This window comes from Pseudomonas sp. CAN1 (assembly GCF_030462585.1).
GTDB lineage: Bacteria > Pseudomonadota > Gammaproteobacteria > Pseudomonadales > Pseudomonadaceae > Pseudomonas.
This window is the reverse complement of record NZ_JASMRU010000011.1, coordinates 57,672-115,077: the sequence shown is the minus strand read 5'-3', so window position 1 is coordinate 115,077 and position 57,406 is coordinate 57,672. Positions and strand designations below refer to the sequence as shown.

The 57,406-nt window shown below is 64.6% G+C and carries 46 protein-coding genes, 3 tRNA genes and 1 pseudogene (2 of these 50 only partly in view); 27 read left to right on the top strand and 23 right to left on the bottom strand.

Going from position 1 to position 57,406, the window contains the following annotated elements:
- The 6 genes and pseudogenes from QO207_RS16665 to QO207_RS16640 all read left to right on the top strand — a co-directional run.
- Positions 1-737: pseudogene (locus QO207_RS16665) on the top strand (LuxR C-terminal-related transcriptional regulator) (it extends 1,839 nt beyond the left edge of the window).
- A 231-nt stretch (positions 738-968) separates the two neighbouring features.
- On the top strand, positions 969-1,424 hold the full coding sequence (locus tag QO207_RS16660) for a DUF6160 family protein (protein ID WP_301533456.1): 456 nt from the start codon (positions 969-971) through the stop codon (positions 1,422-1,424).
- Between the two features lie 77 nt (positions 1,425-1,501).
- On the top strand, positions 1,502-2,263 hold the full coding sequence (locus QO207_RS16655) for a C39 family peptidase (protein ID WP_301533455.1): 762 nt from the start codon (positions 1,502-1,504) through the stop codon (positions 2,261-2,263).
- Positions 2,264-2,311: 48 nt separating this feature from the next.
- The gene (locus tag QO207_RS16650) at positions 2,312-3,316 is read left to right on the top strand and encodes a transporter (protein WP_301533454.1); all 1,005 of its coding nucleotides are present in this window, start codon (positions 2,312-2,314) and stop codon (positions 3,314-3,316) included.
- An 18-nt stretch (positions 3,317-3,334) separates the two neighbouring features.
- Entirely contained in the window at positions 3,335-4,933 is a 1,599-nt protein-coding gene (locus QO207_RS16645) for an outer membrane protein transport protein (protein WP_301533453.1), read from the top strand.
- Between the two features lie 11 nt (positions 4,934-4,944).
- The gene (locus QO207_RS16640; RefSeq protein ID WP_301533452.1) at positions 4,945-6,129 is read left to right on the top strand and encodes a MalM family protein; all 1,185 of its coding nucleotides are present in this window, start codon (positions 4,945-4,947) and stop codon (positions 6,127-6,129) included.
- 512 nt (positions 6,130-6,641) lie between these two features.
- Here the strand turns inward: QO207_RS16640 and QO207_RS16635 are convergent.
- The 6 genes from QO207_RS16635 to QO207_RS16610 all read right to left on the bottom strand — a co-directional run bounded on the left by QO207_RS16635 (position 6,642) and on the right by QO207_RS16610 (position 13,541).
- Positions 6,642-7,628 (bottom strand): alpha-L-glutamate ligase-like protein, encoded by a 987-nt coding sequence (locus tag QO207_RS16635; protein WP_301533451.1) that lies wholly within the window; start codon positions 7,626-7,628, stop codon positions 6,642-6,644.
- A gap of 3 nt (positions 7,629-7,631) precedes the next feature.
- Positions 7,632-9,167: an inactive transglutaminase family protein gene (locus QO207_RS16630; protein WP_301533450.1), complete on the bottom strand. Its 1,536-nt coding sequence runs from the start codon at positions 9,165-9,167 to the stop codon at positions 7,632-7,634.
- 4 nt (positions 9,168-9,171) lie between these two features.
- A complete protein-coding gene (locus QO207_RS16625; RefSeq protein WP_301533449.1) occupies positions 9,172-9,714 on the bottom strand; it encodes an ATP-dependent zinc protease in 543 nt (180 codons plus the stop codon).
- Positions 9,715-10,012: 298 nt separating this feature from the next.
- A complete protein-coding gene (locus QO207_RS16620; RefSeq protein WP_301533448.1) occupies positions 10,013-10,906 on the bottom strand; it encodes a DUF2950 domain-containing protein in 894 nt (297 codons plus the stop codon).
- 10 nt (positions 10,907-10,916) lie between these two features.
- Positions 10,917-12,566, bottom strand: coding sequence for a DUF3300 domain-containing protein (locus QO207_RS16615; protein ID WP_301533447.1), 1,650 nt, complete (start codon positions 12,564-12,566; stop codon positions 10,917-10,919).
- 156 nt (positions 12,567-12,722) lie between these two features.
- Entirely contained in the window at positions 12,723-13,541 is an 819-nt protein-coding gene (locus QO207_RS16610) for a pyruvate, water dikinase regulatory protein (protein ID WP_301533446.1), read from the bottom strand.
- 165 nt (positions 13,542-13,706) lie between these two features.
- Between QO207_RS16610 and ppsA the strand changes: the two genes are divergently transcribed.
- From ppsA to QO207_RS16570, 8 genes are all read left to right on the top strand, one after another.
- Positions 13,707-16,076: a phosphoenolpyruvate synthase gene (gene ppsA, locus QO207_RS16605; protein WP_301533445.1), complete on the top strand. Its 2,370-nt coding sequence runs from the start codon at positions 13,707-13,709 to the stop codon at positions 16,074-16,076.
- A 65-nt stretch (positions 16,077-16,141) separates the two neighbouring features.
- Entirely contained in the window at positions 16,142-17,116 is a 975-nt protein-coding gene (locus tag QO207_RS16600) for an alpha/beta fold hydrolase (RefSeq protein ID WP_301533444.1), read from the top strand.
- Positions 17,117-17,212: 96 nt separating this feature from the next.
- Positions 17,213-17,701 (top strand): ribonuclease E activity regulator RraA, encoded by a 489-nt coding sequence (rraA, locus tag QO207_RS16595; RefSeq protein WP_024765711.1) that lies wholly within the window; start codon positions 17,213-17,215, stop codon positions 17,699-17,701.
- 101 nt (positions 17,702-17,802) lie between these two features.
- A complete protein-coding gene (locus QO207_RS16590; RefSeq protein ID WP_301533443.1) occupies positions 17,803-18,801 on the top strand; it encodes a zinc transporter ZntB in 999 nt (332 codons plus the stop codon).
- Between the two features lie 54 nt (positions 18,802-18,855).
- Complete coding sequence (locus QO207_RS16585; protein WP_017516812.1) at positions 18,856-19,104, top strand: hypothetical protein; 249 nt, start codon at positions 18,856-18,858, stop codon at positions 19,102-19,104.
- 2 nt (positions 19,105-19,106) lie between these two features.
- A complete protein-coding gene (locus QO207_RS16580; RefSeq protein WP_301533442.1) occupies positions 19,107-19,931 on the top strand; it encodes a mechanosensitive ion channel domain-containing protein in 825 nt (274 codons plus the stop codon).
- Between the two features lie 73 nt (positions 19,932-20,004).
- Positions 20,005-20,595 (top strand): RNA polymerase sigma factor SigX, encoded by a 591-nt coding sequence (gene sigX / locus QO207_RS16575; RefSeq protein ID WP_045208526.1) that lies wholly within the window; start codon positions 20,005-20,007, stop codon positions 20,593-20,595.
- A 108-nt stretch (positions 20,596-20,703) separates the two neighbouring features.
- On the top strand, positions 20,704-21,765 hold the full coding sequence (locus QO207_RS16570) for an OmpA family protein (RefSeq protein WP_253451715.1): 1,062 nt from the start codon (positions 20,704-20,706) through the stop codon (positions 21,763-21,765).
- 67 nt (positions 21,766-21,832) lie between these two features.
- Here QO207_RS16570 and cobA read toward each other — a convergent pair whose 3' ends face one another.
- From cobA to acnB, 11 genes are all read right to left on the bottom strand, one after another.
- The gene (cobA, locus tag QO207_RS16565) at positions 21,833-22,570 is read right to left on the bottom strand and encodes a uroporphyrinogen-III C-methyltransferase (RefSeq protein ID WP_301533441.1); all 738 of its coding nucleotides are present in this window, start codon (positions 22,568-22,570) and stop codon (positions 21,833-21,835) included.
- 36 nt (positions 22,571-22,606) lie between these two features.
- Positions 22,607-25,321 carry a nitrate reductase gene (locus QO207_RS16560; protein ID WP_301533440.1) on the bottom strand — a complete coding sequence of 905 codons (2,715 nt, stop codon included), beginning with the start codon at positions 25,319-25,321 and terminating at the stop codon, positions 22,607-22,609.
- Positions 25,322-25,355: 34 nt separating this feature from the next.
- Positions 25,356-25,685 (bottom strand): nitrite reductase small subunit NirD, encoded by a 330-nt coding sequence (nirD, locus tag QO207_RS16555; RefSeq protein ID WP_301533439.1) that lies wholly within the window; start codon positions 25,683-25,685, stop codon positions 25,356-25,358.
- Between the two features lie 69 nt (positions 25,686-25,754).
- The gene (gene nirB, locus QO207_RS16550) at positions 25,755-28,205 is read right to left on the bottom strand and encodes a nitrite reductase large subunit NirB (RefSeq protein WP_301533438.1); all 2,451 of its coding nucleotides are present in this window, start codon (positions 28,203-28,205) and stop codon (positions 25,755-25,757) included.
- A 267-nt stretch (positions 28,206-28,472) separates the two neighbouring features.
- Positions 28,473-30,143 carry a bifunctional protein-serine/threonine kinase/phosphatase gene (locus tag QO207_RS16545; RefSeq protein WP_301533437.1) on the bottom strand — a complete coding sequence of 557 codons (1,671 nt, stop codon included), beginning with the start codon at positions 30,141-30,143 and terminating at the stop codon, positions 28,473-28,475.
- A 116-nt stretch (positions 30,144-30,259) separates the two neighbouring features.
- The gene (locus tag QO207_RS16540; protein ID WP_301533436.1) at positions 30,260-31,471 is read right to left on the bottom strand and encodes a NarK/NasA family nitrate transporter; all 1,212 of its coding nucleotides are present in this window, start codon (positions 31,469-31,471) and stop codon (positions 30,260-30,262) included.
- 313 nt (positions 31,472-31,784) lie between these two features.
- The gene (locus QO207_RS16535) at positions 31,785-32,213 is read right to left on the bottom strand and encodes a thioesterase family protein (RefSeq protein WP_301533435.1); all 429 of its coding nucleotides are present in this window, start codon (positions 32,211-32,213) and stop codon (positions 31,785-31,787) included.
- 98 nt (positions 32,214-32,311) lie between these two features.
- Positions 32,312-33,004 (bottom strand): polysaccharide lyase family 7 protein, encoded by a 693-nt coding sequence (locus QO207_RS16530; RefSeq protein ID WP_301533434.1) that lies wholly within the window; start codon positions 33,002-33,004, stop codon positions 32,312-32,314.
- Between the two features lie 234 nt (positions 33,005-33,238).
- Positions 33,239-33,817 carry an ANTAR domain-containing response regulator gene (locus tag QO207_RS16525; protein WP_301533433.1) on the bottom strand — a complete coding sequence of 193 codons (579 nt, stop codon included), beginning with the start codon at positions 33,815-33,817 and terminating at the stop codon, positions 33,239-33,241.
- A 2-nt stretch (positions 33,818-33,819) separates the two neighbouring features.
- The gene (locus QO207_RS16520; protein ID WP_301533432.1) at positions 33,820-35,022 is read right to left on the bottom strand and encodes a CmpA/NrtA family ABC transporter substrate-binding protein; all 1,203 of its coding nucleotides are present in this window, start codon (positions 35,020-35,022) and stop codon (positions 33,820-33,822) included.
- A gap of 459 nt (positions 35,023-35,481) precedes the next feature.
- Positions 35,482-38,091 (bottom strand): bifunctional aconitate hydratase 2/2-methylisocitrate dehydratase, encoded by a 2,610-nt coding sequence (gene acnB, locus QO207_RS16515; protein WP_301533431.1) that lies wholly within the window; start codon positions 38,089-38,091, stop codon positions 35,482-35,484.
- Positions 38,092-38,473: 382 nt separating this feature from the next.
- On the opposite strand from acnB, the gene QO207_RS16510 reads away from it, so the two are divergent.
- The gene (locus QO207_RS16510; RefSeq protein WP_301533430.1) at positions 38,474-38,950 is read left to right on the top strand and encodes a DUF1289 domain-containing protein; all 477 of its coding nucleotides are present in this window, start codon (positions 38,474-38,476) and stop codon (positions 38,948-38,950) included.
- Positions 38,951-39,111: 161 nt separating this feature from the next.
- On the opposite strand, the gene QO207_RS16505 is transcribed toward QO207_RS16510, so the two are convergent.
- Positions 39,112-39,975, bottom strand: coding sequence for a universal stress protein (locus tag QO207_RS16505; RefSeq protein ID WP_301533429.1), 864 nt, complete (start codon positions 39,973-39,975; stop codon positions 39,112-39,114).
- Positions 39,976-40,181: 206 nt separating this feature from the next.
- Here QO207_RS16505 and QO207_RS16500 point away from each other — a divergent pair, with 206 nt between their 5' ends.
- Positions 40,182-40,793, top strand: a complete 612-nt coding sequence (locus QO207_RS16500; protein ID WP_301533428.1) for a tRNA-(ms[2]io[6]A)-hydroxylase — start codon at positions 40,182-40,184, stop codon at positions 40,791-40,793.
- Between the two features lie 82 nt (positions 40,794-40,875).
- Here the strand turns inward: QO207_RS16500 and lpxH are convergent, their stop codons facing one another.
- Both lpxH and QO207_RS16490 read right to left on the bottom strand, forming a co-directional pair.
- Positions 40,876-41,598: a UDP-2,3-diacylglucosamine diphosphatase gene (lpxH, locus tag QO207_RS16495; RefSeq protein ID WP_301533427.1), complete on the bottom strand. Its 723-nt coding sequence runs from the start codon at positions 41,596-41,598 to the stop codon at positions 40,876-40,878.
- 4 nt (positions 41,599-41,602) lie between these two features.
- Complete coding sequence (locus QO207_RS16490) at positions 41,603-42,109, bottom strand: peptidylprolyl isomerase (RefSeq protein WP_301533426.1); 507 nt, start codon at positions 42,107-42,109, stop codon at positions 41,603-41,605.
- Between the two features lie 121 nt (positions 42,110-42,230).
- Here QO207_RS16490 and QO207_RS16485 point away from each other — a divergent pair, with 121 nt between their 5' ends.
- Together QO207_RS16485 and cysS are read left to right on the top strand one after the other, a co-directional pair.
- Positions 42,231-43,913 (top strand): glutamine--tRNA ligase/YqeY domain fusion protein, encoded by a 1,683-nt coding sequence (locus QO207_RS16485; RefSeq protein WP_301533487.1) that lies wholly within the window; start codon positions 42,231-42,233, stop codon positions 43,911-43,913.
- Between the two features lie 3 nt (positions 43,914-43,916).
- The gene (cysS, locus tag QO207_RS16480) at positions 43,917-45,305 is read left to right on the top strand and encodes a cysteine--tRNA ligase (protein WP_301533425.1); all 1,389 of its coding nucleotides are present in this window, start codon (positions 43,917-43,919) and stop codon (positions 45,303-45,305) included.
- A 63-nt stretch (positions 45,306-45,368) separates the two neighbouring features.
- Here the strand turns inward: cysS and folD are convergent, their stop codons facing one another.
- On the bottom strand, positions 45,369-46,223 hold the full coding sequence (folD, locus tag QO207_RS16475; RefSeq protein ID WP_301533424.1) for a bifunctional methylenetetrahydrofolate dehydrogenase/methenyltetrahydrofolate cyclohydrolase FolD: 855 nt from the start codon (positions 46,221-46,223) through the stop codon (positions 45,369-45,371).
- A gap of 263 nt (positions 46,224-46,486) precedes the next feature.
- Here folD and QO207_RS16470 point away from each other — a divergent pair.
- The 9 genes from QO207_RS16470 to QO207_RS16430 all read left to right on the top strand — a co-directional run bounded on the left by QO207_RS16470 (position 46,487) and on the right by QO207_RS16430 (position 55,437).
- Positions 46,487-46,563 (top strand) — tRNA-Arg (locus QO207_RS16470).
- A 31-nt stretch (positions 46,564-46,594) separates the two neighbouring features.
- Positions 46,595-46,670, top strand: a tRNA-His gene (locus QO207_RS16465).
- 52 nt (positions 46,671-46,722) lie between these two features.
- A tRNA-Leu gene (locus QO207_RS16460) sits at positions 46,723-46,807 on the top strand.
- A 142-nt stretch (positions 46,808-46,949) separates the two neighbouring features.
- Complete coding sequence (gene tig, locus QO207_RS16455; protein ID WP_301533423.1) at positions 46,950-48,260, top strand: trigger factor; 1,311 nt, start codon at positions 46,950-46,952, stop codon at positions 48,258-48,260.
- 93 nt (positions 48,261-48,353) lie between these two features.
- Positions 48,354-48,992 (top strand): ATP-dependent Clp endopeptidase proteolytic subunit ClpP, encoded by a 639-nt coding sequence (clpP, locus tag QO207_RS16450; RefSeq protein WP_138216336.1) that lies wholly within the window; start codon positions 48,354-48,356, stop codon positions 48,990-48,992.
- Positions 48,993-49,099: 107 nt separating this feature from the next.
- Positions 49,100-50,380, top strand: coding sequence for an ATP-dependent Clp protease ATP-binding subunit ClpX (gene clpX / locus QO207_RS16445; protein ID WP_301533422.1), 1,281 nt, complete (start codon positions 49,100-49,102; stop codon positions 50,378-50,380).
- 134 nt (positions 50,381-50,514) lie between these two features.
- Positions 50,515-52,911, top strand: coding sequence for an endopeptidase La (gene lon / locus QO207_RS16440; RefSeq protein ID WP_301533421.1), 2,397 nt, complete (start codon positions 50,515-50,517; stop codon positions 52,909-52,911).
- A gap of 136 nt (positions 52,912-53,047) precedes the next feature.
- Positions 53,048-53,320 (top strand): nucleoid-associated protein HU-beta, encoded by a 273-nt coding sequence (gene hupB, locus QO207_RS16435; RefSeq protein WP_003087931.1) that lies wholly within the window; start codon positions 53,048-53,050, stop codon positions 53,318-53,320.
- 227 nt (positions 53,321-53,547) lie between these two features.
- Positions 53,548-55,437, top strand: a complete 1,890-nt coding sequence (locus QO207_RS16430; RefSeq protein ID WP_301533420.1) for a SurA N-terminal domain-containing protein — start codon at positions 53,548-53,550, stop codon at positions 55,435-55,437.
- 88 nt (positions 55,438-55,525) lie between these two features.
- Here QO207_RS16430 and fabI read toward each other — a convergent pair whose 3' ends face one another.
- Both fabI and QO207_RS16420 read right to left on the bottom strand, forming a co-directional pair.
- Positions 55,526-56,323: an enoyl-ACP reductase FabI gene (gene fabI / locus QO207_RS16425; protein ID WP_301533419.1), complete on the bottom strand. Its 798-nt coding sequence runs from the start codon at positions 56,321-56,323 to the stop codon at positions 55,526-55,528.
- A gap of 18 nt (positions 56,324-56,341) precedes the next feature.
- On the bottom strand, positions 56,342-57,406 hold the 3' portion of the coding sequence (locus QO207_RS16420) for an ABC transporter ATP-binding protein (protein WP_301533418.1). It continues 546 nt past the right edge of the window; 1,065 of the gene's 1,611 nt are visible here — the last part of the coding sequence; the start codon falls outside the window, past its right edge; it ends in the stop codon at positions 56,342-56,344.

The following is a 57,406-nucleotide window of genomic DNA, read 5'->3' as shown; positions in this document are numbered from 1 at the left end:
CGGGCTACGAACGGGTGCATGCGCTGGCCATGAGCTGCAAGGTGCAACTGCTGCTGTGGATGCGCCGGCCCAACGAGGCCGAGCGAGTCTGCCTGCAGCTGGCGCGGCACCTGTCCGGGCTCAATGCCGAACGCTACGCCGACGCCCATGCGGCGCTGGTCATGGCCCAGGCGCGCCTGGCGCTTTCCGAGCGTCACGCCGAGCGCGCGCAGCAGGCTCTGGAATCCTGCCTCGCGGGCTTTACCACGCCCTATCAGCGCGACCGGCGGCTGCGTCTTTCGCTGTTACTTTCTGTGGCGTATTGGCAGAAAGGTAACAGCGAAAAAGCCTTCGCCCTGTTCGCCCCAACCCTGGAAGAAGCCTGGAATCTCGGCTACCGCCGGCTGTTCCAGGACGACGCCTTGTGGCTGCTGCCGCTGTGGGAAGCCTGGAAAGCGGCCGAACCCAAGCGTGCGTCGGCCTGGCAGGGGGTGGCCGAACTGCTTCGCGAACAGTGCCGCAGGCTCTCTGTCGATCCAGAAAGTTTCGATGAAAATCAAGATGTTAGCCATCGCGAGCGGGAGATTCTGCGGCTCGTGGCGGCGGGTTTGTCGAACCGGGATATCGCCCAGGCGGTGCACCTGTCGGAGGCCACCATCAAGTGGCATCTGCACAACCTGTTCGCCAAGCTCGGCGTGCGCAGTCGGACCCAGGCAGTACTCAAGGGGAAGAGTCTGGGGTTGTTGAGCGAAGCTTGAGTCAGACGGTGGGTTTTGCGCCATCCCTTGGATGGGCTGGCAGGTTCACGGCGGGTCAGTAGCTTGGAGATCAGGACGCGAAGCTTCGTGCTTCACGAATCCATGCCCACGGCGCCTAGGGAAGAAGCCGTGGGTCTGGAGGATCGGCATCAGCCGGTCAACCTGCAGCGGGGTAGGACGCCCCTTGCAGTGCCTGGGGCAACCCCACCTGAACACTGGAGAGTTATAACAATGAAAATCAAGCAACTGGTTCTTGCAAGCGCAGTTCTGGCCGCTCCGTTCCTGGCACATGCCGACATGAAATCCATGGATGACGCTGCACTGTCCGGTATCACCGGCCAGGATGGCATCAGCATTTCCGGTACCTTCAACGCCTCCATCGGCGCCGTCACCTACAAGGACGCCGACACCGGCGGCGGCTCCCTGGTCCTGCAGGGTATCCACCTGCCCAGCGTGACCATCGCCGACAACGCCCCGATGACCATCGACGTGGTGACCACCAACATCACCCCGACTGGCGGCGGCACCGCTGTTGCTACCCAGCAGCTCGCCATCGGCCTGCCCACCGTGACCGGCGACGTGACCGTCGACGCCGTCAAGGTCGGCACCAACGGCGCGAGCATCGGCTCGCTGACCGTTTCCAACCTGAACCTGGCTGGTTCGACCGTGAAGGTCTGGGGTCACTGATCCCGAGGTTGTAGCGCGGTAACCCTTGCCGGCGCCTGCCGGCAAGGTTCTTCCAGGAATGAAGAGAGAGGGGCTGGATGTTCGAGATTCTGCTGGGAAGCCTGCTGGGCCTGTTCGGTTTTACCCAGGCCGTGGATACCAAGCCGCAACAGCAGGGCACAGTGAACATCTCGCAGCCGCTCACGCCCAACGGCCCGTTCCGCGAATCGGTACAGCTCGAACCGATGAGCCAGGTGCAGTTCCGCAACGTCATCCGCCAGGCCTACGACTACAGCTGCGGCTCGGCGGCGCTGACCACGCTGCTCGACTACTACCTGGGGCGCAACCTCGAAGAACGCCAGGTCATGGAGGGCCTGATCAAGTACGGCGAGGCCGACAAGATCGTCGAACGCCGTGGCTTCTCGCTTCTGGACATGAAGCGCTACGCCGCCGCACTCGGATACAAGAGCGGTGGCTTCCGTGCCGAGTTCTCCGACCTGGACTCGCTCGAACACCCGGCGCTGGTGCCGATCCACTATGCCGGTTTCAAGCATTTCGTCGTGGTCCGTGACGTCTACAACGACCACGTCTTCGTTGCCGATCCCGCCTTGGGCAACATCAGTTTCACCCGCGCCCGTTTCGAGGAAATCTGGGACCAGAACGTGCTCTTCGTGATCTACCCCAGCGGCCAGGAGCCGAAAAATGCCCTGGAGCTGAAGGAGGCCGACATGCGCCTGGTGGACGACCGCACCGTGAGCCTGCTGGCTTTCCGTGAGTTCCCGGAGATGAGCAAGGTGACCCAGAACCAGATTGGCGAAGCCGCCTCGAAGGGGGATGTGCAGCACATCCGGCGCAAGTGATTGCCCGATCGGCCCAGACGAATAAGAACAAGACCAGGGGATAGCGAGATGGATTTGAAGGGGTTTGCGTGCATTGCCGCCCTGGCCTGGCTGGCCAGCTTCGGCGCACAGGCCGAAGAAGCGACGACCGACGACGCGCGCGATGCGTTGGCCAAGAAAGACTCCGACGCCGACAGCGCCAAGGCGCTGGAACAGGTATTCCAGGCCGCCGAGAAGAGCTACACCCTGCTCAAGAAGGGCGAGCGGCAGCTCACCTACGGATTCGACTACACCCTGATGCGCGACACCCGCATCCAGGCCGTGCGCAGCGGTGAAAACGTCTATAGCGTGCTGGCCCAGAGCGAGGCCCAGCACACGTTCACCAACTCGTTCACCTTCGACTACGGCATCTGGGACAACCTGACCTTCAGCATGCGCCTGCCGTTCGTGGCGAAGTACGACACCGAGCGCGACATCCACGCCTACAGCCTGGGTGACATTTCCACGACGCTGCGCTGGCAGCCATGGGCGGCGCGTCGCGGCGCCCCGGTCACCACGCTGTACGCGACCCTCGGCCTGCCCACCGGCGACAGCCCCTACGACACCAACGTGGAGAAGGACGTCTCCACCGGCGCCGGCTACTACAGCCTGGGTGGCGGCGCCAACATGTCCTACGTGATCGACCCGGTCGTGCTCTACGGCTCGCTGGGTTACACCTACAACATGAAGGTCGACAACATCCATCAGAACCAGTACGGCGAAGAGCTGCAGAAGGTGGTGCCGGGCGACACCATCAACTTCGCCATGGGCATGGCCTACGCGCTGTCCTACGACGTGTCGCTGGCCACTTCCTACCAGATGGCCTACTCGTTCAAGAACAAGTACTACTTCAACGACCGCTCGGTGGAGGCGCCGGAGCAGACCAGCGCGATCATGAACTTCTCGCTCGGCCTGCGAACATCACCCGATTACATCGTCAACGTGAACGCCGGTTTCGGTCTGACCGAAGACTCGCCGGATGTACTGCTAGGGCTCTCTCTACCCCTGGATATCCAAGGCCTCAAGGCCCAGTAACCGACGAGCGACCAACACATGACTATGCGCATTTCGCCCCTCGCGGTGGCGATGGCAGGGGTGAGTCTTGGCTGTGCGACGCCGGCCTTTGCCCAACTGGCTAACGATCTGACCATCGGCAACCCCAAGGCCATGGCCATGGCCAACGCGGTCACGGCCGACTCCACCGGCATCGACGCGGTGCACTACAACCCCGCCGCCCTGACCAAGCTCAAGGGCCGGCAGACGCAGCTCAAGCTGATCACCGGGGTCATGGATATCCGCGCCGGCTTCCACGCGCCGCCGGATTACGGCTCTTCCTCCTTCGGCCTGGACGACGATCCGGTGGCCGGCGAGAGCAGCCGCACCCTGACCCCGACCATGTACCTGCCGGGCGTTGGCGGCATGACCGACATGCCGCTGCTGGTGGCACCGCTGGCGGGCCTGTCGATCAACCCGCCGGGCTCCAAGTTCACCTTCGCCACCAACGTCTATGCGCCCCAGGCGCTGGGCTACTCGCGGGATTCGGACAGCGACCCGGCACGCTTCGAAGGGCGCCGTGTCTCGCTGCAGCGCATCACTTACTTCTCGCCCTCGGTGGGCTACGAGGTCAACAACGACCTGTCGGTGGGCCTGAGCGTCGGCTTCTCCCACCAGGCCATGGCGCTGGACACCGACTTCCGCAACCCGGGCCTGCTCACCGGCCTGCTGCAGACCCTGCACGACACCACTTGCGTGCCCGGCGCACAGGAAATCGTCGAGCTGGTGTTCAACGTCTGCGGCGGCCGCATCGGCCCCTACGAGTCGCTGGCCAACCTCAAGCTGGACATGCAGCAGACCCTCTCGCCGAGCTTCAACCTGGGCGTGCTCTGGGAGCCCTACGACTGGTTCGCCTGGGGCGCGACCTACCAGAGCGAGTCGCGCATGAAGCTCAAGGGCAAGTACCGCGTCGACTACACCAAGGACTGGCAGGGCTTCTGGTCCGGGCTGCAGAGCTCGGTGTTCGGCGCCTTCCTCAGCCCGCTGTTCCCCTACGGCAACACCGACGAGGAGCACGGCGTGGCGACCATGAAGCTGGTCAACCCGGACAGCTTCTCCACCGGCATCAAGCTGCGCCCGTTCGACAAGTGGCAGTTCAACGTCGACCTGAAGTGGACCGATTACAGCGACTGGAACAAGTTCGAGATCGAGTTCGACCGCGAACTGGACCTGCTGCGCATCGCCAAGAACTTCGCACCCAACGGCGCCACCGACCACAGCATCATCCTCGACCGCGGCTACCAGGACACCTGGAGCTACGCCATGGGCATGCAGTACGACGTCAACGACCGCCTGCAGCTGCGCGCCGGCTACGAATACCGGCCCTCGGCGATTCCCAAGGACAAGGCCGACGCCCTGGTGCCCATCGGCGACGCCAACCTCTACGGCCTGGGCCTGGGCTACCAGTGGGACAAGGACACGGTGATCGACCTGGGTTTCAACTACTTCGTCTCCAAGCAGAGCATCAAGTCGGGCACCAGCTGCAACGTCAACTGCACCGGCATCGACAACCTGGTCTACAACCCCTACGGCGGCCTTGACGTAAACACCACGGTGAAGGCTTATGTGTTCGCCATGACCTACCGCACCACTTTCTGAGGGCAATCGACATGCGCAGGCTGACCCTCCTGATCACCTGCCTCGCTGCCGGCGGCGCGCTCGCTCCGGCGGTGCAGTCCGCGGCTGGGCGCTACCTGTCGTGGATCGACGACAGCGGCCAGGTACACAACACCTTCGTCGACGCCAACTACGCCCAGCAGCAACGCCAGGCCGACAAGCGCATCGACCAGAGCGACCGCAACCGCCTGGTCGACCTGAGCGCCACCCAGTGGCCGGGCAGCCGGCCGGCGGGGGAGAGCAAGCGGCGCTATTTCACCTGGGTGGATGCCCAGGGCAACCTGCAGAACAGCTTCTACGCCGCCGGCCAGGTGGCGTCGGGCAAGGCCGACTACGTGCTGCCCAACGGCGACCATTCGGCCGAGTACATCGACGCCGAATCCTACGAAGACCGCGGCTTCGTCCGCAGCGAGAACGGTAGCCCGTACTTCACCTGGGTGGACGAGAAGGGCCAGGTGCGCAACTCGCCGATCACTGCCGATCAGCGCGCCGCGACCTTCCGCCAGCACGATGACGGCGGCAGCCACATCGCCTTCACCGAGGGCCGGCAGATCGACCTGAAGGCCCGCCCGAGCAACCTGCCGGGGCTGGACGGCATGGGTGAGCAGACCGACGCCATGAAGGCGCTGCTGCAGGGCAGCGGCAAGACCCTAGATGACCTCTACGTCGACCTGCAGCAGCGCTGCTGCGACCAGATGGGCGATGGCGACTTCACCGAGCTATCGGTGGAGGAACCACGCTACGAGGAACTGAACCGGTTTTCGCCCAGCTTCGACTTCCCCATGGGCAAGAGCTACTACGTGGCGATGAAGCTGCCCAGCTCCCAGCGGGTCTACGGCCTGCGCGTACGCAGCTTCGCCAACCACCAGGTGGTTTATCCGTCGCTGCTGTTCCTCGACGAACACAAGCGGCCGACGCGCCTGGTCAGTGATGCGGTGTACAAGCTCAACCCGGAGACCTGGTACCGCTACGCCTTCATCGAGGGCACGGTGCCGGTGCGCGCCAACCAGGGCGAACGCTACGTCCTGCTGCTCACCACGGACGAGGACCGCAGCCTGCAGACCCTCGACAACAAACCCTACAAACGCCCGCTGGAAGACCTGGCGGTGAACGAGGCGGGGATGAAGGTGCGCGAGCATGGCGACCAGGGCGGGTTCGAGTTGGCGGTGGTGCGCTGACTCCGGCCGCGCCTTGCTGCTCTTCGTAGGATCGAGGGGCCCCAGTCCTTGCTCGCGAACCGCTCAACGCCAGCGTCAATGGGGAAACCCGTTCGCGAGCAAGCTCGCTCCTACAGATACACGCTGGCGCTCATTGCGGTTTGTAGGGCGAATAACCCGGCAGGGGTTATCCGCCGCATCGGCGGATAACGCCGCTGGCGTTATGCGCCCTACGCACGCTCCGACCACGGCGGGCTGGTTTGTTTTTTCGTAGGACCGAGGGGGACGCCCAGTCCTTGCTCGCGAACCGCCCAACACCGGCGTCAAAGGGAAATCCGTTCGCGAGCAAGCTCGCTCCTACAGACACACACCGGCGCTCACGGCGGCTATGTAGGGCGCATAACCCGGCACGGGTTATCCGCCGCATCGGCGGATAACGCCGCTGGCGTTATGCGCCCTACGTAACTGCAGGCAACTGCGACAGGTAAGAAAAAGCCCGGCAATCGCCGGGCTTTTTCGTGGGGCAGGGCGCCTCAGATTTCCTTCGGCGGTACGTGGCCGAACAGCTCCTGGGCGAAGCGCACACGCTCCTCTACCGTTTCCTTCACACCCTTGGCTTCCATCTCGGCGATATGCGCCTCGACGGCATGGGTACGCAGGGTCAGGCCGCAGTCGTTGGCGATCTGGATGTTCAGGCCGGGGCGGGCGTTGAGTTCGAGGATCAGCGGGCCCTTGTCCTGGTCCAGCACCATGTCCACGCCGATGTAGCCCAGGCCGCAGAGTTCGTAGCAGCCGGCGGCGAGCTTCATGAAGCCGTCCCAGAAGGGCAGCTGCACGCCGTCCACCGCGTTGGTGGTGTCGGGGTGCTTGCTGATCTTGTTGTTCAGCCAGGTGCCGCGCAAGGTCAGGCCGGTGGCCAGGTCCACACCGACGCCGATGGCGCCCTGGTGCAGGTTGGCCTTGCCGTTGGACTGGCGGGTCGGCAGGCGCAGCATGGCCATCACCGGGTAGCCCATCAGCACGATGATGCGGATGTCCGGCACGCCTTCGTAGCTGATGCTCTTGAAGATCTGGTCCGGGGTCACCCGGTACTCGATCAGCGCGCGGTCGCGGTGGCCGCCCAGGGAGTACAGGCCGGTGAGGATGCTGGAGAGCTGATGCTCGATTTCCTCATGGCTGATGATCCGCCCGGAGACCGTCTTGTAACGGCCCTCGAAGCGGTCGGCGATCACCAGGATGCCGTCGCCGCCGGCGCCCTGCGCCGGCTTGATGACGAAGTCGCTGCGCTCGCCGATGATCTCCGGCAGGCGCTCGATTTCCTTCTCGGTGGAGATGGTCCCGTACATTTCCGGAACGTTGATCCCCGCCTCGATGGCGCGCTGCTTGGTGATGATCTTGTCGTCGACGATCGGGAACAGGTGCCGCTGGTTGTACTTGAGCACGTAGTCCGCGTTGCGTCGGTTGATGCCCATGATGCCGAGGGCTTCCAGGGCTTTCCATCGCTTGATCAGGCCGAACATGGCTTAGTCCTTGAGGAAGGCTTTGAAGCGGAACAGTTCGGTCAGGCGGTAACCGCGGTAGCGACCCATCGCCAGCATGAACGACACCAGGATCAGCAGCACGGCCGGGAAGGTGAACACGAAGTACACCAGTTCCGGTACGCGCATCAGCATGTGCGCCAGGGCAGCGGCGAACAGGGTGCCGATGGCGGCCTTCATGGCGTGGGCGGCCCCGCGTTCTTCCCAGGTGATCGACAGGCGCTCGATGCTCATGGTCAGGATCACCATGGGGAACAGGGCGACCGACAGGCCGCTCTCGAAGCCGAGCTTGTGGCTGAGCAGGCTGATGGCGGCGATCATCACCACCACGAAGGTCAGTACCACCGACAGCCGTGGCAGCATCTGCAACTTGAGATGTTCCAGGTACGAGCGTAGCGACAGGCCCAGCGCGGTGATCACGGTGAACAGGCCGATACCCCACTGCAGGCCGGTCTCGCGGAAGGCCAGGGCGATCAGCACTGGAGTGAAGGTCCCGAGGGTCTGCACGCCGATCAGGTTGCGCAGGATCAGGATCACCAGCACGCCGAAGGGGATCATGATCATGATCTGGAAGGTCTGCTGGGTGGACAGCGGCAGGCCGTACAGCGAGTACTCGAGGAACGCGGCGTCGGTGTTCTCGTCGGACAGCTTGGCCAGGCGGATGGCGTTCATCTCGCTGCTGTTCAGGCTGAAGTTGACCTGGGCCTTCTTGCCGCCCTCGATGGACAGCAGGCTTTCGTCACCCAGCCACCAGATCAGGCGGTCGGCGGGCAGCCCGCGCTCGCCGGTTTCCGGGTTGAAGTACAGCCATTCCTTGCCGTTGTAGCTGCGCAGCCAGAGTTCGGGCTGCTGCGGCTGGTTGGCGACCAGGCGGATGGTGTGCACGCGCTCCAGCGGCACGTGGGCCACCGCGAGCAGGGTCTCGACCACGTGGGAGCGCTTGTCCAGGCTGGTATCGCCGGCCAGCAGCAGCTTGACGTTGTCGTCGTTGAGGTTGTTGGCGCGCTTGATCGCTTCGCTGACGAAGGTCTCGACGTCCGCCGAGTGCTGGCGGATCGGCGCGATCAGGGCTTCGGCGGCGATCTTGTCCGGGCCTTCCAGGGGCAGGCTGTCGCGGAAGATCGGGCCTTTCTCCTTGGCCTTCTCGGCGGCGGCGCCGGCAAAGCGCTTGGTCAGTACCAGGCGGTAGTAGAGGGTCTGCTGGCCGCTGGCGCGACGCGACGACCAGGTCACCTTGCGGTTGCCGTCGGCGCGGTTGATGCCCACGCCGTAGTTGTTGGAGACGAAGCTCTCGTTGAGGCTGACGTAATCCTGGGTCAGCGGCGGCACGAACATCTGCACCTTCACCGGAGTCTTCGGCGTGGCGACGAACTCGACCTTGGCGTCGATGTTCCACAGGTCGTCGGTCTCGGCTTCGGTCATGGGAATGCCGAGGACGAAGATCTGGTAGGCGGTGATCGCGACGCCCAGCGTCAGCAGGATGGCGATCAGGACCTTCAGATGCAGGGTAAGAGAGCGCATGGGATTACTCGGCAGGTTTCGCTACGGGTTGGCAACCGGGCTTGCCGGCGGCGTATTTCAGGCTCGGGTCGACCAGCGCGCCGAACCGCTTGAGGGCGTCGGAGCCGATCAGAAGCGGGTATTGGAAGGCGCTGCGGTCGGTAAGGTTCACTTCGATGGTGCGCAGGGCCTTGCCCATGCACAGCTGCAGTTCGATCACCGGGCGGGCGGTGTAGGCCTTGCCCTCGTCGGGATCGTAGTCGCCGTGGCGACGCTTGATCTTGCTGATGCGCGCCAGCGGCTTCTCGATCGGCTGGCTGTCGGCAGTATCGGTGGCCAGGTAGAAGCGCACCCAGGTCTCGCCATCGCGCTTGAAGCGCTTGATGTCGCGAGCGCTGAGGGAGGCGGTCTTGGCGCCGGTGTCGAGCTTGGCGGCCAGTTCGATATCCGGATCGTCGATGCGGGCGTACTCGTTCAGGCCATACACGGTCTTGCCGGCGGCCATGCCGAGGCTGCAGAAGAAGAGTGTGCTGACCAGCAGCAGTAGGGCTGGGGGCTTGAGTCTCATGGGCCTTGATGAGTGAGGGGCCGCAAAGCCTTGAAAAGAAACGCCCCGGTCGTCACCCCATGTGGCTGTGGCCGGCAGGCTGGCCGGCGTGGCCTGGTGACGCCAGGCAATAGCGCGGCGAATTCTATCATGTGGTTTTTCGCTGGCGACAGCCGGTTGACGCCTTGGCAGGCTATTTGTTTCAGGCTAAGGGTGGGTCGGTGAAGGATCAGTGACAAGTCAATGACAGCTTGGCGAGTGGCACCGCCAGGCGTAGCCGCCGCGCTGCCGGGTCGTGGACGGCCCGGCAGCGCGGCATTCAGGGCTTCGCCTCGGGCGGGGTGACCTCCGTCCAGCTGCTGTCCGGGTCGAAGCGGGTCATCTTCATGGCGATCTTCGCGCTGTCCGGTCCCAGGTTGCGGGAAAAAATCTCGCCGTCGTGGCTGATCATGAAGCTCATCACCCCGGTATCGCCGTATTTCACCGGCCAGGCCACCAGGGCGAAGCCGCGGGTCATCCGGCCGCCGATCAGGTAGTCGTAGGCGCCGCCGGGGGCGGAAGGGCCCTGGGCGGTGAGGATGCGATAGCGGTAACCATGCCAGCCGTCGCCGGGCAGCTCATCGCCGAACAGCGGGCCGAGCGGACTCTCCTCGCCGCCGACCTCTTCCGGCCAGTACAGGCCGTCATGCTGGCCGTCGCTGCTGACGAACTGGCGGGCGTATTCGAGGACGCCGTCGCCGTTGCGATCGACCTCGGCGTAGTCCAGCTGCGCGTCGTGGTACGCCTGCACGGCTTCCAGCGCCGACTCCTCGTTGCGGCCGATACGGCGAATGCGGATTTCCTCGCCACCGGCCTTGGCGTCGAACGCCCAGCCATTCTTCGCGTGGACGATGGGCAAGGGCAGCGTCCAGGGATCGTTGCCGACTACCAGGTGGGCGAGGTGGGCATTGTCCTGCTCGATCTGGTGCTTGTCCTTGTAATGGGCGAGGAAGGCATCTACCTCGCTGCGGTCGATGCCGGCGGTGGGGATGTAGGTGTGCCAGTCCTTGCCCAGCAGGGCGGCCAGGCGTTCCGGGTCGGCCTTCTCGGTACCCAGTGCGGCGATGAAGGCCTCGGCGGCGGCGTCAGGGGTGGGGAAGCTGTCCTGGGCCAGCAGGCTGGTGGGCAGGACGGCGAGGAGGGCGAGCGCCAGCAGGCGCGATGCGATGGCCATGGCTCGTCTCCTAGCGGCGCCGACCGCCGCCCGAAGGCGCGCGGGCGGGACGTTGAACGGTGTGACCGGCGCGTACGGCCTGCGGTCGGCTTGCGGCGGCGCGGCTGGCCTGGCCACGGTTGGCGAGTTCGCGCGACTGTCGCGGGTTGTTCGCGCCGGCGAAGGCATTGTTGCGTGGGGCCTGGGCACGGGCGTGCTGCTGGCGAGCCTGCTCGCGAATCTGCTGGTTGTTCTGCGCCCGCGGCCGCTGTTGCGCCTGGTTGCTGCGGTTCTGCACGGCATTCTGGGCGCGCTGGCGGTTGTCCGGATTGCGGTTCAGTTCGCGGGTGGCGGCTTGCGCACGTTCACGGGCCTGGTTGTTGTCGCGTAGCTCGCGGTTGCCTTGCTGGGCACGCTGCAGTGCCTGCGGGTTGTCGCGCAGGTCGCGGGTCGCGGCCTGGGCGCGCTGGCGCGCCTGCTCGTTGTTCATCGCTGGTGCCACGCCACGCTGGGCCAGGCTTTCCCGCGCCCGCGAACGCTCCTCGGCGCGGGCCGAGTCGAAGCCGCGCATGCCCTCGCGCTGCTCGCCACCGGCCAGTCGGCGGCTGTACTGCTCGCGGCTGGCGGCGTCGCGGTAGGGCACGCCGTTGCGGTAGGTGGGGTCGTGGCGCCAGGTGGCGCGGTTGCCATTGATGTTCTGGTTGAACTGGCGGTTCACGTTTCGATTGATGTTGCTGTTGAAGTTGTTGTAGTGCTCCACGTCGACGTCGATCTCGTGGTCGTTCCAGTCGCAGTCGCCCCAGAGCGAACCGACGATGGCCACCCCTGCACCGAACGCCAGCCCGGTGGCCAGCGCTGTCGCTACAGGGTATTCGGGCGGTGGCGGGTAATACACCGGCGGGCTGGCCGGGTAGGCCCAGGTGCCATAGACCTGGGTGGGGTTGTAGCTGGGCACGTAGACCACCTGGGGATTGGCCGGCTCGATGACGATGGTCTGCGCCGGTGCCGCCTGCTGTACGACCGTGGTGCTGCCGCTGGATGCCGGTTGCGCCGGCGCTGGCGCGGCGGCCGGCTGGACCGTGACGGTCTGCTGCTCGTTGGACTTCAGGTTGCCGGCAGCCTGGGCCTGGCGACGCAGGCGCTGGATGGAGTCCATCACCGCATCGGGCTGGGCGAGGAAGGCGTCGCCGACGCGCTGCACCCACACCGGGTCCTGCCCCAGGGTGGCCAGCACCAGGGGGAAGGCCACCAGCGACTGCACGCTCGGGTCCCAGGGCTGATTGGCGACCTGCTTCACCGCCTCATCGCCGGACGCCTTGGGGTTGGCCTTCGACCAGGCCACGGCATCGGCCACGTTGCCGGGGTAGGTGGTGGCCATCAGCACCTGCGCCAGCAGCGAGTCGGGATACAGCGCCAGTGGCGCGAGCATCTGGTCGAGTTCCTCGACGCTGAACACCGCCTGCGCGGGTGCGGCGGGTGCCGCCGCCGGGGCCAGGGCTGGAGCCGCCGGTTCAACGGCAGGCGGAGCAGCGGGCGGGGCTGGAGGAGGGGGAGCCGTGGCAGCCGGTGGGCTGGCGGGGGGAGTGGCTGCGGCGGCGGTCTTGGCGCCGGGCTTGTCGCCCGAGTCGCAACCGGCCAGGGCCAACAGGGCAACCAGAATCAGGTACTGACATTCTCGCATGGCGCTCTCCTGTGCCGGGGAATGCCCGATCCGTGAAAACTGCCACGGGTAAGACGCGGGTTCGGAGAATGATAGGCGCCCGAATGAAAGGCTGCAGAAACTCGAACGGCCGGTGATGCCGGCCGTCGGTTGGGGAGACTTGTCGGGGCGTAGCCGCTACTTTAGCCGGCGCTCGACGCCCTTCTCGACGAGGATCTTGGCGGAGATCTCCTCCACCGAGAAATGCGTGGAGTTGATGTAGGCGATGTTCTCGCGACGGAACAGGCTTTCCACCTCGCGTACCTCGAACTCGCACTGGGCGAAGCTGGCGTAGCGGCTGTTGGGCTTGCGCTCATGGCGGATGGCGGTGAGCCGGTCGGGGTCGATGGTCAGGCCGAACAGCTTGTGCTTGTAGGGCTTGAGGGCGTTGGGCAGCTGCAGGCGCTCCATGTCCTCTTCGGTCAGCGGGTAGTTCGCCGCGCGGATGCCGTACTGCAGGGCCATATAAAGGCAGGTGGGCGTTTTGCCGCAGCGCGACACGCCGACCAGGATCAGGTCGGCCTTGTCGTAGTAGTGGGTGCGGGCGCCGTCATCGTTGTCGAGGGCGAAGTTCACCGCATCGATCCGCTCCATGTAGTGCGGGTTGTGGCCGATGCTGTGAGATTTTCCGACGGAATACGAGGAGTCTGAGGATAATTCCTGCTCCAGCGGGGACAAAAAGGTCGAGAAGATGTCAATCATGAACCCGTTGGACTGGGCAAGGACCGAACGGATCTCGCGGTTGACGATGGTATCGAAGATGATCGGTCGCGCCCCGTCCGCCTCCGCAGCCCGGTTGATTTGCTGTACCATGACGCGCGCTTTTTCTTCGGTATCGATGTAAGGTCGCGTCAGTTTGGTGAAGTTGATGTTCTCGAACTGCGCCAGGAGGCTCTGGCCGAGGGTTTCGGCAGTGATGCCGGTGCCGTCGGAAATGAAGAATGCAGTTCGTTTCATGTGCGCTGCGGGCCTTATAGGTAGGATCGAATCCTGGTTATGATAGGCCCCACGTTTGCTAGGCCCTTTGCCGGGGCATTCTCACCCATTTTTCCGGCTCCGGCCAGAAGGGTGGGAGCGCACCGACTTGTATGACCTTTTCCAACACTTAGTGGAGAGATCACCTTGGTAGAGTACGTAGTTTCCCTCGATAAGCTCGGCGTCCACGATGTCGAAACTGTGGGGGGCAAGAACGCATCCCTGGGCGAAATGATCAGCAACCTCGCCGGTGCCGGCGTTTCCGTACCGGGTGGCTTTGCCACTACCGCCCAGGCCTACCGTGACTTCCTCGAACAGAGCGGCCTGAACGAGCGCATCCACGCAGCCCTCGACGCCCTCGACGTGGACGACGTCAACGCCCTGGCCAAGACCGGCGCGCAGATCCGCCAGTGGGTGATGGATGCCGAGTTCCCCGAGCGTCTGAATGCCGAGATTCGCACGGCCTTCGCCGAGATGGCCGGCAGCAACGACAACATGGCCGTGGCCGTGCGTTCCTCCGCCACCGCCGAAGACCTGCCGGACGCTTCCTTCGCCGGCCAGCAGGAAACCTTCCTGAACATCCGCGGCGTGGACAACGTGATCCGCGCGGCCAAGGAAGTCTTCGCCTCTCTCTTCAACGACCGTGCCATCGCCTACCGCGTGCACCAGGGCTTCGACCACAAGCTGGTCGCCCTGTCCGCTGGCGTGCAGCGCATGGTCCGCTCGGAAACCGGCACCGCCGGGGTGATGTTCACCCTGGACACCGAATCCGGTTTCCGTGACGTGGTGTTCATCACCGGCGCCTACGGCCTCGGCGAGACCGTGGTACAGGGCGCAGTGAACCCCGACGAGTTCTACGTCCACAAGCCGACCCTGGAAGCCGGCCGCCCGGCCATCCTGCGTCGCAACCTGGGCAGCAAGGCCATCAAGATGGTCTACGGCGAAGAAGCCAAGGCCGGCAAGTCGGTCAAGGTGGTCGACGTCGAGAAGGCCGACCGCGCGCGCTTCGCCCTGTCCGACGCTGAAGTGACCGAGCTGGCCAAGCAGGCGCTGATCATCGAGAAGCACTACGAGCGTCCGATGGACATCGAGTGGGCCAAGGACGGTGACGACGGCAAGCTGTACATCGTGCAGGCCCGCCCGGAAACCGTGAAGAGCCGCTCCAGCGCCAACGTGATGGAACGCTACCTGCTCAAGGAGAAGGGCAAGGTCCTGGTCGAAGGCCGTGCCATTGGCCAGCGCATCGGCGCCGGCCCGGTGAAGGTGATCCACGACGTTTCCGAGATGGACAAGGTCCAGCCGGGCGACGTGCTGGTCTCCGACATGACCGACCCGGACTGGGAGCCGGTGATGAAGCGCGCCAGCGCCATCGTCACCAACCGTGGCGGCCGTACCTGCCACGCGGCGATCATCGCCCGTGAGCTGGGCATCCCGGCAGTCGTCGGTTGCGGCAACGCCACCGCGGCGCTGAAGGACGGCCAGCGTGTGACCGTGTCCTGCGCCGAAGGCGACACCGGCATGATCTACGAAGGCGAACTGGGCTTCGACATCCGTCAGAACTCGGTCGACGCCATGCCCGAGCTGCCGTTCAAGATCATGATGAACGTCGGCAACCCGGATCGCGCCTTCGACTTCGCCCAGCTGCCGAACGAAGGTGTGGGCCTGGCCCGCCTGGAATTCATCATCAACCGCATGATCGGCGTGCACCCCAAGGCGCTGCTGAACTTCGCCAGCCTGCCGGCGGATATCAAGGAAAGCGTCGAGAAGCGCATCGCCGGTTACGACGATCCGGTCGGCTTCTACGTCGAGAAGCTGGTCGAGGGCGTCAGCACCCTGGCCGCTGCGTTCTGGCCGAAGAAGGTCATCGTGCGTCTGTCGGACTTCAAGTCCAACGAATACGCCAACCTGATCGGCGGCAAGCTCTACGAGCCGGAAGAAGAGAACCCGATGCTCGGCTTCCGCGGCGCCTCGCGCTACATCAGCGAATCCTTCCGCGACTGCTTCGAGCTCGAATGCCGCGCGATGAAGAAGGTGCGCAACGAGATGGGCCTGACCAACGTCGAGCTGATGGTGCCCTTCGTGCGTACCCTCGGCGAAGCTTCCCAGGTCGTCGACCTGCTGGCCACCAACGGCCTGAAGCGCGGCGAGAACGGCCTGAAGGTCATCATGATGTGCGAGCTGCCGTCCAACGCCCTGCTGGCCGACGAGTTCCTCGAGTTCTTCGACGGCTTCTCCATCGGCTCCAACGACCTGACCCAGCTGACCCTGGGCCTGGACCGTGACTCGGGCATCGTCGCGCACCTGTTCGACGAACGTAACCCGGCGGTGAAGAAGCTGCTGTCCAATGCGATCCAGGCGTGCAACCGTGCCGGCAAGTACATCGGCATCTGCGGCCAGGGCCCGTCGGACCACCCGGACCTCGCCAAGTGGCTGATGGAGCAGGGTATCGAGAGCGTCTCGCTGAACCCCGACTCGGTCCTGGACACCTGGTTCTTCCTCGCCGAAGGGCAGTCCTGACGGTTCCTTCACCATCCTGAAGGGGGCGGGTGATTTCACCCGCCCTTTTTTATGCAAGCGATTCCATGCAAAGCAGCAGTCAACTCTTTCCCGTCGCGCTGATCAGCGCGGAACTGCGCGGCGACCTCACCGAAGACGTCTACCGCCTCAAGCCCAACAACAGCCCGGACTCGAGCGTCGAGCTGGCGGTCACCCGTCTCGGTCGTCCAAACGGGCGTCGTGGCGTGCCGGTGATCCTGTTGCATGGCAGCTTCTCCAACCGGCGCTTCTGGTTCTCGCCCAAGGGCATCGGCCTGGGTGCGCACCTGGCGCGCGCCGGCTTCGATGTCTGGATCGCCGAGATGCGCGGCCACGGCCTGTCGCCGCGCAACGAGGACTACGATCGCAACCGCGTGGCCGATTACGCGCGCTTCGATCTTCCCGCCATCGCCAACTTCGTCGTCGAGCAGAGCGGCCAGGCGCCGCACTGGATCGGTCATTCCCTGGGCGGAGTCACCCTCGCAGCGGCCTTGGGCGGTGGTTACCTGGACGCAGGGCAGGCCGCCAGTGCCGCGCTCTGCGGTAGCCAGATCAGCCGTACCTACTGGCCATTGAAGCTGCCGCCGGTGACCTGGGGCGGGCGTTTCCTGCTCAAGCGCATGGGCGGCCTGTCCGGTTCGCGCTTGAAGCGTGGCCCGGAGGACGAGCCGCTGGGCCTGGCACTGGAGGCCTTGCACTGGTACAGCCTGTTCGGCCGCTTCGGCGAAAAGGACAACGACTGGTGGGGCGGGCTGCAGAAGGTCGTCGTGCCGGTGCTGGCCATCGGCTCCGATGGCGACATCCAGGACCCGGCCTGGGCCTGCCGCAAACTGTTGGAGCAGTTCGGCTCCGACACCCGGGAGTTCCTGCACCTGGGGCGGCGCCATGGCTTCTCCGAGGATTTCGGCCACGTCGAGATGCTGATCAGCAAGGGCGCCCAGCGTGAAGTCTGGCCGCTGCTGCAGCACTGGCTGGAACACTCGGCGTTGCCCCAGCAGCAGGGCGCTCTGGCGCAGGCTTGAGCTTGGCGTGGCAGGGAGTAGACTGTGACGCCATTGCGGCTTTCGGTCACATCCCGGCCTGAAACCCTGGCGGATTTCATCAAGAGGAGCGTCTCCATGCATTACGTCACCCCCGATCTGTGCGATGCCTACCCGGAGCTGGTCCAGGTCGTCGAGCCGATGTTCAGCAACTTCGGCGGGCGGGACTCCTTCGGTGGCGAGATCGTCACCATCAAGTGCTTCGAGGACAACTCGCTGGTCAAGGAGCAGGTCGAGAAGGACGGCAAGGGCAAGGTGCTGGTGGTGGATGGCGGCGGTTCGCTGCGCCGCGCGCTGCTGGGCGACATGCTCGCCGAGAAGGCCGCCAAGAGCGGCTGGGAAGGCATCGTGGTGTACGGCTGCATCCGTGACGTCGACGTGATCGCGCAGACCGACCTGGGCGTGCAGGCGCTGGCCAGCCACCCGATGAAGACCGACAAGCGCGGCATCGGCGACCTGAACGTCGCGGTGACCTTCGGCGGCATCACCTTCCGCCCGGGCGAATTCGTCTATGCCGACAACAACGGCATCATCGTTTCGCCTAAAGCGTTGAAAATGCCGGAATAATTCGAACCTTCCAGTAAAAGACCGGGTCAATGCCGGAAGCGAAAGCTTCCGGCATTTTTCATGGGGCCTCGCGCTGGCGATCCTGAACGAAGGAATTGGGCATGCAGCAGTACGAAAGCGGCACGGAACGCGGACTGATCGATGGCTTCGTGCTGGACGGTCACGGCGGTGGCCGGCGGATCAATCGCAGCGAACTGCCGCTACTGGATCTGAAGCCGGAAGAGAGCCTCTGGGTCCACTGGGATCGCGGCGTGCCTGAGGCCCAGAGCTGGCTGCGCGAATCCAGCGGGCTGAACGAGTTCGCCTGCGACCTGCTGCTGGAGGAGGCGACCCGTCCGCGCCTGGTGGACCTGGGTGGCGAGCGCCTGCTGCTGTTCCTGCGCGGGGTCAACCTGAACCCCGGGGCGGTGCCGGAGGACATGGTCTCTCTGCGCGTCTACGCCGAATCGCAGCGGGTGATCTCCCTGCGTCTGCGTCCGCTCAAGGCGGTGGCCGACCTGCGCGCCGACCTGGATGCCGGAACCGGCCCGAAGACCGCCTCGGAAGTGGTGCTGTACCTGGCGCACTACCTCACCGACCGCGTCGACACCCTGATCGGCGGGCTGGCCGACCAGCTCGACGCCATGGAGGAGGCGATCGAGGAAGACGAGCGCAGCATTCCCGATCAGCACCAGCTGCGCACGTTGCGCCGCCGTGCGGCGGGGCTCCGCCGCTACCTGGCGCCGCAGCGGGAAATCTATTCGCAGATGATCCGCTACAAGGCGTCCTGGACGGTGGCCGACGACGCCGACTACTGGAACGAACTGTACAACCGCCTGACCCGCAACCTGGAAGAGCTGGAGCTGGTGCGCGAGCGCATCAGCCTGATCCAGGAAGCCGAACATCGTCGAATCACCGAGCGGATGAACCGCACCATGTACCTGCTTGGTATCATTACCGGCTTTTTCCTGCCCATGAGCTTCGTGACCGGGCTCCTGGGCATCAACGTCGGCGGCATTCCCGGCTCCAGCGCACCCTACGGCTTCGCCGTGGCCTGCCTGGTGATCCTCGGGATAGTGGCTTTCCAATGGTGGATCTTCCGCCGTATGCGTTGGCTCTAGGTGTGACTTTTGAGGTGCTGGGGGCGTCTAGCACCTCACACAGGCGAGGTGCGCATGCACGACCCATTTGAAGAATCCTTGCGTGATCTGCTGCGAATGCCCCCGGAACAACCGGGCGACGATTCGCGTCTGGATCGCGTGCTCAAGACCGCCAACCGCCAGGTCGGCGCCGGTGATCTGTTCAGCCTGATGGGGCACTGGTTCCAGGCCCTGTCCATTGGCGTGAGCCGTGGCGCCGCACACCTTGCACCCGTCTCGCGCCACGCGCAGAATTCCGCCCCTTCCGCTGACAAGGCCGATTGAACATGCAATTCGACATCTGGACGCAAAGCCTGCTCACCGCCATGAACACCCTGTGGGGCAAGCTGGCCGGGTTCATTCCGAACCTGCTCGCCGCGCTGGTGATCGTGCTGCTCGGCTTCGTCGTCGCCAAACTGCTCGACGCGCTGCTGTCCAAGCTGCTCGCCAAGCTCGGCCTGGATCGCCTGATGGCCGGTACCGGCCTGACCAAGCTGCTGGCCCGCGCCGGCATCCAGGTGCCCGTGTCGACACTGATCGGCAAGATCATCTACTGGTTCGTGCTGCTGGTATTCCTGGTTTCCGCTGCCGAATCCCTCGGCCTGCAGCGCGTCTCGGCCACCCTCGACATGCTCGCGCTGTACCTGCCGAAAGTCTTCGGCGCGGCGCTGGTGCTGATCGTCGGCATCCTGCTCGCCCAGCTGGCCAACAGCCTGGTGCGCGGCGCCGCCGACGGCGTCGGCCTGGAGTACGCCAACGGCCTGGGCCGCGTCGCCCAGTGGCTGGTCATCATCATCAGTATCTCGGTGGCCATCGGCCAGCTCGAGGTCAAGACCGATCTGCTCAACTACATCATCGCCATCGTGCTGATCACCATCGGTCTGGCTGCCGCGCTGGCGCTGGGCCTGGGCAGCCGCGAGGTAGCGGGGCAGATCATTGCCGGTATTTACGTCAGGGAGCTGTATCAGGTCGGACAGCAGGTGAAAGTGGCTGATATCGAAGGCATCATCGAGGAAATTGGTACCATCAAGACTATCCTGCTGACAGACGAGGGTGAGCTGGTGTCGATCGCCAACCGCATCCTGCTCGATCAGCGTGTAACCAGTCGCTGAAGATGATGACCGATTGCCGGTACGGCTTCACGAAAGCCGCGCCGGACGCTGACTTGACCTGGCCCGACCCGACTTGAACAAGCCGCAATCACTGTCCTTGCGCTATGACCCGCGCCAGCTCACCGACGAGGAGCTGGTGGAGCGTTCTCACGAGGAGCTGTACCACGTGACACGGGCCTACGAAGAGCTGATGCGCCGTTACCAGCGCACGCTGTTCAACGTCTGTGCGCGCTACCTGGGCAACGACCGGGACGCCGATGATGTGTGTCAAGAGGTCATGCTCAAGGTGCTGTATGGTCTGAAGAACTTCGAAGGAAAGTCGAAGTTCAAGACCTGGCTGTACAGCATCACTTACAACGAGTGCATTACCCAATATCGGAAGGAACGGCGCAAACGCAGATTGCTCGATGCGCTGAGTCTGGATCCAGTCGAGGAAGCCTCTGAAGAGAAGGCGCCGAAAGTCGAAGAGCGAGGTGGACTAGACCGCTGGCTAGTTCATGTCAATCCCATTGATCGGGAAATCCTCGTGCTTCGATTTGTTGCAGAACTGGAGTTCCAGGAGATCGCCGACATCATGCATATGGGGCTAAGCGCCACCAAGATGCGCTACAAACGTGCACTCGATCGAATGAGAGAAAAGTTTTCCAATGTGACGGAATCTTAGTCTGGGAAATATTGTCTCTCTGTTTGGGAAGTTCTGATAAACTTGCCACCCAAGTTGTACGGCCTATGGTTTGACAACTTATTGACCACCAAGATGGGGATTTAACGGATGAAACTGAAGAACACCTTAGGCGTCGTAGTTGGCTCGCTGATCGCCACCGCCGCTGTCAATGCGTTCGCTCAAGGCCAGGGCGCTGTCGAAGTAGAAGCTTTCGGCAAGCGCTACTTCACCGACAGCACCCGCAACATGAAGAACGCTGACCTGTACGGCGGCTCGGTTGGCTACTTCCTGACCGACGACGTCGAGCTGGCTCTGTCCTACGGTGAGTACCACGACGTTCGTGGCACCTACGAGACCGGCAACAAGAAGGTCCATGGCAACCTGAGCACTCTGGACGCCATCTACCACTTCGGTACCCCGGGCGCTGGCAACCTGCGTCCGTACGTCTCGGCTGGTGTCGGCCACCAGAGCCTGACCAACATCAACTCCGACAACGGCAGCCGTCAGAACCTGACCATGGCCATGGTCGGTACCGGTCTGAAGTACTACTTCACCGAAAACTTCTACGCTAAAGCCAGCCTCGACGGCCAGTACGGCCTGGAGAAGCGTGACAACGGTCACCAGGGCGAGTGGATGGCTGGCCTGGGCGTCGGCATGAACTTCGGCGGCGGCGCCAAGCCGGCCCCGGCTCCCGAGCCGGTTGCTGAAGTCTGCTCCGACTCCGACAACGATGGCGTCTGCGACAACGTCGACAAGTGCCCGAACACCCCGGCCAACGTCACCGTTGACGCCAACGGCTGCCCGGCTGTTGCTGAAGTCGTTCGCGTTCAGCTGGACGTGAAGTTCGACTTCGACAAGTCCAAGGTCAAAGAGAACAGCTACGCTGACATCAAAAACCTGGCTGACTTCATGAAGCAGTACCCGTCCACTTCCACCACCGTTGAAGGCCACACCGACTCCGTCGGCACCGACGCCTACAACCAGAAACTGTCCGAGCGTCGTGCCAACGCCGTTCGTGACGTACTGGTCAACGAGTACGGTGTTGAAGGCGGCCGCGTAAACGCTGTTGGTTACGGTGAGTCCCGTCCGGTTGCTGACAACGCAACTGCCGAAGGCCGCGCTGTTAACCGCCGCGTAGAAGCCGAAGTAGAAGCCCAGTCCAAGCAGTAATCGGTCTGAGCTCCTGAGAAAAACCCGGCCTAGGCCGGGTTTTTCTTTGCCTGCTGGAAAGTGAGATTCAGGCGCTGCGGGCCAGGACCGCCTGTTGCGCAGCGGCGGCGACTTCGCCGATCACCAGGATCGCCGGGCTCTTCAGGGCAAAGCGCTGGGCGTCTTCCAGCATGTCGCCCAACCGGCTGCGATATTCGCGTTGGGCGGGCAGGGAAGCGTTCTCGATCATCGCTACCGGCGTGCCAGCAGCCATGCCGCCGTCGAGCAGGCCGTCGCGGATCTCCGCCAGTCTCGCCACGCCCATGTACACCACCAGCGTCGTACCGCCTTCGGCCAGGCCGCGCCAGTTCAGCGGACTGTCGTCTTGGGTGTGCGCGGTTACCAGGGTCACGCCCCGGCTGACGCCGCGCAGGGTCACGGATATCCCGCACTGAGTCGCTGCTGCCAGCCCGGCAGTGATGCCGTTGACCAGCTCGCAATTGATGCCGCGCGCAGTGAGCCAGTCGGCCTCTTCGCCGCCTCGGCCAAAGATGCACGGGTCGCCACCTTTCAGGCGTGCCACGCGGCGCCCCTGGCGGGCGTAGCGCAGCATCAGGCGGTGGATGAACTCCTGCGGTGTGGAGCGGCAGCCGCCGCGTTTGCCGACAGAGATCACCCGCGCGCCAGGGCAGTGCTCCAGTACCGCCGGATTCACCAGGTCGTCGATCAGCACCACGTCGGCCTGGGCCAGGGCGCGAACGGCCTTCAGGGTCAGCAATTCCGGGTCGCCGGGGCCGGCACCGATCAGCCAGACTTTTCCACTCATGTCGTTCTCCTCAGGCTGCCGTCTTCGCGGCTTGATTCAGGCAGTAGCGGCCAGCGGCTTCTGCGCCAGCAGGCGCTTGATTTCCGGTACGCAGGAGCCGCAGGCGGTCCCGCACTTGAGTTCGCATTTGAGGCCTTCCAGGTCCAGCCCCTTGTCGATGCCAGCCTGGATGCGGCTCTGGCTGACGTTCAGGCAGTTACACAGGGTCTTGTCCGCTGCCGCGCCGGCTTTACCTGGGGCGGCACTGAGCGGGGCGAGCAGCCAGCGGCGCAGCTCCTGGTCGGCGCGGCCCTCCTTCCACAACTCACGCAGCCAGGCGCGGGCGGCGGTTTCGCCGGCCAGGCGCAGCGCGACGATTCGCGATTGTTCGATGCGCACGCGTTTGCCGACGGTGCGGCGCGGGTCGTCGTAGGCCATGACCGGGCCGTCGGAAAGGTCGAGCAGGGCGTCGATGCGGGCCAGCCATTCCGCGCTGGGTGCTTCCGGGTGCGCCGCGCGGATCACCAGGGCCGGGCGCTCGCGGCCGATGGGGCTGAAGCTCGCGTAGCGCAGGTCTTCGAACAGCGGGCGCAGGGCGTCGAAGCGCTTTTGCACATCACCCTCCACCAGGGCGAAGAACTGCCAGGGCAGTTCGATGCGGCTGACTTCCACGGTGGCGTGTTTCAGTTCGGGCTGGCGTGACAGCGGGTCCACCGCTGGCAGGGTGAGCACGTTGATGCCCAGGCCCTTGAGGAAGCGGTCGCCCCAGTGCATCGGCAGGAAGGCCTGGCCGGGGCGCAGGCGCTCGTCGGCCTGCACTGGCAGCACCAGTTCGCCACGGCGGCTGTGCAGGCGCACCAGTTGGCCGTCGCGCAGGCGCCGGCGGCGCAGTTCGTCCGGGTGCAGGCCGAGCACGGCTTCTTCCACGTGGCCGAACAGCTGCGGCGCGGTGCCGGTGCGGGTCATGCCGTGCCACTGATCGCGCAGGCGGCCGGTGTTGAGGATCAGCGGGTAGCGCGCGTCGCGCTTCTCCTTCGGCGCGCGGTAGGGCTCGGCGATCAGCCGGGCGCGGCCATTGGCGGTGGGAAACTGGCCGTCGCCGTACAGGCGCTCGGTGCCTTGGGAGGCGCCGGTGCGGAAGGGCCATTGCTGCGGGCCGCGACTGTCCAGCAGCGCGTAGTCGATGCCGGAAAGATCGAGGTCGCGCTCGCGGGTCAGCAGTTTGTATTCGTCGAACAGCGCGGACGGCGAGTCGAAGTCGAACAGGCTGGGTTTGCCGGGGCGCAGGCGTTGCTCCAGGCGCCGTGCGAAGTCGCAGGCGATGCTCCAGTCCGCCCGCGCCTCGCCGATGGCGGGGATGGCGCGGCGCACGTGGCTGATGCGGCGTTCGGAGTTGGTCACCGTGCCTTCCTTTTCGCCCCAGCTCGCAGCCGGCAGCAGCAGGTCGGCGTACTGGCAGGTCTCGCTGGTGCTGAAGGCTTCCTGGACGATGACGAGGGGGCAGGCGGCCAGGGCTTCGCGCACGCGGGTCTGGTCCGGCAGCGATTGGGCCGGGTTGGTGCAGGCGATCCACAGCGCCTTGATGCGCCCGTCGTGGACCGCATCGAAGAGCTCGATGGCACTGAGGCCGGGATTCTCCGGCAGCTGTTCGACGCCCCAGCAAGCAGCCACCTCGGTACGGTGTTCGGCGTTGGCCGCCTCGCGGTGGCCGGGCAGCAGGTTGCACAGGCTGCCGGTCTCGCGGCCGCCCATGGCATTGGGCTGGCCGGTGAGGGAGAAGGGGCCGGCGCCCGGACGGCCGATCTGCCCGGTAGCCAGGTGCAGGTTGATCAGCGCGCTGTTCTTCGCGCTGCCGGCGCTGGACTGGTTCAGGCCCATGCACCACAGCGAGAGGAAGGACGGCGCCTGGCCGATCCATTGGGCCGCGCGTTGCAGGTCATCCACGGCGATGCCGCAGATTTCTGCCACGGCCAGCGGGCCGTAGTCGCGCACCAGGGCCTTGAGTTCATCCAGGCCGTCGGTGTGGGCGTCGATGAAGGCGCGGTCGATCCAGCCTTCCCAGAGCAGGATGTGCAGGATGCCGTGGAACAGCGCGACGTCGGTGCCGGGCAGGATCGCCAGGTGCAGGTCGGCCGCCTCGGCGGTGTCGGTGACGCGCGGGTCGATGACGATCAGCTTCATTTCCGGGCGCCGCGCGCGGGCTTCTTCCAGGCGGCGGAACAGCACCGGGTGGGCGTAGGCCATGTTGCTGCCGGCGATCATCACGCAGTCGCTCAGCTCGATGTCCTCGTAGCTGCAGGGCGGCGCGTCGGCGCCGAGGCTGCGCTTGTAGCCGACCACCGCCGAGGACATGCACAGGCGCGAATTGCTGTCGATGTTGTTGGTGCCGACCAGGGCACGGGCCAGCTTGTTGAAGGCGTAGTAGTCCTCGGTGAGCAACTGACCGGAGACGTAGAAGGCCACGCTGTCCGGCCCGTGCTCGCGAATGGTTTCGGCGAAGACGCCGGCGGCATGTTCCAGCGCGGTGTCCCAGTTGGTGCGAGCGCGGGACAAACCCTTGCCCAGGCGCAGCTCCGGGAATTGCGCGCGGGCGTCCGCATCGCCGGTGAGGTGCAGGGTCGAACCCTTGCTGCACAGGCGGCCGAAGTTGGCCGGATGCTGCGGGTCGCCCTGCACGCCGAGGATGCGCTCGTCGTCGTGCTCGATCAGTACGCCGCAACCCACGCCGCAGTAGCAGCAGGTGGATGCGGTGGTGCGACGGTCGTGGGTCATGGCGCAGCCTCGTCGTGGATCAGCAGCAGGGGAATCAGGCGCAGTGGGCGAGGTTGTCGCGCAGGGCCAGCAGCACGCGGCCATCCTCGACCTTCGCCTCGTGGCGATGGGCGCAGCCCTGGTCGGGGGCCACGGCCTCGCCGCTGGCCAGTTCGATCTGCCAGTTGTGCAGCGGGCAGGCCACGCGCTTGCCGTAGATCAGCCCCTGGGACAGCGGGCCGCCCTTGTGCGGACAGCGGTCGTCGAGGGCGAAGACCTCGTCATCGGAAGTGCGGAAGATCGCGATGTCGCCCTTGGGGCCGGCGATGACGCGCGAGCCCAGCGGGTTGATGTCGTCCAGGGCGCAGATGTCGAACCAGTTCATGGGGTGTCTCCGGCAATCGGGTGGCAGGGGCTAGATAGCAGGGCCCCGGTGTCGGGGCCCGGCGGGCATTCAGGCGGGTTCCAGCTGGGTCAGGGGAATCCGTTCGAATTCCTTCTTCAGCGGCTGCTGGGCTATGCGTTCCTGCCACGGGTCCTGCTCCAGCGACAGAGCGAATTGCAGGCGGGCGTTGAGCGCCTGGCGGTTGTCCGCGTCTTCCAGCACGGCCTTGCGGATGCGCTCCATGCCGACGCGCTGCAGGTAGTGCACGGTGCGTTCGAGGTAGAAGGCCTCCTCGCGGTAGAGCTGGAGGAAGGCGCCGCTGTACTCGCGGACTTCGTCGGAGGTCTTGAGCTTGACAAAGAACTCCGCCACCTCGGTCTTGATCCCGCCGTTGCCGCCGATGTACAGCTCCCAACCAGAGTCCACGCCGATGATGCCGATGTCCTTGATGCCGGCCTCTGCGCAGTTGCGCGGGCAGCCGGAGACCGCCAGCTTGACCTTGTGCGGCGACCACATGTTGAACAGGTCGTGCTCCAGGTCGATGCCCAGCTGGGTCGAGTTCTGCGTGCCAAAGCGGCAGAACTCGCTGCCGACGCAGGTCTTCACGGTGCGGATGGACTTGCCGTAGGCGTGCCCGGAGGGCATGTCCAGTTCCTTCCAGATGGCCGGCAGGTCGTCTTTCCTGATGCCCAGCAGGTCGATGCGCTGGCCGCCGGTGACCTTGACCATGGGCACCTGGTACTTGTCGGCGACGTCGGCGATGCGCCGCAGTTCGGCGGCGTTGGTGACGCCACCCCACATGCGCGGGACCACCGAGTAGGTGCCGTCCTTCTGGATGTTGGCGTGGGCGCGCTCGTTGATCAGGCGCGACTGCGGGTCGTCCCTGGCTTCGCCCGGCCAGGTGGAGATCAGGTAGTAGTTCAGCGCCGGGCGGCAGGTGGCGCAGCCGTCCGCGGTGCGCCAGTCCATGAAACGCATGGCGCTGCTCAGGGTGATCAGGTGATGGTCGCGGATCGCCTGGCGCACCTGGCCGTGGTTGAGGTCGCTGCAGCCGCAGATGGCTTTTTCGCTCTTGGGCTTCACGTCCGCCGCGCCGCCCACGGTGCTGATCAGGATCTGCTCCACGAGCCCTGCGCAGGAGCCGCAGGAGCTGGCGGCCTTGGTGTGCTTCTTCACCTCGTCGACGCTGAACAGGCCGTTCTCCTGGATCGCCTTGACGATGGTGCCCTTGCACACGCCGTTGCAGCCGCAGACTTCCGCGGTATCCGGCATGTTCGCCGCGCTGCTCTGGCCCTGGTGGCCGGTATCGCCAACGCTGCTCTCGCCAAACATCAGGTGGTCGCGGATTTCGCCGACGTTGTGGTTCTCGCGGATCTGCCGGAAGTACCAGCCGCCGTCGGCGGTGTCGCCGTAGAGGCAGGCGCCGACCAGCACGTCGTCCTTGATCACCAGCTTCTTGTACACGCCGCCGATGGGGTCGGAGAGGGTGATGGTCTCGGTACCTTCGCCGCCCATGAACTGGCCGGCGGAGAACAGGTCGATGCCGGTGACCTTGAGCTTGGTGGAGGTCACCGAGCCCTGGTAGCGAGCAAAGCCGAGCATCGCCAGGTGGTTGGCGCAGACCTTGGCCTGCTCGAACAGCGGTGCCACCAGACCGTAGGCGATGCCGCGGTGGCTGGCGCATTCGCCCAGGGCGTAGATGCGTGGGTCGTAGGTCTGCAGGGTGTCGTTGACCAGGATGCCGCGGTTGCAGGGCAGGCCGGTCTTCTCCGCCAGTTCGGTGTTGGGGCGGATGCCGGCGGCCATCACCACCAGGTCGGCGGCGATCACTTCGCCATCCTTGAAGCGGATGGCGCAGACGCGCCCGCTACCGTCGTCGATCAGCTCTTCGGTGTGGGTGTTCAGGCGGAACCCGATGCCGCGCGCTTCCAGCGCTTCCTGCAGCAGCTTGCCGGCGGTGCGGTCCAGCTGGCGTTCCAGCAGCCAGTCGGAGAGGTGCACCACGGTGACGTCCATGCCGCGCAGCTTGAGGCCGTTGGCCGCTTCCAGGCCGAGCAGGCCGCCGCCGATGACCACCGCGTGGCTGTGGGTGCCGGCAGTGTCGATCATGGTCTGGGTGTCGGCGATGTCGCGGTAGCCGATCACGCCCTGCAGGCGGCTGCCCGGCACCGGCAGGATGAAGGGGTTGGAGCCGGTGGCGATCAGCAGGCGGTCGTACTCGGCCTCGGTGCCGTCTTCGGCGTAGACCTTGCGGCGATGACGGTCGATGCGGCTGACCTTGCGGTTGAGCAGCAGGCGGATGCCGTTCTCGCTGTACCAGTTGAGGTCGTTGAGGACGATGTCCTCGAAGGCCTGCTCGCCGGCCAGTACGGGGGAGAGCAGGATGCGGTTGTAGTTGGGGTGCGGCTCGGCGCCGAACACGGTGATGTCGTAGAGGTCCGGTGCGATCTTCAGCAGTTCTTCGAGGGTGCGCACACCGGCCATGCCGTTGCCGATCAGTACGAGCTTGAGCTTTTTCATGTCAGTGCTCCGTCACGCAATCGCGGAAAACAAAAAAGGCGTCCCGCCGGTTACCCAGCGAGGACGCCTTTGTCCAAGTCCCGATCGATCGGGAAGTGCGAGCCTCTTCGTTGAGGGCCGCGCTTTTGTAGATTGTTGCCAGGGTCATTGCAGGGGCTGTGCCAACTTGCTTGAGCCCCGGTTTGCAGGGCTTTCAGCCGGCCGGCCCGGCGGATCGGCGTGATCGCTGCACTGCGCTGATGCGCTGCGAACCGAACTGGTGCGCCTTCAGCCCCCGTGCAGCAGCCAGAGCAGCAGCCCCAGGTTGATCGCCAGCGAGGCCAGCGCGACGCCGCGCCAGACCCGCAGCGGCTCGCGTTCCAGCAAGGGACGCGGGCGCGCCGGGGCCTGCCGTTCGCCTTGCTCCAGGGCAAGCAGGCATTCCTCGGCGGTTTCGAAGCGCTGTTGCGGCTGGGCGGCGATCAGTTTCGCCAGCCAGTCGTCGAGCCAGGCCGGTACGTCCGGGCGATAGCGGCTGGCCGGGGTGGCCGTGCCGAAGCGCGGATGCTGGAAGGCTTCGATCTCGCCGTAGGGGTAGTGCCCGCAGAGCAGGCGGTAGAGGGTGACGCCGGCCGCGTAGAGGTCCTGGCGGGCGTCCGGCGCCGCGCCCTGGAAGGATTCCGGGGCGAGGTAGCTCGGGGTGCCGGGCAGGTCATGCGGGTCCTCCTGTGACAGTCCGGGGCAGTAGGCCAGGCCGAAGTCCAGCAGGCGCAGCTCGCCGTCGGCGGCCCAGTGCAGGTTCTCCGGTTTGATGTCGCGGTGCAGGATGTTGCGCCGGTGCAGCTGGCCCAGACCGCGCAGCTGGCGCTGGGCGAGGTCCTGCCAGTCGGGCAGGTTCAGCGGGCCGTTGAGTTTCAGGTGCTGGTCCAGCGTCTGCCCTGGATACTCGCGCATCACGTAATACAGGTGTTGGCGTTGCGGCAGGCTGTGCAGCTCGGGGAAGTAGCGGCCCTGCACGCGGCGCAGGAACCACTCCTCCAGCAGCAGCGCCTGGGCGGCCTCCGGGGAGTCGCGCAGCGCCGGCGGCAGGGTCTTGAGCAGCCAGGGGCGATTCTGCCGGTCGCGTACGCGGTAGATCAGCGATTGGCGGGACTGGGCCAGCTTGCCTTCGATCTGCCAGCCTTCGAAGTCCTGGCCGTCCCGCAGGGCAGGCGGCGCAGGCCAGTGGTCGAGCTGGGCAAGGGCATCGCCGAGGCTCGCCGGCGGCAGTTCGTCCACCTGCAGCAGCAGGGCGCTGGCGTTGTCCTGGCTGCCGGCCAGGTGGGCGGCGCTGACCAGTGCGTCGGCACAGGCCTGTAGGCTTTGCGCGTCCTCCAGCAGGCGCTGGATGGCGCTGTCGCCCAGGGCCCCCCAGATGCCGTCGCTGACCAGCAGGAAGCTCTGCCCGGCCTCCAGCTCGCCGTCGCAGTAGTCCACTACCAGGTGCTGGTCGAGGCCCAGCGCGCGCTTGAGCACGTGCTGCATGCCGGGCTGTTCCCACACGTGGTCCTGGGTCAGGCAATCCAGTTGCCCGGCTTGCCAGCGGTAGAGGCGGCAGTCGCCGACGTGGGCAAGGGTGAAGCGCCGGCCGCGCAGGACCAGCGCGGTGAGGGTGGTGAGCAGTGGCTGGCCGCCGCCGTTGGCCTGCAACCAGCGGTTCTGCGAGAGCAGCAGGCGGTCGAGGGCCTGGGCGACGGCCCAGGTCTCGGGGGTGGCGTAGTAGTCGGCGGCCAGCGCCTGCAGGCTCAGGCGCGCGGCCAGACCGCCATCGGCGCAATGGCTGACGCCGTCGGCGATGGCGAACAGGTGCCCCTTGCTGGCGGCCAGCCCGGCGGGCGGGGTGACCACCCGCAGGGCGTCCTGGTTCTCAGCGCGCGGGCCGGTGGCGCTGGCCTGGGCGAAGGAAAGCTGCAAGGTCATCGCGGCCACCTGTAGGAGCGAGGGGGACGCCATCGTTGTTGCTCGCGAACTGATTTCCAGGCGACTTCGGTGTCGAGCGGTTCGCGAGCAAGCTCGCTCCTACAAAGACGCATCGTTCAGACCCGCGCAGCGGTAACGGCCGCGCTACCCCAGGTGGTGCGCCAGCGGGCTTTCACCGCGTGCAGGCCGAACCACGCGAGCACGCCGAGGCTGGCGAACAGCCAGAGGCCGAGCTGGTAGTCACCGGTGGCCTGCTTGATCGCGCCCAGGCCCGCCGTCAGGCAGAAGCCGCCGATGCCGCCGGCCATGCCGATCAGGCCGGTCATCACGCCGATGGTCTGGCGGAAGCGTTGCGGAACCAATTGGAACACCGCACCGTTGCCCGCGCCGAGGCTGAGCATGGCGCACACGAAGAGGCTCAGCGCCGCCACCGCGCTGGGCAGGTGGAAGCCCACCGCGGCGATGCAGATCGCGGCGACGGTGTACATCACCAGCAGGCTGCGGATGCCGCCGATGCGGTCGGCCAGGGCGCCGCCCAGCGGGCGCATCAGGCTGCCGGCGAAGACGCAGGCGGCGGTGTAGTAGCCGGCCGTCACCGGATCGAGGCCGTACTGGTCGTGGAAGTAGCCGGGCAGGGTGCTGGCCAGGCCGAGGAAGCCGCCGAAGGTCACGCTGTAAAAGAACATGAACCACCAGCTGTCGCGGTCACCGAGGGCCTTCAGGTAGTCCGCCAGGGACTTGGCCGGCGGGCGTTCGGGGGCGTTACGGGCGAGCAGGGCGAACACCACCAGGGTAGCCAGCAGCGGGATCAGCGCGAAGCCGAACACGTTCTGCCAGCCGAAGGCGGCGGCGATGGCCGGGGCGAACAGCGCGGTGAGCACAGTGCCGGAGTTGCCGGCGCCGGCGATGCCCATGGCCTTGCCCTGGTGCTGCGGTGGGTACCATTGCGAGGCCAATGGCAACGCCACGGCAAACGAGGCGCCGGCCATGCCTAGCAGCACGCCGAGGATCATCGCCTGCTCCAGGCTGTGGATGCCCAGCCGCCAGGCGCCGAACAGCGCGCAGATGACGATGATCTGGCCGAGGATGCCCGCGGCCTTGGGCGACCAGCGATCGGCCAGCAGGCCCATGAGGAAGCGCAGGATGGCGCCGGAGAGGATAGGCGTGGCAACCATCAGCGCGCGCTGCTGGGTGGTCAGCTGCAGGTCGGTGGCGATCTGTACCGCCAGCGGGCCGAGGACGTACCAGACCATGAAGCTCAGGTCGAAATACAGGAAGGCGGCAAACAGGGTCGGCGCATGGCCGGCTTTCCAGAAACTCGTGTTCATCGAACACCTCATCATCGACGGTAGAGGAGCCCGGTCGTGCGCCACGTGGCAGCCGCCGGGTTCGAGAAGGTTCTGTGCCCCTGCGCCGGGGCAAACGAAAAAGGCGTCGCTCCACCCACCGCTGTGCGCGGGTGTGGATGCGACGCCTTTGTCGAAGTCGGGTAATCGCCGTTGACTACCATCGCCCTGTGCAGAGCAAGGCGCGGGCCAGGATGGGAAATCCCAGGCGGATCAAGGGGATGAGAGGTGGGGCAGGATCAGGGATGGTCCATCGAAGGGCGCGCCGTGGGCCGGCGTGCCCCGTACTGGAGCGTCAGGCGATCCAGTTGACGTTGGGGAAGGTGTCGCGGAAGGCCTCGGGGATCGGCGTGACCTTGCCGACCTGGTAGTCGAAGAACACGAAGCCGGACTTTGCCATGGCCACCAGGGTGTCGTCGGCCGGGCGGGTGATGCGGAAGATGATGTCGCCGCCGTACTTGTTGAAGTCCATGACGCCGACCTCGAACAGCAGCTGGTCGCGGGCGTGGGCCTCGGCGCGGTAGGTGGTGGCGAGGTCGGTGACGATGATGCCGGTCTCGCGGATGCCGTAGTCGAACAGGAAGCGCGCGCGGGCCTCGGAGATCATCGAGATCATCGAGTCGTTGCCCAGGTGCTTGGCGCCGTTGATGTCGGTGACCCGGACGGTGAGCTTGGTGCTGTAGATGAACAGTTCTTCGGGGAATTCCAGTTTCAGGCGGGCCATGGTGTTCTCGGTGACAAGGCGACGGGTAGTGCGGATGTGCCGCGCATTCTACGCGCAGTCCGGCGCCCCCGTGCCTCATCAGACCGATGAATGACGGCTCAGCGGTGCGCCGAGTTGAGGTGGTACACGGTCACCCGCGCGCCTTCGCTGCTGCTGCCGTAGTTGTCGTTGATGTAGGCGCCGGCCTTGAAGTAGAGCAGTTGCTTGGACCAGGTGGTGCTGAGGATCTTGCGGTAGTAGTTGGCGCGGCCGTCGGAGCTTTCCACGCGGATGGCCAGGTTGCCCACCGAGGTGACGCGCAGGCTGTAGTTGAAGCGCTGGTCGAGGGCGACGTTGTCCAGCAGCGGCACGTTAATGCTGGCGCTGTCGTCCGGGTGGTTGCGCACCAGGGCCTCCAGGCGCCCGCTCTGCTGGTCGGGAATGTAGTGGTACTGCAGCTTGACCAGCGGTTCGCCGTCGCCGGTGTAGGGTGAGCGGCTGTGGATCTGGCCGATGATGATCTTGTTCTTCGATGGTACCTGCTGAACGCTCATGGTGACGCGCAGTTCGTTGTCGCCTTGGTTGTAGTACCAGTTGGAGACTTCGCCGTCGGTCAGGGTCTCGCGCAGTTCGCTGCGCGGGAAGACGCTGTCGGAGGTGTGGGAGCCGGTTACCGGCACCCAGAACACCACTTGCCCGCCGTCGCGCTGGAAGTAGCGGCTTTCATAGCCGCGGGCGATCTGCGCGGTGCTGACTTCGGTGGGGCTGGGGTCGGTGGGAACGCTGAGGTTCCAGGTTGTGAGGTCGATCATGGGCTTGCCCTTGCTGTGCCGCGCGCGGCAGGTCGGGTGGGCGCCGAGGTGCCTAGCCGGCGGCGACCACTGCGATGCGTCATCGGAACCTGCCGATGGCGCTCCAGGGGCCCGGCCTGCAGCCGGGCGTGCGCAGGATAGGCCGTTGCGGATCAGCCGGGGGCCAGCCTCATGACTGGCGAATTGATCGCGCGGTGCCGCCGCTGGCAGTTGGCCGGTGCGGCTTCTGCTCGATCAGTGCCCCAGCATCTCGTGCATGGCGATGATCTGCTCCGCCACCTGCGCCAGTTTCTGCTGGCGGCCCATGGCCTGGCGGCGCATCAGGGTGTAGGCCTCTTCCTCGGCGCAGCCTTTCATCTTCATCAGCAAGCCCTTCGCCAGCTCGATGCGCTTGCGCTCGGCCAGTTGCAGCTCGCGCGCCTGCAACTGGGCGCGCAGGGCCTGGTCGCTCTCGAAGCGGGCCATGGCCACGTCGAGGATCGGTTGCAGGCGCTCGGCCTGGATGCCCTCGACTATGTAGGCGCTGACCCCGGAGCGGATGGCCTGGCGCATCACCTGCGGGTCGTGCTCGTCGGTGAACATGACGATGGGCCGTGGCTGGTCGCGGCTAACCAGCACCACCTGTTCCATCACGTCGCGGCCGGGGGATTCGGTGTCGATGAGGATCACGTCGGGGTGCAGGGCCTCCACGCGCTGCGCCAGGTCGACGGTGAGGCCGGATTCGTCGATGACTTCGAAGCCGCTTTCCACCAGGGCAGCCTTGAGGCGCCCGACCTTTTTCGGGGTGTCGTTGATCAGCAGGACGCGCAGCATGTTCAACCTCGCTCGGCCAGGGCGTTGAGCGCGAAACTGCGGGCATAGCCGGCTGGGTCGCTACCGTCCCAGACGCGGCCGTCGATCAGGGTCGAGCTGCGCATCTCGGCAGCCGGCACGCTGACGCCCACGGCGCTGGCGGCTTCGCGGTACAGGTCGAGCTGCTGCACTTGGCGGGCGATGCCGAGGTAGTCGACGTCCTCGCGCAGCAGGCCCCAGCGGCGGAACTGGGTCATGAACCACAGCCCGTCGGAAAGCCAGGGGCAGGTGGCCTGGCCGTCATTGAAGAAGCGCAGCGGGTGCGGGTCCTGCCAGGCGTGGCCGAGGCCGTCCTGGTAGCGACCGAGCAGGCGCGGCTCGATGCTGGCGAGCGGCGCGTCGATGTAGTCCTCGTTGCTGATCAGCTGGGCGGCGCTGCGCAGGTTGCCCTCACTGGCTTCGATGAAGCGGCTGGCATCCAGCAGGCTCATGACCAGCGCGCGGGCGGTGTTGGGATATTCCTCGACGAAGGCGCGGGTGCTGCCCAGCACCTTTTCCGGATGGTCCGGCCAGATCTGCTGGCTGGTGGCGAGGGTGAAGCCCATCCCCTGGTCCACCGCCAGGGCGCCCCAGGGGCCACCGGCGCAGAAACCGTCGATGCGCCCGGCCTTCAGGTGCTCGACCATCTGTGCTGGAGGCACCACCAGGCTGCGCACGTCCTGCAGCGGATGGATGCCGTGGCTGGCCAGCCAGTAGTACAGCCACAGGGCGTGGGTGCCGGTGGGGTAGGTGTGGGCCAGGGTCAGTTGCGCACCGTTCTGGCGCACGTGGCTTTGCAGTGCTTCAGCGCAGGTCACGCCGTCGCGCAGCAGCGGAGCGGAGAGGTTGATCGACTGGCCGTTCTGGCACAGCCCCATGAGCACGGCCATGTCGGTGGCCGGGGCGCCGCCCAGGCCCAGTTGCAGGTCGTAGATGAGCCCGTAGAGGCTCTGCGCGGCGTCCAGTTCACCGCTGAGCAGGCGGTCACGCAGCCCGGCCCAGGAGTTCTGCCGCTGCAGGTTGAGGGTCAGGCCATAGGGCTGGCCGAAGCCCTGGGTCGCGGCCACCACCAGCGAGGCGGAGTCGGTGAGGGCCATGAAGCCCAGGTTGAGCGCGGTCTTCTCCGGGGCATCGGAGCCGGCCACCCAGGCCAGGCTGTCCGGGGCTGCGCGGGTGCTGTCGATCATCTCCACCTCTGAACAGAAGGCAAAAAGCGCCGCGCCACCGGCCGTGAAGGGCGGTGGCAGCGACGTCATTGTCGATTACTGATTGCCGGGCGATCCGCCGTTGGATCGCAGCTGTCAGAGGCGGAGCAAGGGCTGTGCCAGCGAGCGGATAGCCTGCGTGCAGACAGGCAACGTGTAGACAGCCAGCGTGTAGAAAACCGGCTTGCAGATAAAAAGAAGCCCCGCCATGTACCGGCGGGGCGCAGAGGAAGGGAGCGCACCTCTGGAGGGTTCCACAAGGACACCTGGGCACGGAAATCGGCAGGAGCCTGTCGTCCACCTTAGCCCCGGTGGCCTGTGGTGCAACCGGTCAATAAGTATTAGGCCCATCGTTAGTGTCGGCGCGAGGCCGTCTATTCCGGGCCTCGCAGAAAAGAAAAAGCCCCGCACTGGGCGGGGCTTTTCATCACGCTAGGAGTCTCAGACCTGGACGGCCGGGATCTTCGCGTTGGCTGCAGCTTCGCGGAACTCGGCGATCTGGTCGAAGCTCAGGTAGCGGTAGATGTCGGCAGACATGCTGTCGATATCCTTCGCGTAAGCCATGTACTCCTCGACGGTCGGCAGCTTGCCGATGATCGAAGCGACAGCGGCCAGCTCGGCGGATGCCAGGAACACGTCGGTGGCGTCGCCCAGACGGTTCGGGAAGTTACGGGTCGAAGTGGAGACCACGGTGGAGCCGGTCTGTACGCGAGCCTGGTTACCCATGCACAGCGAGCAGCCCGGCATTTCCATGCGCGCGCCAGCCTTGCCGTAGATGCCGTAGTAGCCTTCCTCGGTCAGCTGGTGGGCGTCCATCTTGGTCGGCGGAGCCAGCCACAGACGGGTCGGAATGCCACCCTTGACCTTGTCCAGCAGTTTGCCGGCAGCGCGGAAGTGACCGATGTTGGTCATGCAGGAACCGATGAAGACTTCATCGATCTTGCGGCCTTCGACGCTGGACAGCAGGCGAGCGTCGTCCGGGTCGTTCGGAGCGCAGAGTACCGGCTCCTTGACGTCGGCCAGGTCGATCTCGATGACCGCGGCGTACTCGGCGTCCTTGTCGGCTTCCAGCAGTTGCGGGTTGGCCAGCCAGGCTTCCATCGCTTGCGCGCGGCGCTCCAGGGTACGGGCGTCGCCGTAGCCTTCGCCGATCATCCAGCGCAGCAGGGTGATGTTGGATTTCAGGTACTCGGCGATGGCGTCTTCCGGCAGCTTGATGGTGCAACCGGCAGCCGAACGCTCGGCGGAGGCGTCGGACAGCTCGAAGGCTTGTTCGACGGTCAGGTCGTTCAGGCCTTCGATCTCGAGGATGCGGCCGGAGAAGATGTTCTTCTTGCCCTTCTTCTCGACGGTCAGCAGGCCAGCCTGGATGGCGTAGTAGGGGATCGCATGGACCAGGTCACGCAGGGTGATGCCCGGTTGCAGCTGGCCCTTGAAGCGCACCAGAACCGATTCCGGCATGTCCAGCGGCATGACGCCGGTGGCCGCGGCGAAGGCGACCAGGCCGGAACCGGCCGGGAAGCTGATGCCGATCGGGAAGCGGGTGTGCGAGTCGCCGCCGGTGCCGACGGTGTCAGGCAGCAGCATGCGGTTCAGCCAGCTGTGGATGATGCCGTCGCCCGGACGCAGGGAGACACCGCCGCGGGTCATGATGAAGTCCGGCAGGGTGTGGTGGGTCTTGACGTCGATCGGCTTCGGATAGGCAGCGGTGTGGCAGAAGGACTGCATCACCAGGTCGGCGGAGAAGCCCAGGCAAGCCAGGTCTTTCAGCTCGTCGCGGGTCATCGGGCCGGTGGTGTCCTGGGAACCGACGGTGGTCATCTTCGGTTCGCAGTAGGTACCCGGACGTACACCCTGGCCTTCGGCCAGACCGCAGGCGCGGCCAACCATCTTCTGCGCGAGGGTGAAGCCCTTGCCGCTGTCGGCCGGCGCTTCCGGCTTCTTGAACAGGTCGGACGCAGGCAGACCCAGCTCGGCGCGGGCCTTCTCGGTCAGGCCACGGCCAACGATCAGCGGGATACGGCCGCCGGCGCGGACTTCATCCAGCAGAACCGGGGTCTTCAGCTCGAAGGTGGTGACCACTTCGCCGCTGTCATGACGGGTAACCTTGCCTTCGTACGGGTACACGTCGATGACGTCGCCCATGGCCAGGTTGGTGCAGTCGAATTCAATCGGCAGGGCGCCAGCGTCTTCCATGGTGTTGTAGAAGATCGGGGCGATCTTGGTGCCGAAGCAGAAACCGCCGCCGCGCTTGTTCGGCACGTAGGGGATGTCGTCGCCGAAGAACCACAGCACCGAGTTGGTGGCGGATTTACGGGAAGAACCGGTACCGACCACGTCACCGACGTAGGCAACCGGGAAGCCCTTGGCCTTGACCGCTTCGATCTGCTTCAGCGGACCGACGGAGCCCGGCTGGATCGGCTCGATGCCGTCGCGGGCCATTTTCAGCATGGCCAGGGCGTGCAGCGGGATGTCAGGGCGCGACCAGGCGTCCGGCGCGGGGGACAGGTCGTCGGTGTTGGTTTCGCCGGGGACCTTGAACACGGTCAGGGTCAGCTTCTCGGCGACGGCCGGACGGGCCTTGAACCACTCGCCATCGGCCCAGGACTGCAGCACGGCCTTGGCGGCGGCGTTGCCTTTCTTGGCGCGCTCGGCGACGTCGTGGAAGGCGTCGAACATCAGCAGGGTGTGCTTCAGTTGCGCGGCGGCAACTTCGGCCAGCTCGGCGCTGTCCAGCAGCTCGACCATGGTGGTGATGTTGTAGCCACCCTGCATGGTGCCCAGCAGCTCGAGGGCGCGGGTCTTGGAGAGCAGCGGGGAGGTAGCTTCACCCTTGGCGACGGCGGACAGGAAACCGGCCTTGACGTAGGCAGCTTCGTCCACGCCCGGCGGTACGCGGTTGGTGATCAGGTCGAGGAGAAATTCTTCTTCGCCGGCCGGCGGGTTCTTCAGGAGTTCGACCAGACCAGCGGTCTGTTCGGCGTTCAGCGGCTGGGGCACGACGCCCTGGGCGGCACGCTCTTCTACGTGTTTGCGATAGGCTTCAAGCACAGTATTTCCCTCATCAGTGGTCCCGGAGGACGCGTATCCAGGAGACCTCTCCGATCCATTCGTCAGGCATGGTGGACGGTAATCCACTGACCTACGACGGCACCGGCGATCTCCGGGCAGAAGCTGTTTTCAAAGTTTTACGCCGGGGTGGCCAGGGACTGATGGGGCTGGGCGCTTGAGGGAGGCGCCCAGACCGCGCGGCTGCCGGAATCTGTGCTTCGTGACGCTTTGAAAACAGCTTCTTTCGGACAATGACGCCAAAAAGGCGCAGCCATTCTAATGGAATTAATCGGCCGTGGTAAGCCGATTTGCGTGGCGCCAAAGGGTGATCTTGCCTAGACAAAGGGCTAACATGCCCGCTTTGCCAGCTATCTGTTTGCCCATGTCCTCGCAACGCATCAAAACCCCCTGTGTCGGGCTCTGCTCGACGGTCTATGGCGACCTGGTCTGCCGTGGTTGCAAGCGTTTCCACCACGAAGTGGTGAACTGGAACCGCTACGGCGACGAGGAGAAGCGGGCGGTCCTGAGCCGTCTGGAGGTCCTGCTGGCGCAGGTGATGATGGCCAAGCTGGAGGTGTTCGATGCGCCCCTGCTGCGCAGCCAGCTGGAACAGCGGCAGATCCGCTTCGTGCCCGAGCAGTCGCCCTATTGCTGGGCCTACCAGTTGATCGCTCGCGGTTCGCGGATGATCAACCAAGTGGAGGCCTACGGCCTGGCGCTGCTGCCGGAATTCCGCGGCTGGCCGCTGCCGGATCTGCGCGATGCCATCGACAAGGAGTTCTTCATCCTCTCCGAGGCGCATTATGAGCGCTATATCGCGCCGAGTTTCCTCGCCGAGGGATTGGAGCCGCAGGCCTGACTTGCCCTGCTCTATGAAAAAGCCGCCCGATGGGCGGCTTTTTTGTGAGCTTTTCGTAGGAGCGAGCTTGCTCGCGAACGGATTCCCCGGCAGCTCCAGCGCTATGCGGGTTCGCGAGCAATAACGATGGCGTCCCCCTCGCTCCTACATGTGTAGGCCCTTCAGGGCCTGGCAGCGACCTCTTCCAGGTGGGCGACGATGTCGTCCGGCTTGAGTACCAGGATGTCGCTTTCCAGGGTATCCAGCACCACCTCGGCGGTATTGCCGATCAGCGCGCCGGCGAACCCGGTGCGCGCCACGCTGCCAATCACTGTGACGGCGGCGTCGAGGTTGTGCGCGGCCGCGGGGATAAGCACGTCCGCCGGGCCTTCCTCGATGTGCAGGTGCTGGTCATCCACGCCGTATTCGGCCTGGAACGCCTTGCATGCCTCGCGGTACTTGGCCTCGATGGTCTCGCTGAGCTGGAAGGTGGGGTCGGCGGCCGAAAGCATGGGCGAGGGGTGCGCGCTGATCACGTGTAGCTGGCCATGGGCGAGGCCGGCGATGTCGTAGGCGTGGCTGACGATTCCGGCGTGGAGGGTGCGGTGCTCGATGTCGTTGTTGCCCACGTCCACGGCGGCGAGGATGTTGCGTCCGGCCCACGGCAGGCTGGTCTTCACCAGCAGCACGGGGGCAGGGCAGAAGCGCAGCAGCTTCCAGTCGTCCGGGGTGAGCAGGGCCTTCTTCAGCGGGTTGTCCGGGCTGTGCTGCTTGATCACCAGGCCGCAGCCTTCGGCCAGTTGCTCGGCGATGATGGTCTGGTGCAGGTTGTCCTTCCAGGCCTGGCGGCTGGAGGCGCTGAAGCCTTCCTGGCGCAGCACCTCGGTGACCTGTTCGAGCTTGGCGCTGTAGTCGGCGCGGCGCTCGCAGGCCAGCAGGTGCAGGTGCGACTGGGTCACGCTGGCGATCAGGCGGGCCCGTTTCAGCGCGAGACCTTCCGGCTGGTCCGGGTCCACGACTACGAGGATGCTACGGATGGCTTGCATGATCGTCTCCCTTCGTGCGCGTTGTTTATGTGGAACAACTGTAGTCGGGATATCTCGCTCATGACGTTGAGGCATATCAACGTCGGAAGCTGGTTCCGCGCGGCGGCATTCGTATAATGCTCCGCCTTTATGGCACCGGCCAGTTGCGCGCCGGTGCGCCAAGCGTTTGCGCGGCCGCGATGCGGGCTGCGGGTCGGAGAAACAACATGCTGTCTGAAATCAGGGAATTCCTCGGTTGTGCCACGCCGGATGCGTGGGTGGAAGCCGCGCTGCGGGATCAGGCAGTGATGCTGATCGACCACAAGAACAACGAGTTCAAGGCCGCCAGCACGGCCCTGGCCCTGATCGCCAAGTACAGCGCCCACGAGGAGCTGGTGAACTTCATGTCGCGCCTGGCCCGCGAGGAGTTGCGCCACCACGAACAGGTGCTGGCGATCATGAAGAAGCGCGGCATCCCGCTGCGGCCGATCTCCGCCGGCCGCTACGCCGCCAGCCTGCGCACCGTGGTGCGCAATCACGAGCCGCAGAAGCTGGTGGATACCCTGGTCGTCGGCGCCTTCATCGAATGCCGCAGCTGCGAGCGCTTCGCTGCGCTGGTGGATCACCTGGACGCCGACCTGGCGAAGTTCTACGGCTCGCTGCTGAAATCCGAGGCGCGGCACTTCCAGGGCTACCTGAGCCTGGCGCGTCGCTATGGCGATGACGCCGACATCGACCGCCGCGTGGCGGAGATTCGTGAGGTGGAGGCGGGCCTGATCCAGTCGCCGGACAGCGAGTTCCGCTTCCATAGCGGCGTGCCGCTGGAGCAGGCGGCCTGAGTCGTCCGCCGAAATGAAAAAAGCGCCCAACCGGGCGCTTTTTCTTTGCTCTTTGCAGGAGGATTTGAGTCTGCTGTTCTGCTCAGAACGCGAAGGGCGCCTGCTGCATTCCCTGGTCGTCAGCCTCCAACGCCCAGCCCTGGCGGTCCCAGTCGCCGAGGACGATGCGCCGTGCGGGGCGGCCGTCGATTTCCAGCTCGTGGACGGCAGGGCGATGGGTGTGGCCGTGGATCAGGATGCGCACGCCCTTGTCGCGCATGATCTTCTCCACTTCCGCCGGGGTGACGTCGACGATGTCGCTGGCCTTCATGCGGGTCTGCGCGCGGCTTTCCTTGCGCAGCTTGCGCGCCAGCTTGTGGCGGGTGGCCAGCGGCAGGTTGCGCAGGATGAACAGGGTCAGCGGGTTGCGCAGCCAGCGGCGCAGCTTCATGTAGGCCACGTCGAGGGTGCACAGGCTGTCGCCGTGCATCAGCAGGACCTTCTCGCCGCCCAGGTCGATCAGGCTCGGGTCGCGCAGCAGCGTGCAGCTGGCTTCGCGGCAGAACGCCTGGCCGATGAGGAAGTCGCGGTTGCCGTGCATCAGGTAGATGCGCGTGCCGCCGTTGGACACCTCGCGCAGGGCGCGGGCGATGGAGTGCTGGAACTCGTCCATACCGTCGTCGCCGATCCAGGCTTCGAAGAAGTCACCGAGGATGTACAGCGCCTGCGCCGTGCGGGCGCGGGTGGAGAGGAAATGCAAGAACGCCCGGGTGATATCCGGGCGTTCCGCTTCAAGATGCAGGTCCGAGATGAACAGGACGCTCATCGACTCACTCGCCGATGACTTCTGCTTTCTCGATGATCACGTCGTCGGCCGGTACGTCCTGGTGGCCGGAGCGCATGGTGGTGGCGACGGTCTTGATCTTGTTGACCACGTCCATGCCGTCCTTCACTTCGCCGAACACGCAGTAGCCCCAGCCCTGTACGGTCGGCGCGCTGTGGTTGAGGAAGTCGTTGTCGGCGACGTTGATGAAGAACTGCGCGCTCGCCGAATGCGGCTCCATGGTACGGGCCATGGCAACGGTGCCGTTCTTGTTGCCGACGCCATTGTTGGCTTCGTTCTTGATCGACTTGCGGGTGGTCTTCTGCTTCATGCCCGGCTCGAAACCGCCGCCCTGGATCATGAAGTTGTTGATCACGCGGTGGAACACGGTGTTGTCGTAGTGGCCGGCCTTCACGTACTCCTTGAAGTTGGCCACGGTTTCCGGCGCCTTGTCGTCGAACAGTTCAAGGGTGATATCGCCGAAGTTGGTCTGCAGTTTGACGGTGGTAGACATCAGGGATTTCCGCTCTTTGTAGAAATAGAAGGCCTGTCAGGGGGTTGACAGCTTCGGCTATGATAAGCGCTTTGGTTTGGCTGGCCTACCCTGGCCGAACACCAGCATGATCAAGGACACCATGAGCAAGCCTACCGCCGATACAAAAGAAGCCACTGTTGCCGCCAACTTCCTGCGCCCGATCGTTGCGGCCGACCTGGAAAGTGGCAAGCACCAGAAGATCGTCACTCGCTTCCCGCCGGAGCCCAACGGCTACCTGCATATCGGTCACGCCAAGTCCATCTGTCTGAACTTCGGCCTGGCCAAGGAGTTCGGCGGTGACTGCCACCTGCGCTTCGACGACACCAACCCGGCGAAGGAAGATCAGGAATACATCGACGCCATCGAGGCCGATGTGAAGTGGCTGGGCTTCGACTGGGCCGGCCAGGTGCGCTATGCGTCCAACTATTTCGATCAGCTGCATGACTGGGCGGTAGACCTGATCAAGGCCGGCAAGGCCTTCGTCTGCGATCTCAACGCCGAGGAAATGCGCGCCTACCGTGGCTCGCTCACCGAGCCGGGCAAGAACAGCCCGTTCCGCGAGCGTTCGGTGGAAGAAAACCTGGACCTGTTCGCCCGCATGAAGGCCGGCGAGTTCCCGGACGGTGCCCGTTCGCTGCGCGCGAAGATCGACATGGCCTCGCCGAACATCAACCTGCGCGACCCGATCCTCTATCGTATCCGCCACGCCCATCACCACCAGACCGGCGACAAGTGGTGCATCTACCCGAGCTACGACTTCACCCACGGTCAGTCGGACGCCATCGAGGGCATCACCCACTCCATCTGCACCCTGGAGTTCGAGGATCACCGCCCGCTGTACGAGTGGTTCCTGGCCAACCTGCCGGTCCCGGCCCAGCCGCGCCAGTACGAATTCGCCCGCCTGAACCTGAACTACACCATCACCAGCAAGCGCAAGCTCAAGCAACTGGTCGATGAAAACCACGTACATGGCTGGGACGACCCGCGCATGTCGACTCTGTCCGGCTACCGCCGTCGCGGGTACACCCCGGCGTCGATCCGTACCTTCTGCGACATGATTGGCGTGAACCGCGCCGGCGGCGTGGTGGATATCGGCATGCTGGAATTCGCCATCCGTGACGATCTGGATGCCAACGCCGGCCGCGCCATGTGCGTGCTCAAGCCGCTGAAAGTGGTCATCACCAACTACCCGGAAGGCCAGATCGAGAATCTCGAACTGCCGCGCCACCCGAAGCAGGAGATGGGCGTGCGCGTGCTGCCGTTCAGTCGCGAGATCTACATCGACGCCAGCGACTTCGAGGAAGTCCCGCCGGCCGGCTACAAGCGCCTGATCCCCGGTGGCGAAGTGCGCCTGCGCGGCAGCTACGTGATCCGCGCCGACGAAGCCATCAAGGATGCTGCCGGCAACATCGTCGAACTGCGCTGCAGCTACGACGAGAACACCCTGGGCAAGAACCCGGAAGGCCGCAAGGTCAAGGGCGTGATCCACTGGGTGCCGGCCGCCGAGAGCGTCGAGTGCGAAGTGCGCCTGTACGACCGTCTGTTCCGCTCCGCCAACCCGGAGAAGTCGGAGGAGGGCGGCAGCTTCCTCGACAACATCAACCCGGACTCCCTGGTGGTGCTCAAGGGTTGCCGCGCCGAGCCGTCGCTGGCCAGCGCCACCGCCGAGGATCGCTTCCAGTTCGAGCGCGAGGGCTATTTCTGCGCAGACGCCAAGGACTCCAAGGCTGGCGCCCTGGTATTCAACCGCACCGTGACCCTGCGCGATTCCTGGGGGCAGTAACGGATGGCTGACTTGCAGATCTACAGCACGCTGTCCAAGACCAAGGACAGCTTCAAGCCGCTGGTGGGCAACCAGGTGCGCATGTACGTGTGCGGCATGACCGTGTACGACTTCTGCCACATCGGCCATGCCCGCGTGATGGTGGCGTTCGACGTCATCGCCCGCTGGCTGCGTCATCGCGGTTATGACCTGACCTATGTGCGTAACATCACCGACATCGACGACAAGATCATCCGGCGCGCCCAGGAGAACGGTGAATCGTTCGAAGACCTGACCGCCCGCATGATCGCCGCGATGCACGAAGACGAGGCGCGCCTGTCGGTCCTGCGTCCGGACATCGAGCCGCGCGCCACCGGCCACATCGCCGGTATGCACGAGATGATCCAGACCCTGATCGACAAGGGTTACGCCTACGCGCCGGGCAACGGCGACGTCTACTACCGGGTCGGCAAGTTCGCCGGCTACGGCAAGCTTTCGCGCAAGAAGATCGAAGACCTGCGCATCGGTGCGCGGATCGAGGTCGATGAATCCAAGGAAGACCCGCTGGACTTCGTGCTCTGGAAGGGCGCCAAGCCGGGCGAGCCGAGCTGGGAGTCGCCCTGGGGCGCCGGGCGTCCGGGCTGGCACATCGAGTGCTCGGTGATGTCCACCTGTTGCCTCGGCGAGACCTTCGACATCCATGGCGGCGGTCCGGACCTGGTGTTCCCGCACCACGAGAACGAGATTGCCCAGAGCGAAGCGGCTACCGGCAAGCTCTATGCGGCCAGCTGGATGCACGCCGGTGCGGTGCGCGTGGATGGCGAGAAGATGTCCAAGTCCCTGGGCAACTTCTTCACCATCCGCGAGGTGCTGGAGAAATACCACCCGGAAGTCGTGCGCTTCCTGCTGGTGTCCAGTCACTACCGCAGCCCGATCAACTACTCCGAAGACAACCTGAAGGAAGCCAAGGGCGCGCTGGAGCGTTTCTACACCGCGCTGCGCGGCCTGCCTCAGGTGGCTGCTGCGGGTGGCGAGGAGTTCGTCGAGCGCTTCAGTGTTGCGATGGACGACGACTTCGGCACGCCGGAAGCGGTTGCCGTGCTGTTCGAGATGGTCCGTGAGGTCAACCGTCTGCGCGAAAGCGATCCGGCGGCAGCGGCTGCGCTGGCGGCGCGCGTGCGTGAGCTGGGTGCTCTGCTGGGCGTGCTGCAGCTGGATGCCGACGAGTTCCTCCAGGCCGGCGCAGCTGGCAAGGTCGATGCGGCACAGGTCGAAGCGCTGATCCAGGCGCGCCTGGATGCCCGTGCGGCGAAGAACTGGGGCGAATCCGACCGCATCCGTGACGAGCTGACCGCTCTGGGCGTGGTGCTGGAAGACGGCAAGGGCGGCACTACCTGGCGTCTCGCCGAGTAACGCTTTCCTGGAAATGAAAAAGGCCGCTGATCAGCGGCCTTTTTCTTGCTCGTCGAAAACCTGTCAGGTGTGCAGGTGTTCGGCGGCGTACAGGGTGTTTTCCAGCAGGCAGGCGCGGGTCATCGGGCCGACGCCGCCCGGCACCGGGGTGATCCAGCTGGCGCGCTCGGCGGCCACGGCGTATTCCACGTCGCCGACCAGCTTGCCGTCTTCCTGGCGGTTGATGCCCACGTCGATGACGATGGCGCCTTCCTTGATCCACTCGCCCTTGACCAGGCCCGGCTTGCCGGCGGCCACGACCACCAGGTCGGCGCGGCGGACGTGCTCGGCCAGGTCACGGGTGAAGCGGTGGGTCACGGTGACAGTGCAGCCGCCCAGCAGCAGTTCCAGCGCCATGGGGCGGCCGACGATGTTCGAGGCGCCTACTACCACTGCGTCCATGCCGTACAGGTCGACGCCGGTGCTCTGCAGCAGGGTCATGATGCCTTTCGGGGTGCAGGGACGCAGCAGCGGGATGCGCTGGGCCAGGCGGCCGATGTTGAAGGGGTGGAAGCCGTCCACGTCCTTGTCCGGGCTGATGCGTTCCAGCAGCTGGGAGGCGTCGAGGTGGGCGGGGAGGGGCAGTTGCACGAGGATGCCGTCGATGGCCGGGTCGGCGTTCAGGCGGTCGATCAGCGCCGCCAGTTCTTCCTGGGTGGTGCTGGCGGGCAGGTCGTACGCCTGGGAGAGGAAGCCGACCTCCTCGCAGTCCTTGCGCTTGTGCGCGACATAGACCTGAGAGGCGGGATCGCTGCCGACCAGGATCACTGCCAGGCCGGGGATGCGCAGTCCTTGCTGGCGGCGTTCATTGACGCGTTGGCCAATCTGCTGGCGGAGGCTGGCGGCGATCGCTTTGCCGTCGATCAGTTTTGCAGTCATGTCGGGGGGATAACCATATAAGGCGGGTGAAAAGAAGGCGCGCATTTTCGCACGCTGCCTCCATAAGGCAAAGGCGGCAGCCCCTGATTTGGCGTAACTCCTTTATCTCTTTGAATTTTTTTTAAAAAAGTTGTTGACGGGGTATGGCCTCATCGATAACATGCGCCCCGCTTGCCGAGCACAGCCTGAAACACGAAAGAGGCGGTGCCAACCGATTCGGTGGTTTCCACTGAGTCTGCTTAGCAAGGGTTGCAGCCACTAAAGCGCCCGTAGCTCAGCTGGATAGAGCATCCGCCTTCTAAGCGGATGGTCGCAGGTTCGAGTCCTGCCGGGTGCGCCAAGTGGCGTTCGGTACAAGCAAATGTAATATGGTGGGCGTAGCTCAGTTGGTAGAGCACAGGATTGTGGCTCCTGGTGTCGTGGGTTCGATTCCCATCGTCCACCCCATATTCCGAAGCGCCAGGCCCAGAGCCTGGCGTTTTCGTTTCTGCGGTACCCTGCGGACGTGGTGAAATTGGTAGACACGCCGGATTTAGGTTCCGGTGGCGCAAGCTGTGAGAGTTCGAGTCTCTCCGTCCGCACCATCTTCTTTCCATAAGCTCTCGCATCCGTGAATTTCCGCAGCTTCCACTCAGGGTGACTTCTGCATTTCTAGCTACTAGAATGCTTGCCCTTGATTCTGGGAGCCGGAAGGACCGGCTTACGTCTGTGCCACGAGGAATATCCATGCAAGTTTCCGTTGAAAGCACCTCCGCTCTTGAGCGCCGCATGACTGTTGGCGTGCCGGCCGAGCGCATCGAGACCGAAGTCAACAAGCGTCTGCAGCAGACTGCTCGTCGCGCCAAGGTTCCTGGCTTCCGTCCCGGCAAGGTGCCGATGAGCGTGATCCGTCAGCGCTACGAAGCCGCCGCTCGTCAGGAAGCCCTCGGTGACCTGATCCAGGAAACCTTCTACGAAGCCGTGGTCGAGCAGAAGCTGAACCCGGCAGGCTCCCCCTCCGTCGAGCCGAAAGTGTTCGAAAAGGAGAAGGGCCTCGAGTACATCGCTACCTTCGAAGTCTTCCCCGAGTTCCAGGTTGCCGGTTTCGACGGCATCAAGGTCGAGCGCCTGCAGGCCGATGTGGCTGACGCCGATCTCGACAACATGCTGGAAATCCTGCGCAAGCAGAACACCCGCTTCGAAGCCGTTGACCGCGCCGCTCAGAACGACGACCAGGTAAACATCGACTTCGTCGGCAAGATCGACGGCGAAGCCTTCGCTGGCGGTTCCGCCAAGGGCACCCTGCTGGTGCTGGGCTCCGGCCGCATGATCCCGGGCTTCGAAGAAGGCCTGGTCGGCGCCAAGGCCGGCGAAGAGCGCGTTCTGAACGTGACCTTCCCCGAGGACTATCAGAACCTGGACCTGGCCGGCAAGGCCGCCGAGTTCACCGCTACCGTCAACAGCGTCGCCGAGCCGAAGCTGCCGGAACTGAACGAAGAGTTCTTCGCTCTGTTCGGCGTGAAGGAAAGCACCCTGGAAGGCTTCCGCACCGAAGTTCGCAAGAACATGGAGCGTGAACTGCGTCAGGCCATCAAGTCCAAGGTGAAGAACCAGGTGATGGAAGGTCTGGTCGAGACCAACCCGATCGAAGTTCCGAAGGCCCTGATCGGCAACGAAGTGAACCGTCTGCGCGTGCAGGCCGTCCAGCAGTTCGGTGGCAACATCAAGCCCGATCAACTGCCGGCCGAGCTGTTCGAAGAGCAGGCCAAGCGCCGCGTCGTGCTGGGTCTGATCGTCGCCGAGCTGGTCAAGCAGCACGAGCTGAAGGCTGATGAAGCCCGCGTTCGCGAAATGATCGAAGAGATGGCTTCCGCTTATCAGGAGCCGGAACAAGTTGTTGCCTGGTACTACAAGAACGACCAGCAACTGAACGAAGTCCGTTCGGTTGTACTGGAAGAACAAGTTGTAGATACTGTCCTGCAGAAGGCCAATGTGACCGACAAGCAGGTATCCTACGAAGACGCGGTCAAGCCTGCAGAAGCTCCGCAAGCAGCCTGATCCAGCGCTTCGTTCGATTGTCACAAGCCAGCCTTCGGGCTGGCTTGTGCGTCTATAGAGACATGACTTTTTATTAGGGAGTGATCGTCGGACATGCATAATCCTTATATGCCGCAAGTTCCGAACATTCAGGCCGCTGGTGGTCTGGTGCCGATGGTGGTGGAGCAGTCCGCCCGCGGTGAGCGTTCCTACGACATCTATTCGCGCCTGCTCAAGGAGCGGATCATCTTCCTGGTCGGCCAGGTCGAGGACTACATGGCCAACCTCGTGGTTGCCCAGTTGCTGTTCCTCGAAGCCGAGAACCCGGACAAGGACATCCACCTCTACATCAACTCGCCGGGCGGCTCGGTGACGGCTGGCATGTCGATCTACGACACCATGCAGTTCATCAAGCCCGACGTGTCCACCATCTGCGTGGGTCAGGCATGCAGCATGGGTGCCCTGCTGCTGGCCGGCGGCGCCGCTGGCAAGCGCTACTGCCTGCCGCATTCGCGCATGATGATCCACCAGCCGCTGGGCGGCTTCCAGGGCCAGGCCTCGGACATCGAGATCCACGCCAAGGAAATCCTCTTCATCAAGGAGCGCCTGAACCAGGTGCTGGCGCATCACACCGGCCAGCCGCTGGACGTCATCGCCCGCGATACCGATCGTGACCGCTTCATGAGCGGCGAGGAAGCCGTCAAGTACGGTCTGATCGATCAGCTCTTCACTCAGCGTCCCGCTGCCAGCTGAGTCTCCCCGCAGTACCGCGGCCGGTAATCCGGCCGCTCGCGGGCTTGAAAATGCCTGCGAATGCCTTCATCTTGTCCTTCACGTATATCCCCGATTGGAACGATCGAATGACTGACACCCGCAACGGCGAGGACAACGGCAAGCTGCTGTATTGCTCCTTCTGCGGCAAAAGCCAGCACGAAGTGCGCAAGTTGATTGCCGGCCCCTCGGTCTTTATCTGCGACGAGTGCGTCGACCTGTGCAATGACATCATCCGTGAGGAGGTGCAGGAAGCACAGGCGGAGAGCAGTGCGCACAAGCTTCCGGCGCCGAAAGAGATCCGCACCATCCTCGATCAGTACGTGATCGGCCAGGAACGTGCCAAGAAAACCCTGGCAGTAGCGGTGTACAACCACTACAAGCGCCTGAACCAGCGTGAGCGCAAGGACGACGTCGAACTCGGCAAGAGCAACATCCTGCTGATCGGGCCGACCGGCTCGGGCAAGACCCTGCTCGCCGAGACCCTGGCGCGTCTGCTCAATGTTCCGTTCACCATTGCCGACGCCACCACCCTCACCGAGGCTGGCTACGTGGGCGAGGATGTCGAGAACATCATCCAGAAGCTGCTGCAGAAGTGCGACTACGACGTCGAGAAGGCCCAGATGGGCATCGTCTATATCGACGAAATCGACAAGATCTCGCGCAAATCCGACAACCCGTCGATCACCCGCGACGTGTCCGGCGAAGGCGTTCAGCAGGCCCTGCTGAAGCTGATCGAAGGCACCGTGGCTTCCGTACCGCCCCAGGGCGGCCGCAAGCACCCGCAGCAGGAATTCCTGCAGGTCGATACCCGCAACATCCTGTTCATCTGCGGTGGCGCGTTCGCTGGCCTGGAAAAGGTCATCCAGAACCGTTCCACCAAGGGCGGCATCGGCTTCAACGCCGAGGTTCGCAGCCAGGAAGCGGGCAAGAAGGTGGGCGATGCGCTGCGTGAGGTCGAGCCGGAAGATCTGGTGAAATTCGGCCTGATCCCCGAGTTCGTCGGTCGCCTGCCGATCATCGCGACGCTGGAAGAGCTGGACGAAGCTGCCTTGATGCAGATTCTCACCGAGCCGAAGAACGCGCTGACCAAGCAGTACGCCAAGCTCTTCGAAATGGAAGGCGTGGACCTCGAGTTCCGTCCGGACGCGCTCAAGGCCGTCGCCCGTCGCGCGCTGGAGCGCAAGACCGGTGCCCGTGGCCTGCGTTCGATCCTCGAAGGCATCCTGCTCGACACCATGTACGAGATCCCCTCGCAGAACGATGTCAGCAAGGTCGTCATCGACGAAAGCGTCATCGAGGGCTCGTCCCAGCCGCTGCTGATCTACGAGAACACCGAGCAGCCGGCCAAGGCCGCGCCTGACGCCTGAAACCAGAAGGGGCCCTAGCGGCCCCTTTTTTCTTCCCATCTACCGCGCTTGTTTTTTCCCAGTCCTAACCCCATCTTAGGCCGAAGGGTCCAATCCCATCGTTTTGGCCAAGTGCCGCTGTAGAGCCGAATATCATGAAAACACTCGTCGAGTTGCCCCTGCTGCCCCTGCGTGACGTAGTGGTGTATCCGCACATGGTCATCCCGCTGTTCGTGGGACGTGAGAAATCCATCGAGGCCCTCGAGGCCGCCATGACCGGCGACAAGCAGATCCTGTTGCTGGCACAGAAGAATCCGGCTGACGACGACCCGGGCGCGGACGGCCTGTACCGCATGGGTACCGTGGCCACCGTCCTGCAACTGCTGAAGCTGCCCGACGGCACCGTCAAGGTGCTGGTAGAGGGTGAGCAGCGTGGTCAGGTCGAGCGTTTCATCGATGAAGAAGCCTATTGCCGCGCCGAAGTCTCGATCATCGACGAGGCAACCGTCGGCGAGCGCGAATCCGAAGTCTTCACCCGCAGCCTGCTCAGCCAGTTCGAGCAGTATGTGCAGCTGGGCAAGAAAGTCCCGGCCGAAGTCCTGTCCTCGCTCAACAGCATCGATGAGCCCGGCCGTCTGGTAGACACCATGGCCGCGCACATGGCGCTGAAGATCGAGCAGAAGCAGGAAATCCTCGAGATCACCGAGCTGTCCGCCCGCGTCGAGCACGTGCTGGCCATGCTGGATGCCGAGATCGACCTGCTGCAGGTCGAGAAGCGCATCCGCGGCCGCGTGAAGAAGCAGATGGAGCGCAGCCAGCGCGAGTACTACCTCAACGAGCAGATGAAGGCCATCCAGAAAGAGCTGGGTGACATCGACGAAGGCCACAACGAAGTCGAGGAGCTGAAGAAGCGCATCGACGCTGCCGGCCTGACCAAGGAAGCCATGGCCAAGGCCACTGCCGAGCTGAACAAGCTCAAGCAGATGTCGCCGATGTCCGCCGAGGCGACCGTGGTGCGTTCCTACATCGACTGGCTGGTGAATGTGCCGTGGAAGGCCGAGAGCAAGGTGCGCCACGACCTGGACAAGGCCGAGGACATCCTCGATGCCGACCACTACGGCCTGGAAGAGGTCAAGGAACGCATCCTCGAGTATCTCGCCGTGCAGAAGCGCGTGAAGAAGCTCAAGGGCCCGGTCCTGTGCCTGGTAGGCCCGCCCGGTGTAGGCAAGACCTCGCTGGCCGAGTCCATCGCCCGCGCGACCAACCGCAAGTTCGTGCGCATGGCCCTGGGTGGCGTGCGTGACGAGGCCGAGATTCGCGGTCACCGCCGTACCTACATCGGTTCCATGCCCGGTCGTCTGATTCAGAAAATGACCAAGGTCGGCGTGCGCAACCCGCTGTTCCTGCTCGACGAGATCGACAAGATGGGCAGCGACATGCGCGGCGACCCCGCGTCGGCGCTGCTGGAAGTGCTCGATCCGGAGCAGAACCACAATTTCAACGACCACTACCTCGAAGTGGACTACGACCTCTCCGACGTGATGTTCCTCTGCACGGCGAACTCCATGAACATTCCGGCAGCGCTGCTGGACCGCATGGAAGTCATCCGCCTGCCGGGCTACACCGAGGATGAGAAGGTCAACATCGCCGCGAAATATCTTGTACCGAAACAGACTGCGGCCAATGGTCTCAAGAAGGACGAGCTGCTCTTCGAAGAGTCGGCTACCCGTGACATCATTCGCTATTACACCCGCGAAGCCGGTGTGCGCAGCCTTGAGCGGCAGATTGCCAAGGTTTGCCGCAAGGCGGTGAAGGACGGCGGCAAGGCCAAGCGTATCGACGCCGTGGCGACCGCGGATTCGCTGGAAAACTACCTGGGTGTGCGCAAGTTCCGCTACGGGCTGGCCGAGCAGCAGGACCAGATCGGCCAGGTGACCGGCCTCGCCTGGACTCAGGTGGGTGGCGAATTGCTGACCATCGAATCAGCCATGGTTCCCGGCAAGGGTGCACTGACCAAGACCGGCTCGCTGGGCGAGGTCATGGCGGAGTCCATCACTGCCGCGCTGACCGTGGTTCGCAGCCGTTCGAAGAGCCTGGGCATCGCCTCGGACTTCCACGAAAAGCACGATATCCACATCCACGTTCCGGAGGGCGCGACGCCCAAGGACGGCCCTAGCGCGGGCATCGGCATGTGCACGGCACTGGTCTCGGCGATCACCCAGATTCCGGTCCGGGCGGACGTTGCCATGACCGGCGAAATCACCCTGCGTGGTCAGGTCCTGGCCATCGGTGGGCTGAAGGAAAAACTTCTCGCCGCGCACCGGGGTGGAATCAAGACTGTGATCATTCCCGAGGAAAACGTACGAGACCTTAGGGAAATTCCGGATAATATTAAGGCCGATCTCGTTATTAAACCGGTTAAATGGATTGACGAAGTCCTGCAAATTGCGCTGCAATACGCCCCGGAGCCCTTGCCCGATGCGGCTCCCGAGATGGTTGCAAAGGATGAGAAGCGCGAGTCTGATTCCAAGGAGCGAATCAGCACGCATTAGTTGGGGGGCTTTCTTGACACTGTTTTTGAGCCCTTGTTATAAAGCGGCACTTGCTTTGTCAGATGGCAAACCAACACCTGCTTTTGCTTACACCTAACACATAGAAACATACTCAACAGAAATAAGGGGACTTAGAGTGAACAAGTCGGAACTGATCGATGCTATCGCCGCATCTGCTGATATCCCGAAAGCTGTTGCCGGTCGCGCTCTGGACGCGGTGATCGAGTCCGTAACTGGCGCCCTGAAGGCTGGTGACTCCGTCGTACTGGTAGGCTTCGGCACCTTCGCTGTCAAAGAGCGCGCTGCTCGCACCGGTCGCAACCCGCAAACCGGCAAGCCGATCAAGATCGCTGCTGCTAAGATCCCGGGCTTCAAGGCCGGTAAAGCCCTCAAGGACGCTGTCAACTAAGCGTCTTTTTGGACTTGACCTGGACCGGTTCAACTTCGGTTGGGCCGGTCACGGAGCGATGACCCGGCTGGCGTAGGTCGGTTGGAATCATCAGGGGTCACGGGCTCAATGCCCGCAAGCTCCACCAGTTACGAGAAGGCGCATCCTCGGATGCGCCTTTCTTATATCCGCCTTTTTTCCACGCCGCGCCGCCATTGACGGTGAGCCGTGTCCGCGTCGGGGGCCGCATGCTGCAAAACATCAGGGACAATTCCCAAGGCTGGATCACCAAGACCATCCTGGGCGTGATCGTTGTCCTCATGGCTTTGACCGGGTTCGATCAGATCATTCGCGCAACCCACCACGAAAACGTTGCCGCTCAGGTCAACGGTGACGACATCGGCCTGCCGGAGCTGCAACAGGCCGCAGACATGCAGCGTCGCCAGCTGATGCAGCGCCTGGGCAAGGACTTCGATGCTTCGATGCTCGACGACAAGCTGCTCAAGGAAGCCGCGCTGAAGTCGCTGATCGAGCGCAAGCTGATCCTGCAGGCCGCGCAGAACGACAAGTTCGCCTTCTCCCAGCAGGCCCTGGACCAACTGATCCTGGCGACTCCCGAGTTCCAGGTGGAAGGCAAGTTCAGCGCTGACCGCTTCGACCAGGTCATCCGCCAGATGGGCTATGACCGCATGCAGTTCCGCCGCATGTTCGGCGAGGAAATGCTGATCGGCCAGCTGCGCGCCGGCATCGCCGGTACCGGCTTCGTCACCGACGACGAGCTGACCGCCTTCGCCCGCCTGGAAAAGCAGACCCGTGACTTCTCCACCCTGACCCTCAAGGCCGATCCGGCCAAGAGCAAGGTCGAGGACAGCGAGATCAAGGCGTACTACGACGCCCACAGCACCGAGTTCATGACGCCCGAGCAGGTCACCATCGACTACGTGGAGCTGAAGAAATCGGCGTTCTTCGACCAGGTTGAAGTGAAGAAGGAAGACCTGGACGCCCTCTATCAGAAGGAAATCGCCGGCCTGGCCGAGCAGCGCGACGCCGCGCACATCCTGATCGAGGTGAACGACAAGCAGAACGATCAGCAGGCCAAGGCCAAGATCGACGAGATCAAGGCGCGCCTGGACAAGGGTGAAGACTTCGCCAAGCTGGCCAAGGAGCTGTCCAACGACACCGGCTCTGCCGCCAACGGTGGTGACCTGGGTTATGCTGGTCGCGGTGTCTATGACCCGGCCTTCGAAGAGGCGCTCTACGCGCTGAAGAAGGGCGAGGTTTCCGCCCCGGTGAAGACCACCTACGGCTGGCACCTGGTCAAGCTGCTGGGCGTCGAGGCTCCCGAGGTTCCGACCTTCGACAGCCTGAAGCCCAAGCTCGAGCGCGAAGTGAAGGCCGAGCTGGTCGAGCAGCGCTTCGTCGATGCCACCAAGCAGCTGGAAAGCTCCGCCTACGAGGCTGCCGATCTGGGCCAGCCGGCTCAGGACATGGGCCTGAAGGTGCAGACCAGCAAGCCGTTCGGTCGCGAAGGCGGCGAAGGCATCACCGCCAACCGTCAGGTTCTCCAGGCTGCCTTCAGCCCGGAAGTGCTGGAAGAGGCCGCCAACAGCGGCGCCATCGAGCTGGACCCGGACACCGTGGTCGTGCTGCGCGTGAAGGAGCACCACAAGCCTGAGCAGGAAACCCTGGAGCAGGTAAGTGCCGATATCCTCAAGCGTCTGCAGGTCGAACACGCTGCCGCCGATGCCAAGACTCGCGGCGAAGCCCTGCTGGCCAGCCTGCGCGACGGCAAGACGCCGCTGACCCAGGCCCAGGAAGGCCAGCAGTGGAAAGTCGTGGAAGCGGCTGCCCGTGGTCAGGAAGGCGTTGATCCGGTCGTGCTGCAGAGCGCGTTCCGCATGGCCCGCCCGGAAAGCGCCGACAAGCCCAGCCTGGGTGGTGTCGCGCTGCAGAACGGCGACTTCGTGCTGATCAAGCTCAGCGGCGTGAGCGAGCCGGAAGCCAAGCCGACCGAGGAAGAGAAGGCCATGTACAAGCGCTTCCTCGCCTCGCGCATCGGTTCGGACGACTTCACTGCGTTCCGCCGTTACCTGCAGGACCAGGCGAAGATCGAGAAATTCGACGACGCCAAGAAGTGATAGAGACGGGGCCGCGCAAGCGGCCCGCGTTTTATCCGCAAAAGAAAAAGGCCGCATCAGCGGCCTTTTTCTTTGCCTGTAGAAAGCCTCAGTCGTCGCCCAGCGGGCCCATGGCGGTGGTGTTGAAGCCGCCGTCGACATAGAGGATTTCGCCGCTGATGCCGCTGGCCAGGTCCGAGCAGAGGAAGGCGCCGGCGTTGCCGACTTCCTCGATGGTGACGTTGCGCCGCAGCGGCGTCTGCCGTTCGCTGGCTGCAAGCATCTTGCGGAAGCTCTTGATGCCTGATGCCGCCAGGGTGCGAATCGGCCCGGCGGAGATGGCGTTCACACGGGTGCCTTCCGCGCCGAGGCTGCCGGCCAGGTAGCGCACGCCGGCCTCCAGGCTGGCCTTGGCCATGCCCATGACGTTGTAGTTGGGCAGGGTGCGTTCGGCGCCCAGGTAGGAGAGCGTCAGCAGGCTGCCATTGCGGCCGCGCATCAACTCGCGGCCGGCCTTGGCCAGGGCAACGAAGCTGTAGGCGCTGATGTCGTGGGCGATGCGGAAGCCGTCGCGGGTGGTGACTTCGGTGAAATCGCCGTCGAGCTGGTCGCCTGGCGCGAAGCCCACCGAGTGAACGATGCAGTCCAGGCCGTCCCACTGCTTCGCCAGCGCGGCGAACACGGCTTCGATATCCGCATCGCTGGCCACGTCGCAGGGAAAGCACAGCTCGGCGCGGGAGCCCCAGCCAGCGGCGAATTCCTCGACGCGACCCTTGAGCTTGTCGTTCTGGTAGGTGAAGGCCAGCTCCGCGCCTTCGCGGTGCATCGCCGCGGCGATGCCGGAGGCGATGGACAGCTTGCTGGCGACGCCGACGATGAGAACGCGCTTGCCGGTGAGAAAACCCATGGTCATTCCTTGATCGAGTCAGGCCTCTGCTGGCGCCAGGAAGGCCGCCTCCAGCAGTTGCTGGGTGTACGCATGCTGAGGTGCGGCAAAGACGTCCTCGGCCATGCCCTGTTCGACGACCTTGCCATGGCGGATCACCATCAACTGGTGGCTGAGGGCTTTGACCACTGCCAGGTCGTGGCTGATGAACAGGTAGGTCAGGTTGTACTTGGCCTGAAGGCCGCGCAGCAGTTCGACGACCTGGCGCTGCACAGTGCGATCCAGTGCCGAGGTCGGTTCGTCCAGCAGGATCAGCGCCGGCTTGAGCACCAGCGCGCGAGCGATGGCGATGCGCTGCCGCTGGCCGCCGGAGAACTCGTGGGGGTAGCGGTGGCGGGTGTCCGGGTCGAGCCCGACTTCCCTGAGCGCTGCGATGATCGCTTGCTCACGTTCCTCCGCGGTGCCCATGCCATGGATTTCCAGGCCCTCGCCGACGATCTGGCCCACCGACATGCGCGGGCTGAGGCTGCCGAACGGGTCCTGGAAGACCACCTGCATTTCGCGGCGCAGCGGCCTGACCTCCGCCTGGTTCATGCCTTCGATGGCCTGGCCCTCGAAGCGGATGCCGCCCTGGCTGCTGATCAGCCGCAGGATCGCCAGGCCCAGGGTCGACTTGCCCGAGCCGCTCTCGCCGACGATGCCCAGGGTCTGGCCGCGCGGCAGGCTGAAGTCGATGCCGTCCACTGCCTTGACGTGGTCGACGGTCTTGCGGAACACGCCTTTCTTGATCGGGAACCACACCCGCAGGTTGTCGACCTCCAGCAGCGGCGCTCCTGGCTCGTTCTGCGCAGGGGTGCCACTGGGCTCGGCGCCGAGCAATTCGCGCGTGTAGGGGTGCTGTGGGGCCGCGAAGAGGGTCTCGCAATCGGCCTGCTCGACGATGCAGCCACGTTTCATCACGCAGACGCGGTGGGCGATGCGCCGGACCAGATTGAGATCGTGGGTGATCAGCAGCAGGGCCATGCCCAGGCGCTGCTGCAGTTCGCGCAGCAGGTCGAGGATCTTCAGCTGCACGGTGACGTCCAGTGCCGTGGTCGGTTCGTC

Excerpts from the sequence above, each read along its gene's own strand:
- QO207_RS16660 (WP_301533456.1), top strand. The coding sequence starts at position 969 with ATGAAAATCAAGCAACTGGTTCTTGCAAGCGCAGTTCTGGCCGCTCCG.
- QO207_RS16655 (WP_301533455.1), top strand. The coding sequence starts at position 1,502 with ATGTTCGAGATTCTGCTGGGAAGCCTGCTGGGCCTGTTCGGTTTTACC.
- QO207_RS16650 (WP_301533454.1), top strand. The coding sequence starts at position 2,312 with ATGGATTTGAAGGGGTTTGCGTGCATTGCCGCCCTGGCCTGGCTGGCC.
- QO207_RS16645 (WP_301533453.1), top strand. The coding sequence starts at position 3,335 with ATGACTATGCGCATTTCGCCCCTCGCGGTGGCGATGGCAGGGGTGAGT.
- QO207_RS16640 (WP_301533452.1), top strand. The coding sequence starts at position 4,945 with ATGCGCAGGCTGACCCTCCTGATCACCTGCCTCGCTGCCGGCGGCGCG.
- QO207_RS16635 (WP_301533451.1), bottom strand. The coding sequence starts at position 7,628 with ATGTTCGGCCTGATCAAGCGATGGAAAGCCCTGGAAGCCCTCGGCATC.
- QO207_RS16630 (WP_301533450.1), bottom strand. The coding sequence starts at position 9,167 with ATGCGCTCTCTTACCCTGCATCTGAAGGTCCTGATCGCCATCCTGCTG.
- QO207_RS16625 (WP_301533449.1), bottom strand. The coding sequence starts at position 9,714 with ATGAGACTCAAGCCCCCAGCCCTACTGCTGCTGGTCAGCACACTCTTC.
- QO207_RS16620 (WP_301533448.1), bottom strand. The coding sequence starts at position 10,906 with ATGGCCATCGCATCGCGCCTGCTGGCGCTCGCCCTCCTCGCCGTCCTG.
- QO207_RS16615 (WP_301533447.1), bottom strand. The coding sequence starts at position 12,566 with ATGCGAGAATGTCAGTACCTGATTCTGGTTGCCCTGTTGGCCCTGGCC.
- QO207_RS16610 (WP_301533446.1), bottom strand. The coding sequence starts at position 13,541 with ATGAAACGAACTGCATTCTTCATTTCCGACGGCACCGGCATCACTGCC.
- QO207_RS16600 (WP_301533444.1), top strand. The coding sequence starts at position 16,142 with ATGCAAAGCAGCAGTCAACTCTTTCCCGTCGCGCTGATCAGCGCGGAA.
- rraA (WP_024765711.1), top strand. The coding sequence starts at position 17,213 with ATGCATTACGTCACCCCCGATCTGTGCGATGCCTACCCGGAGCTGGTC.
- QO207_RS16590 (WP_301533443.1), top strand. The coding sequence starts at position 17,803 with ATGCAGCAGTACGAAAGCGGCACGGAACGCGGACTGATCGATGGCTTC.
- QO207_RS16585 (WP_017516812.1), top strand. The coding sequence starts at position 18,856 with ATGCACGACCCATTTGAAGAATCCTTGCGTGATCTGCTGCGAATGCCC.
- QO207_RS16580 (WP_301533442.1), top strand. The coding sequence starts at position 19,107 with ATGCAATTCGACATCTGGACGCAAAGCCTGCTCACCGCCATGAACACC.
- QO207_RS16570 (WP_253451715.1), top strand. The coding sequence starts at position 20,704 with ATGAAACTGAAGAACACCTTAGGCGTCGTAGTTGGCTCGCTGATCGCC.
- cobA (WP_301533441.1), bottom strand. The coding sequence starts at position 22,570 with ATGAGTGGAAAAGTCTGGCTGATCGGTGCCGGCCCCGGCGACCCGGAA.
- QO207_RS16560 (WP_301533440.1), bottom strand. The coding sequence starts at position 25,321 with ATGACCCACGACCGTCGCACCACCGCATCCACCTGCTGCTACTGCGGC.
- nirD (WP_301533439.1), bottom strand. The coding sequence starts at position 25,685 with ATGAACTGGTTCGACATCTGCGCCCTGGACGACATCAACCCGCTGGGC.
- nirB (WP_301533438.1), bottom strand. The coding sequence starts at position 28,205 with ATGAAAAAGCTCAAGCTCGTACTGATCGGCAACGGCATGGCCGGTGTG.
- QO207_RS16545 (WP_301533437.1), bottom strand. The coding sequence starts at position 30,143 with ATGACCTTGCAGCTTTCCTTCGCCCAGGCCAGCGCCACCGGCCCGCGC.
- QO207_RS16540 (WP_301533436.1), bottom strand. The coding sequence starts at position 31,471 with ATGAACACGAGTTTCTGGAAAGCCGGCCATGCGCCGACCCTGTTTGCC.
- QO207_RS16535 (WP_301533435.1), bottom strand. The coding sequence starts at position 32,213 with ATGGCCCGCCTGAAACTGGAATTCCCCGAAGAACTGTTCATCTACAGC.
- QO207_RS16530 (WP_301533434.1), bottom strand. The coding sequence starts at position 33,004 with ATGATCGACCTCACAACCTGGAACCTCAGCGTTCCCACCGACCCCAGC.
- QO207_RS16525 (WP_301533433.1), bottom strand. The coding sequence starts at position 33,817 with ATGCTGCGCGTCCTGCTGATCAACGACACCCCGAAAAAGGTCGGGCGC.
- QO207_RS16520 (WP_301533432.1), bottom strand. The coding sequence starts at position 35,022 with ATGATCGACAGCACCCGCGCAGCCCCGGACAGCCTGGCCTGGGTGGCC.
- QO207_RS16510 (WP_301533430.1), top strand. The coding sequence starts at position 38,474 with ATGTCCTCGCAACGCATCAAAACCCCCTGTGTCGGGCTCTGCTCGACG.
- QO207_RS16505 (WP_301533429.1), bottom strand. The coding sequence starts at position 39,975 with ATGCAAGCCATCCGTAGCATCCTCGTAGTCGTGGACCCGGACCAGCCG.
- QO207_RS16500 (WP_301533428.1), top strand. The coding sequence starts at position 40,182 with ATGCTGTCTGAAATCAGGGAATTCCTCGGTTGTGCCACGCCGGATGCG.
- lpxH (WP_301533427.1), bottom strand. The coding sequence starts at position 41,598 with ATGAGCGTCCTGTTCATCTCGGACCTGCATCTTGAAGCGGAACGCCCG.
- QO207_RS16490 (WP_301533426.1), bottom strand. The coding sequence starts at position 42,109 with ATGTCTACCACCGTCAAACTGCAGACCAACTTCGGCGATATCACCCTT.
- QO207_RS16485 (WP_301533487.1), top strand. The coding sequence starts at position 42,231 with ATGAGCAAGCCTACCGCCGATACAAAAGAAGCCACTGTTGCCGCCAAC.
- cysS (WP_301533425.1), top strand. The coding sequence starts at position 43,917 with ATGGCTGACTTGCAGATCTACAGCACGCTGTCCAAGACCAAGGACAGC.
- folD (WP_301533424.1), bottom strand. The coding sequence starts at position 46,223 with ATGACTGCAAAACTGATCGACGGCAAAGCGATCGCCGCCAGCCTCCGC.
- tig (WP_301533423.1), top strand. The coding sequence starts at position 46,950 with ATGCAAGTTTCCGTTGAAAGCACCTCCGCTCTTGAGCGCCGCATGACT.
- clpP (WP_138216336.1), top strand. The coding sequence starts at position 48,354 with ATGCATAATCCTTATATGCCGCAAGTTCCGAACATTCAGGCCGCTGGT.
- clpX (WP_301533422.1), top strand. The coding sequence starts at position 49,100 with ATGACTGACACCCGCAACGGCGAGGACAACGGCAAGCTGCTGTATTGC.
- lon (WP_301533421.1), top strand. The coding sequence starts at position 50,515 with ATGAAAACACTCGTCGAGTTGCCCCTGCTGCCCCTGCGTGACGTAGTG.
- QO207_RS16430 (WP_301533420.1), top strand. The coding sequence starts at position 53,548 with ATGCTGCAAAACATCAGGGACAATTCCCAAGGCTGGATCACCAAGACC.
- fabI (WP_301533419.1), bottom strand. The coding sequence starts at position 56,323 with ATGGGTTTTCTCACCGGCAAGCGCGTTCTCATCGTCGGCGTCGCCAGC.